The 55,624-nt window shown below is 69.4% G+C and carries 53 protein-coding genes and 1 riboswitch (2 of these 54 cut by a window edge); of the genes, 23 read left to right on the forward strand and 30 right to left on the reverse strand.

The annotated features are described in order from the left end of the window. Positions 1–47, forward strand: partial view of a nitrate reductase gene (locus AC07OZ_RS21090; protein ID WP_495469393.1) — the 3' end only. 2,830 nt of this gene lie to the left of the window's left edge; the window shows 47 of its 2,877 coding nt (coding positions 2,831–2,877); its start codon lies beyond the left edge, outside the window; it ends in the stop codon at positions 45–47. Further along, a complete protein-coding gene (gene cobA, locus AC07OZ_RS21095; protein WP_495469038.1) occupies positions 44–943 on the forward strand; it encodes a uroporphyrinogen-III C-methyltransferase in 900 nt (299 codons plus the stop codon). Before AC07OZ_RS21090 ends, cobA begins: the two co-directional genes overlap by 4 nt. Here cobA and AC07OZ_RS21100 read toward each other — a convergent pair. The 4 genes from AC07OZ_RS21100 to AC07OZ_RS21115 form a co-directional block, all read right to left on the reverse strand. Then, positions 911–2,083, reverse strand: coding sequence for a YbfB/YjiJ family MFS transporter (locus AC07OZ_RS21100; RefSeq protein ID WP_495469039.1), 1,173 nt, complete (start codon positions 2,081–2,083; stop codon positions 911–913). The genes cobA and AC07OZ_RS21100 overlap by 33 nt on opposite strands. After that, entirely contained in the window at positions 2,083–2,403 is a 321-nt protein-coding gene (locus tag AC07OZ_RS21105; protein WP_495469040.1) for a type II toxin-antitoxin system RelE/ParE family toxin, read from the reverse strand. Before AC07OZ_RS21105 ends, AC07OZ_RS21100 begins: the two co-directional genes overlap by 1 nt. Beyond that, a complete protein-coding gene (locus tag AC07OZ_RS21110) occupies positions 2,400–2,654 on the reverse strand; it encodes a hypothetical protein (RefSeq protein WP_495469041.1) in 255 nt (84 codons plus the stop codon). The genes AC07OZ_RS21105 and AC07OZ_RS21110 overlap by 4 nt, the downstream gene beginning before the upstream one ends. A gap of 169 nt (positions 2,655–2,823) precedes the next feature. Then, on the reverse strand, positions 2,824–4,695 hold the full coding sequence (locus AC07OZ_RS21115) for a methyl-accepting chemotaxis protein (protein WP_495469042.1): 1,872 nt from the start codon (positions 4,693–4,695) through the stop codon (positions 2,824–2,826). Positions 4,696–4,876: 181 nt separating this feature from the next. On the opposite strand from AC07OZ_RS21115, the gene AC07OZ_RS21120 reads away from it, so the two are divergent. Next, positions 4,877–5,659 (forward strand): type III pantothenate kinase, encoded by a 783-nt coding sequence (locus AC07OZ_RS21120; protein ID WP_495469043.1) that lies wholly within the window; start codon positions 4,877–4,879, stop codon positions 5,657–5,659. Between the two features lie 21 nt (positions 5,660–5,680). On the opposite strand, the gene AC07OZ_RS21125 is transcribed toward AC07OZ_RS21120, so the two are convergent. From AC07OZ_RS21125 to AC07OZ_RS21145, 5 genes are all read right to left on the reverse strand, one after another. Further along, entirely contained in the window at positions 5,681–6,160 is a 480-nt protein-coding gene (locus AC07OZ_RS21125; protein ID WP_495469044.1) for a tautomerase family protein, read from the reverse strand. Between the two features lie 125 nt (positions 6,161–6,285). Next, entirely contained in the window at positions 6,286–6,705 is a 420-nt protein-coding gene (locus AC07OZ_RS21130) for a YybH family protein (RefSeq protein ID WP_495469045.1), read from the reverse strand. A gap of 91 nt (positions 6,706–6,796) precedes the next feature. Further along, positions 6,797–7,045, reverse strand: coding sequence for a hypothetical protein (locus AC07OZ_RS21135; protein WP_495469046.1), 249 nt, complete (start codon positions 7,043–7,045; stop codon positions 6,797–6,799). Between the two features lie 128 nt (positions 7,046–7,173). Continuing rightward, positions 7,174–8,007: an oxidoreductase gene (locus tag AC07OZ_RS21140; protein WP_495469047.1), complete on the reverse strand. Its 834-nt coding sequence runs from the start codon at positions 8,005–8,007 to the stop codon at positions 7,174–7,176. A gap of 103 nt (positions 8,008–8,110) precedes the next feature. Next, positions 8,111–8,680 (reverse strand): nuclear transport factor 2 family protein, encoded by a 570-nt coding sequence (locus tag AC07OZ_RS21145; RefSeq protein ID WP_495469048.1) that lies wholly within the window; start codon positions 8,678–8,680, stop codon positions 8,111–8,113. Positions 8,681–8,812: 132 nt separating this feature from the next. Between AC07OZ_RS21145 and AC07OZ_RS21150 the strand changes: the two genes are divergently transcribed. After that, positions 8,813–9,814, forward strand: coding sequence for a LysR family transcriptional regulator (locus AC07OZ_RS21150; RefSeq protein WP_495469049.1), 1,002 nt, complete (start codon positions 8,813–8,815; stop codon positions 9,812–9,814). On the opposite strand, the gene AC07OZ_RS21155 is transcribed toward AC07OZ_RS21150, so the two are convergent. From AC07OZ_RS21155 to AC07OZ_RS21180, 6 genes are all read right to left on the reverse strand, one after another. After that, entirely contained in the window at positions 9,789–10,415 is a 627-nt protein-coding gene (locus tag AC07OZ_RS21155; RefSeq protein ID WP_495469050.1) for a LysE family translocator, read from the reverse strand. The genes AC07OZ_RS21150 and AC07OZ_RS21155 overlap by 26 nt on opposite strands. A 134-nt stretch (positions 10,416–10,549) precedes the next feature. Beyond that, positions 10,550–11,899: an ATP-dependent protease ATPase subunit HslU gene (gene hslU / locus AC07OZ_RS21160; RefSeq protein ID WP_495469051.1), complete on the reverse strand. Its 1,350-nt coding sequence runs from the start codon at positions 11,897–11,899 to the stop codon at positions 10,550–10,552. A 19-nt stretch (positions 11,900–11,918) separates the two neighbouring features. Then, complete coding sequence (gene hslV, locus AC07OZ_RS21165; protein WP_495469394.1) at positions 11,919–12,455, reverse strand: ATP-dependent protease subunit HslV; 537 nt, start codon at positions 12,453–12,455, stop codon at positions 11,919–11,921. A gap of 257 nt (positions 12,456–12,712) precedes the next feature. Further along, positions 12,713–14,467: a hypothetical protein gene (locus AC07OZ_RS21170; RefSeq protein WP_495469052.1), complete on the reverse strand. Its 1,755-nt coding sequence runs from the start codon at positions 14,465–14,467 to the stop codon at positions 12,713–12,715. Positions 14,468–14,534: 67 nt separating this feature from the next. Continuing rightward, the gene (dksA, locus tag AC07OZ_RS21175; RefSeq protein WP_495469053.1) at positions 14,535–15,170 is read right to left on the reverse strand and encodes an RNA polymerase-binding protein DksA; all 636 of its coding nucleotides are present in this window, start codon (positions 15,168–15,170) and stop codon (positions 14,535–14,537) included. 150 nt (positions 15,171–15,320) lie between these two features. Then, complete coding sequence (locus tag AC07OZ_RS21180; protein WP_495469054.1) at positions 15,321–16,412, reverse strand: CobW family GTP-binding protein; 1,092 nt, start codon at positions 16,410–16,412, stop codon at positions 15,321–15,323. A 122-nt stretch (positions 16,413–16,534) separates the two neighbouring features. Between AC07OZ_RS21180 and AC07OZ_RS21185 the strand changes: the two genes are divergently transcribed. The 7 genes from AC07OZ_RS21185 to AC07OZ_RS21215 all read left to right on the forward strand — a co-directional run bounded on the left by AC07OZ_RS21185 (position 16,535) and on the right by AC07OZ_RS21215 (position 24,634). Then, entirely contained in the window at positions 16,535–17,419 is an 885-nt protein-coding gene (locus AC07OZ_RS21185; RefSeq protein WP_495469055.1) for a CorC family transporter, read from the forward strand. Next, entirely contained in the window at positions 17,419–18,909 is a 1,491-nt protein-coding gene (gene lnt, locus AC07OZ_RS21190; RefSeq protein WP_495469056.1) for an apolipoprotein N-acyltransferase, read from the forward strand. The genes AC07OZ_RS21185 and lnt overlap by 1 nt, the downstream gene beginning before the upstream one ends. Before the next feature lie 100 nt (positions 18,910–19,009). Then, positions 19,010–19,996 (forward strand): glycine--tRNA ligase subunit alpha, encoded by a 987-nt coding sequence (gene glyQ, locus AC07OZ_RS21195; protein WP_495469057.1) that lies wholly within the window; start codon positions 19,010–19,012, stop codon positions 19,994–19,996. 19 nt (positions 19,997–20,015) lie between these two features. After that, positions 20,016–22,157 carry a glycine--tRNA ligase subunit beta gene (gene glyS / locus AC07OZ_RS21200; protein WP_495469058.1) on the forward strand — a complete coding sequence of 714 codons (2,142 nt, stop codon included), beginning with the start codon at positions 20,016–20,018 and terminating at the stop codon, positions 22,155–22,157. 69 nt (positions 22,158–22,226) lie between these two features. Further along, positions 22,227–22,877, forward strand: coding sequence for a D-glycero-beta-D-manno-heptose 1,7-bisphosphate 7-phosphatase (gene gmhB, locus AC07OZ_RS21205; RefSeq protein WP_495469059.1), 651 nt, complete (start codon positions 22,227–22,229; stop codon positions 22,875–22,877). Continuing rightward, on the forward strand, positions 22,877–23,695 hold the full coding sequence (locus tag AC07OZ_RS21210; RefSeq protein ID WP_495469060.1) for a lysophospholipid acyltransferase family protein: 819 nt from the start codon (positions 22,877–22,879) through the stop codon (positions 23,693–23,695). The genes gmhB and AC07OZ_RS21210 overlap by 1 nt, the downstream gene beginning before the upstream one ends. A gap of 15 nt (positions 23,696–23,710) precedes the next feature. Beyond that, complete coding sequence (locus tag AC07OZ_RS21215; RefSeq protein WP_495469061.1) at positions 23,711–24,634, forward strand: M48 family metallopeptidase; 924 nt, start codon at positions 23,711–23,713, stop codon at positions 24,632–24,634. Positions 24,635–25,053: 419 nt separating this feature from the next. Here the strand turns inward: AC07OZ_RS21215 and AC07OZ_RS21220 are convergent, their stop codons facing one another. Then, positions 25,054–26,109, reverse strand: coding sequence for an MBL fold metallo-hydrolase (locus AC07OZ_RS21220; protein ID WP_495469062.1), 1,056 nt, complete (start codon positions 26,107–26,109; stop codon positions 25,054–25,056). Positions 26,110–26,154: 45 nt separating this feature from the next. Here AC07OZ_RS21220 and AC07OZ_RS21225 point away from each other — a divergent pair, with 45 nt between their 5' ends. The 4 genes from AC07OZ_RS21225 to AC07OZ_RS21240 all read left to right on the forward strand — a co-directional run bounded on the left by AC07OZ_RS21225 (position 26,155) and on the right by AC07OZ_RS21240 (position 29,579). Next, on the forward strand, positions 26,155–26,625 hold the full coding sequence (locus AC07OZ_RS21225; protein ID WP_495469063.1) for a MerR family transcriptional regulator: 471 nt from the start codon (positions 26,155–26,157) through the stop codon (positions 26,623–26,625). A gap of 137 nt (positions 26,626–26,762) precedes the next feature. Continuing rightward, entirely contained in the window at positions 26,763–27,152 is a 390-nt protein-coding gene (gene speD, locus AC07OZ_RS21230) for an adenosylmethionine decarboxylase (RefSeq protein WP_495469064.1), read from the forward strand. A 41-nt stretch (positions 27,153–27,193) separates the two neighbouring features. Further along, positions 27,194–28,459, forward strand: coding sequence for a YjgN family protein (locus AC07OZ_RS21235; RefSeq protein ID WP_495469065.1), 1,266 nt, complete (start codon positions 27,194–27,196; stop codon positions 28,457–28,459). Positions 28,460–28,475: 16 nt separating this feature from the next. Further along, a complete protein-coding gene (locus AC07OZ_RS21240; RefSeq protein WP_495469066.1) occupies positions 28,476–29,579 on the forward strand; it encodes a M48 family metallopeptidase in 1,104 nt (367 codons plus the stop codon). 3 nt (positions 29,580–29,582) lie between these two features. Here AC07OZ_RS21240 and AC07OZ_RS21245 read toward each other — a convergent pair whose 3' ends face one another. Together AC07OZ_RS21245 and AC07OZ_RS21250 are read right to left on the reverse strand one after the other, a co-directional pair. After that, entirely contained in the window at positions 29,583–32,801 is a 3,219-nt protein-coding gene (locus tag AC07OZ_RS21245; protein ID WP_495469067.1) for a S9 family peptidase, read from the reverse strand. After that, complete coding sequence (locus AC07OZ_RS21250; protein WP_495469068.1) at positions 32,798–33,490, reverse strand: alpha/beta hydrolase; 693 nt, start codon at positions 33,488–33,490, stop codon at positions 32,798–32,800. The genes AC07OZ_RS21245 and AC07OZ_RS21250 overlap by 4 nt, the downstream gene beginning before the upstream one ends. A gap of 184 nt (positions 33,491–33,674) precedes the next feature. Between AC07OZ_RS21250 and AC07OZ_RS21255 the strand changes: the two genes are divergently transcribed. Further along, positions 33,675–34,040: a PspC domain-containing protein gene (locus AC07OZ_RS21255; RefSeq protein ID WP_495469069.1), complete on the forward strand. Its 366-nt coding sequence runs from the start codon at positions 33,675–33,677 to the stop codon at positions 34,038–34,040. 11 nt (positions 34,041–34,051) lie between these two features. Here the strand turns inward: AC07OZ_RS21255 and AC07OZ_RS21260 are convergent, their stop codons facing one another. Beyond that, positions 34,052–34,711 carry a class I SAM-dependent methyltransferase gene (locus tag AC07OZ_RS21260; RefSeq protein ID WP_495469070.1) on the reverse strand — a complete coding sequence of 220 codons (660 nt, stop codon included), beginning with the start codon at positions 34,709–34,711 and terminating at the stop codon, positions 34,052–34,054. Between the two features lie 110 nt (positions 34,712–34,821). Between AC07OZ_RS21260 and AC07OZ_RS21265 the strand changes: the two genes are divergently transcribed. Continuing rightward, complete coding sequence (locus AC07OZ_RS21265; RefSeq protein ID WP_495469071.1) at positions 34,822–35,397, forward strand: hypothetical protein; 576 nt, start codon at positions 34,822–34,824, stop codon at positions 35,395–35,397. An 87-nt stretch (positions 35,398–35,484) separates the two neighbouring features. Beyond that, complete coding sequence (locus AC07OZ_RS21270; protein WP_495469072.1) at positions 35,485–37,533, forward strand: alkaline phosphatase; 2,049 nt, start codon at positions 35,485–35,487, stop codon at positions 37,531–37,533. A 241-nt stretch (positions 37,534–37,774) separates the two neighbouring features. On the opposite strand, the gene AC07OZ_RS21275 is transcribed toward AC07OZ_RS21270, so the two are convergent. The 9 genes from AC07OZ_RS21275 to thiC all read right to left on the reverse strand — a co-directional run bounded on the left by AC07OZ_RS21275 (position 37,775) and on the right by thiC (position 49,528). Then, positions 37,775–39,214, reverse strand: coding sequence for an efflux transporter outer membrane subunit (locus tag AC07OZ_RS21275; protein WP_495469073.1), 1,440 nt, complete (start codon positions 39,212–39,214; stop codon positions 37,775–37,777). Next, on the reverse strand, positions 39,211–40,449 hold the full coding sequence (locus AC07OZ_RS21280) for an HlyD family secretion protein (RefSeq protein ID WP_495469395.1): 1,239 nt from the start codon (positions 40,447–40,449) through the stop codon (positions 39,211–39,213). The genes AC07OZ_RS21275 and AC07OZ_RS21280 overlap by 4 nt, the downstream gene beginning before the upstream one ends. A gap of 185 nt (positions 40,450–40,634) precedes the next feature. Further along, complete coding sequence (locus AC07OZ_RS21285; RefSeq protein WP_495469074.1) at positions 40,635–42,320, reverse strand: MFS transporter; 1,686 nt, start codon at positions 42,318–42,320, stop codon at positions 40,635–40,637. Positions 42,321–42,436: 116 nt separating this feature from the next. Then, positions 42,437–43,483 (reverse strand): acyltransferase family protein, encoded by a 1,047-nt coding sequence (locus AC07OZ_RS21290; protein WP_495469075.1) that lies wholly within the window; start codon positions 43,481–43,483, stop codon positions 42,437–42,439. Positions 43,484–43,749: 266 nt separating this feature from the next. Beyond that, a complete protein-coding gene (locus tag AC07OZ_RS21295) occupies positions 43,750–45,291 on the reverse strand; it encodes a bifunctional hydroxymethylpyrimidine kinase/phosphomethylpyrimidine kinase (RefSeq protein ID WP_495469076.1) in 1,542 nt (513 codons plus the stop codon). Between the two features lie 194 nt (positions 45,292–45,485). Beyond that, positions 45,486–46,307 carry a thiazole synthase gene (locus AC07OZ_RS21300; RefSeq protein ID WP_495469077.1) on the reverse strand — a complete coding sequence of 274 codons (822 nt, stop codon included), beginning with the start codon at positions 46,305–46,307 and terminating at the stop codon, positions 45,486–45,488. 1 nt (position 46,308) lies between these two features. Further along, a complete protein-coding gene (gene thiS / locus AC07OZ_RS21305; protein WP_495469078.1) occupies positions 46,309–46,527 on the reverse strand; it encodes a sulfur carrier protein ThiS in 219 nt (72 codons plus the stop codon). Next, a complete protein-coding gene (locus tag AC07OZ_RS21310) occupies positions 46,524–47,582 on the reverse strand; it encodes an FAD-dependent oxidoreductase (protein ID WP_495469079.1) in 1,059 nt (352 codons plus the stop codon). Before AC07OZ_RS21310 ends, thiS begins: the two co-directional genes overlap by 4 nt. Positions 47,583–47,587: 5 nt before the next feature. Continuing rightward, positions 47,588–49,528 (reverse strand): phosphomethylpyrimidine synthase ThiC, encoded by a 1,941-nt coding sequence (gene thiC / locus AC07OZ_RS21315; protein ID WP_495469080.1) that lies wholly within the window; start codon positions 49,526–49,528, stop codon positions 47,588–47,590. Positions 49,529–49,675: 147 nt separating this feature from the next. Then, positions 49,676–49,812: riboswitch (TPP riboswitch) on the reverse strand. 248 nt (positions 49,813–50,060) lie between these two features. On the opposite strand from thiC, the gene AC07OZ_RS21320 reads away from it, so the two are divergent. Then, positions 50,061–50,930 carry an energy transducer TonB gene (locus AC07OZ_RS21320; protein ID WP_495469081.1) on the forward strand — a complete coding sequence of 290 codons (870 nt, stop codon included), beginning with the start codon at positions 50,061–50,063 and terminating at the stop codon, positions 50,928–50,930. Between the two features lie 52 nt (positions 50,931–50,982). On the opposite strand, the gene AC07OZ_RS21325 is transcribed toward AC07OZ_RS21320, so the two are convergent. Then, on the reverse strand, positions 50,983–51,924 hold the full coding sequence (locus AC07OZ_RS21325; protein ID WP_495469082.1) for a LysR family transcriptional regulator: 942 nt from the start codon (positions 51,922–51,924) through the stop codon (positions 50,983–50,985). A gap of 153 nt (positions 51,925–52,077) precedes the next feature. On the opposite strand from AC07OZ_RS21325, the gene AC07OZ_RS21330 reads away from it, so the two are divergent. Together AC07OZ_RS21330 and AC07OZ_RS21335 are read left to right on the forward strand one after the other, a co-directional pair. Next, entirely contained in the window at positions 52,078–52,704 is a 627-nt protein-coding gene (locus tag AC07OZ_RS21330; protein ID WP_495469083.1) for an FMN-dependent NADH-azoreductase, read from the forward strand. Positions 52,705–52,854: 150 nt separating this feature from the next. After that, a complete protein-coding gene (locus AC07OZ_RS21335; RefSeq protein ID WP_495469084.1) occupies positions 52,855–53,727 on the forward strand; it encodes a pirin family protein in 873 nt (290 codons plus the stop codon). An 82-nt stretch (positions 53,728–53,809) separates the two neighbouring features. Here the strand turns inward: AC07OZ_RS21335 and AC07OZ_RS21340 are convergent, their stop codons facing one another. Further along, a complete protein-coding gene (locus AC07OZ_RS21340; RefSeq protein WP_495469085.1) occupies positions 53,810–53,971 on the reverse strand; it encodes a hypothetical protein in 162 nt (53 codons plus the stop codon). 442 nt (positions 53,972–54,413) lie between these two features. On the opposite strand from AC07OZ_RS21340, the gene AC07OZ_RS21345 reads away from it, so the two are divergent. Both AC07OZ_RS21345 and AC07OZ_RS21350 read left to right on the forward strand, forming a co-directional pair. Continuing rightward, on the forward strand, positions 54,414–55,415 hold the full coding sequence (locus tag AC07OZ_RS21345; protein WP_495469086.1) for a hypothetical protein: 1,002 nt from the start codon (positions 54,414–54,416) through the stop codon (positions 55,413–55,415). 73 nt (positions 55,416–55,488) lie between these two features. Beyond that, positions 55,489–55,624: the 5' end (the start) of a hypothetical protein gene (locus tag AC07OZ_RS21350; protein WP_495469087.1), read on the forward strand. Its footprint extends 3,089 nt past the window's final position; only the first 136 of its 3,225 coding nucleotides appear in the window; it begins with the start codon at positions 55,489–55,491; its stop codon lies beyond the right edge, outside the window.

Below are 55,624 nucleotides of genomic sequence, written 5' to 3' on the forward strand. Positions count from 1 at the left end.
CGATCCCGGCGATGCCCGTCTCGAATCAAGTGAAGGAACCGACATGAACCCGCTCGATGCCAGCCCGATCGCCAGCCAGACTGCCCGTTCCCTGAGCGTGTCCCTCGTCGGCGCGGGGCCGGGCGATCCGGAACTGCTCACGGTCAAGGCGTTGAAGCGCCTGCAGCAGGCGGAGGTCGTCTTGACCGACGACCTGGTCGACACGCGCGTGCTGGCCTGCCTGCCGGCCTCCGCACGTGTGCTGCGCGTGGGCAAGCGCGGCGGCTGCGTGTCGACGGAGCAGCGCTTCATCCACGAGCTGATGATTCGCGAGGCCCGGTCCGGCGCCCGCGTCGTTCGTTTGAAGGGCGGCGATCCGTTCGTGTTCGGACGCGGCGGCGAGGAGGTCGACGCATTGCGAGAGGCCGGCATCGAGGTCGAGGTGATCAACGGCCTGTCCGCGGGTCTGGTGGCGCCAGCGTCCGTCGGCGTGCCGGTCACGGACCGGCGCTGCACGCCGGGCGTGGCCTTCGTGACCGGGCACAACGGCGAGCATGGCATCGCGCCGGACTGGGAGGCGCTGGCGCGCAGCCGGCTCACGCTGGTCGTCTACATGGGGCTGACGCGGGCTGCGGTGATCGCGCAGGCGTTGCGCGATGGCGGACTGGCCGCGGAGACCCCGGCGGTCATCGTCAGCGCCGCCCACACGCCGCGCCAGCGCGAGTGCTTCACGACGCTCGCCGACCTGCCCGCCGCGATCGAGCGCGAGGGATTGCCGAGCCCGGCACTGCTGGTCATCGGCGAGGTGGTGGCGCTGTCGCCGCAATGGCGGGCAGACGTCGGCCTCGACGGATCGAGGGAACCGGGAGCCTTGAAGAACGAACGGTTGGAAGCGGCCGCGGCGGCCGGCGTGGCTGCGAACATCGAGGACTCACGCGTCGCCGCGCGCTTCCAGGCCGCGTAGCCTGAGCATGATCAGCATGCCGACGGTGAGCACGGCGGCGGTCAGCCAGAGCGACGCGCGATAGCTGCCGCTGGCTTGCGCCATCGCGCCGGCGAGCGCGGGCGCGGTGACCTGCGCGACGCCGTAGCTCAACGTGAGGCGCGCCATCGCCTTGCCCGGATTGCCCGGCGAGCGCCGGCCGACGAGCGCGAGGGTGAGGCTCACGAGGCCGATGAAGGTCGCGCCGTAGAGCAGGGCGCCGGTGAGCGCAGCGGCAAGACTGCCGGACAGCATCGGCAGCACGACGGAAACGATCTGCAGCGCGAAGGCGGCGAGCAGCGCGTTGAGGTCGCCGAATCGACGCGCGACGCGATCCCACAGGAACACGGCCGGCGTGGCGGAGAGCCCGACGAGCAGCCAAGCCCATGGCCCCTGACCGTGGAGCAGCGGCTGACGTTCGACGATGGTGACGATGAAGGTCGCGCTGATGACGAAGCCCCAGCCGGCGCAGAAGTAGCCGGCGATCATCCAGCGCATCCACCGGGTGCCGGGCGCGTCGGTGCCGAGCACAGCAGTGGCGGGCGGCGGCACAGGCGGACGCCACCACCAGGTGATCGCGAGCAGGGGCACGCCGATGACGACGAAGCCCCACCAGTGTCCGGCCCAGTCGAGAGCGAGTCGGTCCATCGCCATCGCGCCGATGGCGGAGACGACGATGCCCAGGCCGAGTCCCATGAAGTGGACGCCCAGCTCGGGACGTCTGCCCGCGCGCATCAGGAAGCCCAGCACGAGGCCCGAGCCGAGCAGCATGCCGGCGGCGCCGCTGAGTCCGCCGAGGTAGCGCGAGACGGCCCACAGCGCGAGGTTGGGCGCGAGCGGCATCATCGCGGTGGCGACGAGCCCGAGCAGCATGCCCCAGAAGTACAGCCGCGATCGCCAGCGCGGATCGTCGATGAGCGCGGCGAGGACGGCGCCGCTCATGTAGCCGGCGTAGTTGACGGCGGCGAGCGTGCCGCCCATCGCGTCGCCGAGCCCGGCTTGATGCTGCATCAACGGCAGCACCGGCGTGTAGGCGAAGCGCGCCAGGCCGATGCTCAGGATCAGGCCGGCGATGCCGCCGGCGGAGACTTGCCAGGGATGGAGCGAGTCGGCGCGGGTCATCAGTGTTCGCGGAAACGGCGAGGGATATCGCGTCGTTCGTGGATGACCCGTACGACTTGCACTGCGCTCTCGCGATCGAGATAGAAGACCAGATGGGGGAACTTCGTCAGTCGCCACGTACGCAGGTCAGTGACCTGAAGGAGAGGGCGATATCGCGGGGAACCCGTCCCCGATGCGCGCGAAATATGGCGGAGCGCGCGCGTCACCTCCGAGTGGAGCGCTTCGACGGGAAGCGCCCCTCCTTCCTGTTGGTAGTACTGGCTGATTTCATGAAGATCGCGAGCCGCTCGGGGGAGGAGAAACAGGTCCTTTCCGATCATTGTCCGGACTCCCACTTCTTGGCTTCCTCGTCGAGGATCTTGCCGAGATCGAGGTAGCCGGACATATCGAGTTCCACCGGCTTTCCGGAACGGATGCCTTCCAGAATCATGTCGCGCATGTACTTGCGATCGCGCTCCTTGTCGATGAGGTCGAGCAGGTAGTCCGTCGGAGACTCGAACCCTTCGCGTTGAGATTCCTCCTGAACGAACTGCTCCTGTTCAGCGGAGAGAGTCAGGGTGCGGGTGTTCATGAAAGGAATCGAGTTGATGGGAAGAGAGGAGAGCGTACGCGGGTGATATTGACCGTGAGGCATCGGGGGCTCTCGGAGTGAAGAAGGCGGTCAGCCTACGCTCGCTCAGGACGCCCAAAACCCATTCCCGAAGCAAAACGACCTCTATTCAAGAGGTCGTTGCGCTAGATCAAAAAGTTTCCCAATCGCCGTCGGGAGCAGCCGTTGCGCTAGGCCCCGACGGAATCGGCGCGGCCGGTTTTGGTGTAGGCGTCGCGTTGGGCGCTTTCGGTGCTGGCGCCTTGGTGACAGGTCTTGCCACCGGTTTCGGCGTGGCCGCCTTGGCCGTGGTCTTGGCGACTGACGGCTTGGTTGCGGTTGAAGGCTTCGGGGCAAGCGGCTTCTTCGCGACGGGTAACGCCGCCGGACGCGGAGCGGCTGCCGGTTTCGCGACCGGTGCGGCGACGCGAGTGATCGGCGCAGGCGCCGCGGCGACGCTCGTCGCATCACCCGGCTTCGGCTTGGGATCGCTGACCTTGAAGTGACCCACCAGGGCGGTGAGCTTGCGCGCCTGCTCGCTGAGCGATTCGGCGGCGGCCGCCGATTCCTCGACCAGCGCGGCGTTCTGCTGCGTCATCTGGTCCAGCTGCGCCACCGACCCGTTGACGCTGCCGATGCCCTGGCTCTGCTCCACCGTGCTCGCGCTGATCTCGCCGATGATGTCCGACACGCGCTGCACGCTGGCGACGATCTCGTTCATCGTCGCGCCGGCATCGCGCACCTGCTGCGAGCCGACCTCCACCTTGGTCACGCTGTCGCCGATCAGCGCCTTGATCTCGCGCGCCGCGCCGGCGCTGCGCTGCGCCAGTGCCCGCACCTCGGACGCCACCACCGCGAAGCCCTTGCCGTGCTCGCCCGCGCGGGCCGCCTCGACGGCCGCGTTCAGCGCCAGGATGTTGGTCTGGAACGCGATGCTGTCGATGACACCGATGATGTCGTTGATCTTCTTGGCCGACGCGTCGATCTGCGCCATCGTGCCCACCACGTCGCCCACCGCCGTGCCGCCGCGCTGGGCCACCTCGGCCGCGCTGCCCGCCAGCTGGTTGGCCGTGCGCGCGCTCTCGGCGCTCTGCTGCACGGTCCCGGTCAGCTGCGACAGCGACGAGGCCGCGTGCTGCAGGTTGGACGCGGTCTGCTCGGTGCGCAGGCTCAGGTCCTGGTTGCCGCTGGCGATCTCCTGGCTGGCGGTCTGCATGCCGTCGGCACTCGCGCGCACTTCGCGGATGACCTTGCGCAGCGAACTCTTCATCGCGGCCAGCGCGCGTTGCACGTCGCCGATCTCGTCCTCGCGGTACTCGCGTTCGACGTGGAACAGGTCGCCCTCGCCGATGCGCTCTGCCTCGGACATCAGCGACTTCAGCGGCGCCGAGATCGTGCGCACGAAGTAGGCCGTGGCCAGCGCCAGCAGGCCGACGATGACCGCCATCAGCGCCGCCACGCCCCACACGGTGCGCATGCGCTCGGCGCCCGCGGCCTCGCGCAGCGACGCGGAGCGCTTCTGCTGCAGCGCGACGAACTCCTGCTGCGCGGCCAGGTATTGCTCGATCGCGGGCACGACCTTCTGCTTCAGCGCCTGGTGCGAGCCGTCGTTGTCGCCGCCGGCCTTGAGCTTGTTGGCGTCGTTGCGCGCGGCGATGTAGGCCTTGCGCTGCTCGGCGATCCTGGCCATCGCGGCCTTGTCGTCGTCGCCTTCGGCCAGCGCCTCGAGCTGCTTCTGGACGTCGTTGATCGTCTCGGTGGTGCGGGCGATGTCGCCCTTCATCGAGTCGGCGACGGCGTTGTCGTTGGCCGCCAGCCCGGCCTGCACGCGGCTCGCGTTGGCCTCCGTGAGGCCGCGCCAGCGCAGCGCGAGTTCGAAGCGCTGTTGCTGCCGCTCCTGTGTCACCTGGGCGACTTCCAGCAGCGAGCGTGTCCGGGACGCCGCTCCCAGCGACATGACGACCGTCATGACGGACATGACGGCGACGGGGATCCACAGTCGCGTGGCGATGGAGAACTTCATCGGTCCGGAGCCTTGTTGTTGTGTCGACGGCGTCGCCCCGGGGTGGTGCGACGAGCCTCGATTCAATCCTAAATCGGCTGTCCGGTGCACCGGCTTGAGGACAAACACTGCTAACCTGCCGCCCTGTCCCTCACGGCACTGACATTTCCCAAGTTCTCCACACTTGCTGGCATCTCCTCCCATGAGCTTCCTGGCCATCGACATCGGCAACACCCGCCTCAAGTGGGCGCTTTATGCCGGCCCGCAGCCGGGCAGTCCGATGCTGGCGCACGGCGCGCAGTTCCTGGAGAACATCGAGAAGCTGGCCGAGGACGACTGGGCGAAGCTGCCCGCGGCGCCGGGCAGCATGCTCGGCAGCAACGTCGCCGGCGACGCGATGCGGCATCGCGTCGAGGAGCAGATGGAGGAGATCTGGGACATCGAGCCGCGCTGGGTCGCCTCGTCGGCGCAGGCGGGCGGCGTGACCAACGGGTACGACCATCCGGGGCGCCTGGGCGCGGACCGCTTCGTCGCGCTGATCGGCGCGCGGCACCACGTGGTGGCACGCGGACGCGGGCAGCCGCCCAAGCCGGCGCTGGTGGTGATGGTGGGCACCGCCGTGACCGTCGACGCGCTCGACGCGGACGGCCGCTTCCTCGGCGGGCTGATCCTGCCCGGCCACGGCATCATGCTGCGTTCGCTGGAAGGCGGCACGGCCGGCCTGCGCGTGCCGACCGGCGAGGTGCGAGAGTTCCCGACCAACACGTCGGATGCGCTCACCAGCGGCGGCAACTACGCGATCACCGGCGCGATCGAGCGCATGCATCGCCACATCCTCAAGCGTTGCGGCCAGGCGCCGGTCACGCTGATGACCGGCGGCGCGGGCTGGAAGGTCTCGCCGGCGCTGGACATCCCGCACGAGCTGATCGACTCGCTCATCTTCGACGGGCTGCTGGCGCTGCAGGCGCATCGGCTGGCGCTCTGAGCTGCCCAGCCGCCGCGAGGCTCACACGTCGACCTTGAACCCCAGGTCGATCTCCGATGCCGGCAAGCCGCCGCGCAGACCCCAGTTCTCGCGCTCGACTTCATTGAGCGAGATCGTGATGTGGTCGGCGGGGATGTCGAGCGCGACCAGGCGCTCGACGATGCTGCGATAGAGGCGACGCTTCGCCTCGATCGTCCGGCCGGCGAAAGCGGTGACCGTGACGAGGGTGTAGCACTCGGGGCGAGACAGACGCGGCGGATAGATGAACCGGTGCGGCTCGTACGCGACGAGGCGCACGCAGCGGTCCTCGGCCGGAATCTTGAAGCCCTCGACCAGCGCGTCCTGAACGGCTTCGATCAACTGGACTTCCTGTTCCTGCGAATAGGCGCGGCGGACTTCGATGAGGGTGCTCGGCATTGGCGTGGCTGTGGAGGGCGACGGGCCCTCCAGCTTATCGCGACCGTGGCGGCCGAGGCGGACGGAGACGTGGAAGTGCGGCATGGCGGGATCGATGTCCACTCGTTGAGGAGATGCCAGTCTCGCCACGTCCTTCGAGGGCAGCATGAGCCCGGGGTGAGGTCGATGTGAAGTCGGTGTCCCCGGTGTCTTCCCGCGTTCTCGATCCCTCAGCGGGTCACGACCTGCTTGCTCTCGAAGTCCACGGGCACGGACGTGTGCTGATGGACGACACGCCACGTGCCGCCGTCGTTGCGCAGGAGCACCGTGAGGCGGTTCTCGGTGGATCTCAATGGCTGGCCATCGGCGTCGAGCGCGGCGAACTCGAGCGTCGCCGAGCCGCCTGCCACCTGCGCATCGTGCCAGGACTTGACGTCCTTCGCCGTGACGCGCACGCGCACGTCGCGGATGCCTTCGAACCAGCCGGCGATCATGCCCGCCCAGTCCTCGCGGCCGGCGTACTCCCAGCGGTTCCAGCTGTCGAAGACCTGGACGTCGACCGCGTACAGATCGACGAAGCGCTGCAGATCGCGGTCGAGGACCGCGGCGGCGTAGTCACGCAGGAAGGTGTGAACGGGATCGACGGTCATCGCTGCTCCTGGAGTTCATCGAAAGTGGATCAAGGACGACGAACGAGGCCGGCGCATTTCGACATGACCCGCGTGGCGGGGGCCGGCGGGATCACCGGACGCGCTGCTGATGCTGTGCCCAGTCGCGCTTCCACGACGCGATGTTGTACAGCAGGACCGAGGCCGACGTCGCCCAGAACATGCCGAGCCAGATGCCGAAAACCTTCAGCGTGAAGGCCATGTCGCCGTCGCAGCGGCCAAGGGCGTTGCAGGGCGACGGGACGTAGACATCGATGAGCAGGGCGGTCGAGACGTTCCACACCAGCAGCCCGATGAGCACGGAAGCGAGAAAGCGGTTCATGGCGAGACAAGTCCTTTCCTGAGGTGAAGGACCCAGTCTCGCCATGCGCGTCGAGCTCAGCATGAGCCCTGTGTGAGCTCAGGGTGAAGTCGGCGGACGCCGCACGCCAGCCGTGCGGCCGGCCGCGATCACTTCGGGAAGTCCGTCGACACCGCCAGCTCGCGCCACTGGGCGAGCTCTCCGGCAACGAAGGCGTTCTTCTGCTCGATCGCCGCGACGGTGTCCGAGCCGAACGGCATGCGCAGCGGCGGCTGCTCCGCGTCGACGACCTGCAGCAGCGCCTTCGCCAGGCGCGCCGGGTCGCCGGGCTGCTGGTGGTTGAGTTCCGCAGCGACGCGGCGCACAGTGCCGACCGGCGTGTCGGCGTAGTCGGGGATCGTGGCCGGGGCCGTGGTCAGCGAGCCGCCGTCGAGGAAGTCGGTGCGGAAGTAGCCCGGCTCGACGATCGTCACGTGGATGCCCAAGGGCTTCACTTCATCGGCGAGCGCCTCGCTGATGCCTTCGACCGCGAACTTGGTCGAGGCATACACGCCGAAGCCTGCCGCGCTGCGATAACCGCCGATCGACGAGATGTTGATCACGTGACCCGCGCGCTGCTGGCGCAATTGGGGCAGCACGGCCCGCGTCACGGCCAGCAGGCCGAAGACGTTGGTGCGGTAGAGCGCCTCGACGTCCGCGGCGCTCGTCTCCTCGATCGCGCCGAGCACGCCGAAACCGGCGTTGTTGACGACCACGTCGACGCGTCCGAAACGCTGGACTGCCTGCTCGACGGCGGCGCGGGCCTGCGCCTCGTCGGTGACGTCGAGGTTGGCCGCGAGCAGGCGAGGGTGGTCGCCGAACTTGTCGACGATGGCGCGGGCGTTGCGCGCCGTGGCGACGACGTTGTCGCCGCGCTCGAGCGCTTCCTTGACGAACAGGGTGCCGAAGCCGCGCGATGCGCCGGTGATGAACCAGGTCTTCATGGGGAACTCCTTGTGGGGAATGAGGGGTGAGGGCGGGTGGAAATGGGGAGAGACCGAGGAAGGGAGAGAGCGAGGAAGGGGGAGAGCGAGAACGAGGGGGAACTCAGTTCGCCGCGATCGGGTTCTGCCGCCAGAACTCGTCGAAGGCGATGCTGTCGAAGAAGGCCGTGACGCGGACGGCCTTGCCGTCGCGCATCGTCAGCATCCAGACGTAGCGGTTCGTGTAAGGCTTGCCGGCGTTGGTCGTGCCGGCGGCCGAGAAGTGCGCGACCACGGTGTCGCCGTCGGCGTAGACCGCATGGATCGTGCGCGGCCGGAAGCGGTCCTGCGATTGCGCGAAGCGCGCGCCGAACGGGCCGAGCACGGTGCGGTTGAGTTCATCGCGGCTGCGCGTCGTGCCGGCCACCAGCGAGTGGCCGGTGATCGTCCATTCGATGTCGTCGGCGAGCATCGGCTGCAGCGCGCCGTAGTCGCCGCCCATCCAGCGGCGCAGCATCGTGTCGACGGCGGCCTTGTTGGCGGCGGTCTCGGCGTTCACGCCGCCCTTGGCGTCGGCGGCCTGCGCCTTCGCCTGGGCGGCGGCGGTCGCGGCGCGGGCCGCGGGAATCGCCATCGCGAGCGACGCGATCACGGCGCCCGTCATCACGGCGGAAACAAGTCGGGTGCTGGTCATGGTGCGGTTCCTTTGCTGGTCGTTCCGCGGCGTCGGACTGGATTGCGGCGCGGTGTGGAACGAACTCTAGGAACCGGCGATTGATGCGTCTATGCTCAGGAATTGAAACGAGTCAGTGGGGAATTTTCATGAATGAGCGCGCAGACGGGCAACATGGCTGAGCGTCCCAGCCTCGCGGAGCTGACCGCGTTCCTGGCGATCGTGCGGCACCAATCCTTCCGCGCGGCGGCGGATGAGCTGGGCATGTCGCCGTCCAGCCTGAGCCATCTGGTGCGGGGTTTGGAGGAGCGGCTGGGCGTGCGCCTCTTCAACCGCACGACCCGCAGCGTCGCGCCCACCGATGCCGGTCAGCAGCTCGCACGCGATGTCGGACCGATCCTGGCGGAGCTGGACAACGCGCTGGGCGACCTGGGCTCGTTGAGCGGGCGCACGTCGGGCCGGCTCCGGATCAACGTCTCGGAGATCGCCGCCGGCGAGCTGATGCGGGACATCGTGCCCGCGTTCGTCGAACGGCATCCGGACGTGCAACTGGACCTGGTCACCGAGGGCAAGCTGGTCGACATCGTCGCCGAGGGCTTCGATGCCGGCGTGCGGCTCGGCGAGGCGCTGCCGCAGGACATGGTCGCGGTGCCCTTCGGTGGCGACGTGCGCTTCATCGTGGTGGCCTCGCCGGACTACCTCGCGCAGCACGGCACGCCGCGCACGCCGGACGCGCTCGCCGAACACCGCTGCATCCGCTTCCGCCTGCCGAGCGGCAAGATGTACCGCTGGGAGTTCGAGCGCCAGCGGCAATCGCTGAAGGTCGACGTGCCGGGCTCGCTGACGCTCGATCACATCGGGCTGATGGTCGAGGCGGCAGCGAAGGGGATGGGGCTCGCCTACGTGTGGTCCACGAAGGCCGAAGCGGAGATCGCCGCGGGTCGACTGGCGACGGTGCTCGACGACTGGACGCCGCCGATTCCGGGCCATCACCTCTACTACCCGAGCAGCCGCCTCATGCCCGCGGCGCTGCGGGCGTTCATCGAGGTGATCCGGGAGGTGGAGGCGCAACGCGCGCCGGCGAAGGCGCGCGTCACCGCGACGTCGACGTTGGGGAAGGTGAAGCGCGTCAGCGCTGCTGCACCGCGACCTTGAGGCCCAGCGAGACGAAGATCGTCCCGATGATCTTGCCCTGCCAGCGGTTGAGCCAGGCCACCCGCTTGAGCACGCGTCCGAGCGGCTTGATCGACAGCGCAACGGCCGTCGTGTAGAGGCTGCTCATGACGACGAAGATCGCGCCCAGGACGGCGAACTGCACGAAGCTCGATCCCTTCTCCGGATGCACGAACTGCGGCATGAACGCCAGGAAGAACAGCGCCGTCTTGGGATTGAGGACCTCGGCCGGGATCGCTTCCAGATAGGCGCGCAGCGGGCTGATCGCCGCGAGGGTCGGCAGCGACGGATCGGACGGCTTGGCCAGGAAGGCCCGGATGCCGAGATAGACCAGATACGCGGCGCCGACGTACTTCACCACGTTGAACGCCAGCGCCGAAGTCATCAGCAGGGCCGAGAGTCCGACCGCGGCGAACAGCGTGTGGACGAAGTCGCCGGTGGCCACGCCGAGACCGGTCATCACGCCCACCTTCCGGCCGCCCTGCACGGTGCGGCTCAGGACCAGCAGCACCGCGGGTCCGGGGATCAGGAAGAGACCGAAGACGATGACGACGAAGGTCGCCAGGGTGGTGACGTCGAACATGGAACTCCTTGAGACCGCTGCACTGCGGATCGGCGGAGTCTACGGAAATCCCGCCGGTCCTGCAGCGCGCGGACGTTCACGTCCTCGCCCATCTCTTCGTCCGCACCCTCGTCGCACGACGAGGGGCGCGGCACTCAGAGAATGAACCGGCTCAGATCCTCATCCTGCGCCAGCGCGCCGAGCTTCTCGTCGACCTGCGCGCCGTTGATCGTCACCGTCTTGCCGGCGTGCTTGTGCGCGTCGAAGCTGATGTCGTCCAGCAGCCGCTCCAGCACCGTCGCGAGGCGGCGCGCGCCGATGTTCTCGGTGCGCTCGTTGACCTCGTAGGCGATCTGCGCCAGGCGGCGGATGCCGTCGGCGCTGAGCTCCAGCGTCAGGCCTTCCGTCGCCAGCAAGGCCTGGTACTGCTTCACCAGGCTCGCGTGCGTGCTCGACAGGATCGCCTCGAAGTCGCCCACCGACAGCGACTTCAGCTCCACCCGGATCGGGAAGCGGCCCTGCAGCTCGGGGATCAGGTCGCTGGGCTTGCTCAGGTGGAACGCGCCCGACGCGATGAACAGGATGTGGTCGGTCTTCACCATCCCGTACTTCGTGTTCACCGTCGTGCCTTCGACCAGCGGCAGCAGGTCGCGCTGCACGCCCTGGCGCGACACGTCCGCGCCGCCGCTGTGCTCGTTGCGCGTCGCGACCTTGTCGATCTCGTCGATGAAGACGATGCCGTTGTCCTGCGCCATCGCCAGCGCCGCGGTCTTGATCTCGTCCTCGTTGACGAGCTTGCCGGCCTCTTCCTCGATCAGCAGCTTGCGCGCCTCGGCGATCTTGAGCTTGCGCGTGGTCTTCTTCTCCTGGCCCATCTGCGAGAACAGGCCCTTGAGCTGCTCGGCCATCTCCTCCATGCCTTGCGGCCCGAGGATCTCCATCGAGGGCTTGGCCTCGGTCAACGCGATCTCGATCTCCTTGTCGTCCATCGAGCCCTCGCGCAGCCGCTTGCGCATGACCTGGCGCGCGGTGTTGTCCGCGTTGCCGGTCTCCGTGGCCGCCGGCGCGAAGCCCGTCGACGAGCGGGGCGGAGGCACCAGCACGTCCAGGATGCGCTCCTCGGCCGCGTCCTCGGCCCGGGCGCGCTGGAAGCGCATCTGGCGTTCGCGCTCCTGCTTGACCGCGATGTCGACCAGATCGCGCACGATGCTGTCGACGTCTTTGCCGACGTAACCGACCTCGGTGAACTTCGTCGCCTCGACCTTGATGAAGGGCGCATCCGCCAGCTTCGCCAGGCGACGCGCGATCTCGGTCTTGCCGACGCCGGTCGGGCCGATCATCAGGATGTTCTTCGGCGTGATCTCGCCACGCAGTTTCTCGTCCACCTGCTGGCGCCGCCAGCGGTTGCGCAAGGCGATCGCGACGGCGCGCTTCGCATCGGCCTGGCCGACGATGTGCCGGTCGAGTTCGGAGACGATTTCCTGCGGGGTCATGCTGCTGCTCATTCGTGTGCTCCGCGCTGGATCAGTCCAGCGTCTCGATCGTGTGGTTGCCGTTGGTGTAAATGCAGATCTCGCCAGCGATCACCAGCGACTGCTTGACGATGTCCACCGCGCTCAACTCGCTGTGGTTGAGCAGCGCCTTCGCCGCCGCCTGCGCATAGGCGCCGCCGCTGCCGATCGCGACGATGCCCTGCTCGGGCTCCAGCACGTCGCCGTTGCCGGTGATGATCAGCGAGGCCGTGCGATCGGCCACCGCCAGCATCGCCTCCAGCCGCCGCAGCACGCGGTCGGTGCGCCAGTCCCGCGTCAGCTCCACGGCCGCGCGCACGAGGTTGCCCTCGTACTTCTCGAGCTTCGCCTCGAAGCGCTCGAACAGCGTGAACGCATCCGCCGTCGCGCCGGCGAAGCCCGCCAGCACCTGGTTCTTGTGGAGCTTGCGCACCTTGCGCGCGGTCGACTTGACGACGATGGTGCCCAGCGTCACCTGGCCGTCGCCGCCGATCGCGACCTGGTTGCCGCGGCGCACGCTGACGATGGTGGTGCCGTGGTACGGCGGCAGCGGGGAGGAGTGGTCTTGAGACATGGTGGATCCGACCTCTGGAACTCGTTGGACGCCTTGAGGAGCGTCATGACACTCTCACGTGGGTTCCCTCGCGGAAATCACAAGGTGAGGGGAGGGTGAGGAAAAGCCTGCGGCGTCGCCTGTGCGAATGCCGGTTGCGAATGTCGATGTGGGTGTCGACCTGGGTGCCGATGATCGGACATCCGAAAGCACAACGGGGCCAGAGGCCCCGTTGCTGCGTCGGTTGAAGCGCCTCAGACGTGGCGCACCTTGACCCGCGCGTGTTCGTTGATGCCCATCGCGCCGAAGAACAGCGCCACCAGCCGGTGCGCATCGCTGAACTGCACCGCGCGGTTCTCGCTGCGCCGGGCCAGGACCCAGTTCAGCAGGTCGCCCGCGGCCATGAAGTCCAGGCGGATCAGCTTCGGGCAGGCGATCGTCACCAGGGACGCGCCGCCCAGCTGTTCGGTCATCAACGCCAGCGTCTCGCTGATGTCGCCGCTGAGCTGGCCCGACAGCTCCATCAACGCCGCCGTGTTGACCGCGTCGGTCATCGTCGACTCGAGGAAGGCGATGCCGGTGTCCATCGCCGCCGGCTGGATGGACGACGGCGAGCTCGTCGAGAGCGCGTTGCCACTGATGCGCACGTGGCACAAGGCCTTCTCCCAGCTCGGCGGTGAGACCTCGTAGGTCACGCAGTAGTCGATGGCGACCTCGTCGAACTGGTCCGGGCGGTTGGCCAGGCGCAGCGCTTCCAGGCGCAGCATCCACAGGATGGGATCCGCGTCGCGGCTGCCCACAGGCGCCTGGTCGCGCAGGACCTGGAAGAAGTGGTCGCCGGACAGCCAGCGCAGGTCCAGCGCCTGCTGCGCCCAGGCGCGGAACAGGTCGCGCAGCTTGGCGCAGGCCTCGATGTCGATCTGGCGCAGCGGCGCCCAGTCGATCACCCAGGGCATCGGCAGGTTCTCGCAGCGCGTGCGCATCTGCGTCACGGCCTCGGTGTCCAGGTATTCCGGAGTGGTCCACGACACGCTGCTCGCGCGGCCGCGCGGGGCGCGTTCCGCCTGCACCGCCTCGGCCACCAGCTTGGGCAGCGAGAACCATTGTGGCGACGACAGCCCGAACTGCTGCGCGTACTCGTTGGCCAGATGCTCGAACTTGCCCTGCTGGCCGGTCGCCCGGTACAGGTCGAACAGCACCAGCCAGGTCTCGGCGTGCTCGTGGCGCGCGCCGCCCTGGCGGGTCAGGTCGATCAGGCTGCGCTCGCAATGCTCGTAGTCGGCGTTGGCGAAGGCGATGACGGCCTCGTCCAGCTCGGCGTCGTGGACGACTTCGCTGACTTCGACCTGAGGATCCGCGACGTGGAAACTCAGCGTCGGGATCTCCTTCTTCAGCTCGGGGATCGGTGCCGGCGCACCGGCCGGCGCGGGCGGGGCGATGCCGCCGCCCATCGAGGCCGCGGCCGGCACGGGCGACAGGTCCAGGCGTTCGAGGTCGACCCGCGGCGCATGGTCGGAGACCCGCGCGACGATCTGGTCCGCCGGCTGCGTCGCCGCGAAGTTGACCGGGCGCGTGCTGGTCTCGAAGAAGCCGGGCGGATGCTGGCCCTGGATCTGTGTCGGGACGAAGCCTTCGCCGACCATCTGCTGCTCGATCTGGTCGATCTTGGCCTTCACCGTGCCGTCGTCGCGCCGCACGCCCTGGATCTCGCTGATGCGGCCCAGTTCGTCGATGCCCGAGGTCGCGTGGCCGCCCAGGGCGGCCAACTGCTCGGGGGTCAGGCCTTCACGGCGGATCTTGCGCAGCATGTCGAGCTCGCGCTTGCGCACGAAGTCGTTGCGCCGCTTGCGCTCCACCATCGCCCGCAGTTCAGCCTTCGCGGCATCGGCCTCGGGGTCGTCCTGGCGCGAGTTGATCTCCGCCCAGTCGGTCGTCGGATTGGCGACGAACCGCGCTACCTTGCGAAAGAAGCTCTCGCCTTCTTTGGTGCCGTCTTTGGGGTCGGACATGCTCTAGCGGACCTTGCTTTTCGCAGTAGTGGCGGTACTTCCTGATTCTCGAGGGACGCTGGGCGACTCAGTCGCCGAACATCTTCTGCTTCAGTTCGCGGCGCTGCTGCGCCTCGAGCGACAGCGTGGCGGTCGGGCGGGCGATCAGACGGCCCAGGCCGATCGGTTCGCCGGTCTCGTCGCAGTAGCCGTATTCGCCGCTGTCCAGGCGCGTCAGCGACTGCATGATCTTCTTCAGCAGCTTGCGCTCGCGGTCGCGGGTGCGCAGCTCCAGCGCGTGCTCTTCCTCGATCGTGGCGCGGTCGGCCGGATCGGGGACGATGGAGGTGTCCTCGCGCAGGTGCTCGGTCGTCTCGCCGGCGTTGGACAGGATGTCTTCCTTCAACTGCGTCAGCTTGGCGCGGAAGAAGTCGACCTGCTTGTCGTTCATGTATTCGGTGTCGGGCATCGCGAGCACTTCGGCATCGGACAGTTCGGCACCGGCCTTGGTTTTCCAGGCAGAGGAGAGTTTGGGGTCGGCTTTCACGGCAGGTCGGCTGTTCTGGTTCGTTGATGTCGGGGTCGAGGGCCGGACGGGGCTGTCCAGCAGTGAGACCGTGCTGTCGGATGCGTCCGCCTCGGCGGACTTGTCCTCCGCCGCGGCCTTGGATCCCTTCGCGGGAGTCTTGGTCGCAGCGGTCTTGGAGGCCGGGGTCTTGCTCACGTTCACTCTCCTAGCGGCTCTTTATACCTGCTCGACATGAGAAGCCGGGGCTTCCCGCCGTTGGCGCAGGGGCCTGGTTCGGGCGCGGCGGATTGTAGCCACCTCCGCCGCCGTCCCAGCGATGGCCTTGAACCATCGATCAGTGTGGCACTAAGCCAGACACCCTTCCAGCCCCTGCATGAGGATGTCCTTCGGCAGATCGATACCGATGAACACCATCTTGCTGACCTTCTTTTCATCCGGCATCCACTTCGGACCGAGATCCGAACCCATCAGCTGGTGGACACCCTGGAAGATGACCTTCTTGTCGGTGCCGTTCATGTTGAGGACACCCTTGTAACGCAGCATCTTCGGGCCATACACCTGCACGATCGCGCCAAGGAAATCCTCCAGCTTGGCCGGATTGAAGGGCCGCTCCGAACGGAAGACGAAGGACTTGACGTCGTCGTCGTGGTGATGGTGGTGCGGATGGTCGCAGGCTTCGCCCGGCGCGTGGTCGTGGCCTTCATGGCCATGGTCGTGCCCGTGATCGTCCACGGCCAGGAATTCCGGGTCGATCTCCAGCTTGGCGTTCAGGTTGAAGCCGCGCAGGTCGAAGACGTCCTTGATCGGCACCTCGCCGAAATGGACCTTGGACTGCGGCGCCCGCGGGTTCATGTGCTTGAGGCGGTGCGACAGCGCGTCCACCGCCGCGGCGTCGACCAGGTCGGTCTTGCTCAGGAAGATCTGGTCGGCGAAGCCCACCTGGCGGCGCGCTTCCTGGCGCGTGTCGAGCTGGTCGTTGGCGTGCTTGACGTCCACCAGCGTCAGGATCGAGTCGAGCAGGAAGGTCTCCGCGATCTCGTCGTCCATGAAGAAGGTCTGCGCCACCGGGCCGGGATCGGCCAGGCCGGTGGTCTCGATGACGACGCGCTCGAAGTCGAGCTCGCCCTTGCGGCGTTTCGCGGCCAGGTCTGCCAGCGTGGTGCGCAGATCCTCGCGGATGGTGCAGCAGACGCAGCCGTTGCTCAGCTGGATGATCTGCTCCTGGGTCTCGCTGACGAGGATGTCGTTGTCGATGTTCTCCTCGCCGAACTCGTTCTCGATGACGGCGATCTTCTGGCCGTGCGCCTCGGTCAGCACGCGCTTGAGCAGCGTGGTCTTGCCCGAGCCCAGGAAGCCCGTGAGGATCGTGGCGGGAATCAGACCCGTGGAAGGAGTCGTTGGGGACGCCTGCGCGGCGGTATCAGGAACGGACGACATGGTGAAGACCAATCTGTAAGGGAAGCCTGGGCCCGGCAACTGAGGGCGGATGACTGTGTTTCAAGCGAATGTCAATGTCAATCGGTTATTCTGGCGCCTCTTCAACGACGGCACACACCCCAGTGTCTGAACCTCAGCCTAGTCGGCCCGCCAAACATGGCGGGCGTGGCAATGAACAACGCGGCCTGCTCGAACGCGTCCTCGAATTCCTGCACCCCGGGCCCGACTCGACCAGCGAGCTGATCGAGAACTTCGCCGAAGCGGAGGAGCGCGACCTGATCGCGCCCGAATCGCGCCAAATGCTCGAGGGCGTCCTGCGGATGGCCGAACTCAGCGCCGGCGACGTGATGGTCGCCGCGCCCCGGATGGACCTGCTGGACATCCAGTGGACCCCCGACGATCTGCTGGCCAACGTCATCGACACCGGCCACTCGCGTTTCCCGGTGTACGACGGCCAGCGCGACAACATCATCGGCATCCTGCTGGCCAAGGACCTGCTCAAGCTCCAGCGCGCGCCGGAACTGAACCTGCGCGCCTTGCTGCGCCCGGCAGTTTTCGTGCCCGAGAGCAAGGGCCTGAACGAGCTGCTGCGCGATTTCCGCTCCAACCGCAATCACCTGGCCATCGTCATCGACGAATTCGGCAACACGGCGGGGCTGATCACCATCGAGGACGTGCTCGAGGAGATCGTGGGCGAGATCGAGGATGAATTCGACGTCGGCGACGGCGATGCCGGCATCTACACGCTGGCCGACGGCAGCTACCGCGTCGCCGGCGATGCCGACGTGGCGGCGGTGAACGACTCCTTCGGGCTGTCGCTGTCGGTGGCCGACTTCGACACCATCGGCGGCCTGGTCGCGCACGAGCACGGCCGCGTCCCGCGGCGCGGCGAGACCGTCGAGGTCGCCGGCCTGCGCTTCTCGGTGATGATCAACCGCGGCGGCGCGGTGCGCTGGTTCAAGGTGACCCGCGCGCCGGCCTCCGAGGCCGACGACCACAGCGGCTGATGCGCCGCGGGGTGTCCTGGCTGCGCCATCCCGCGCTGGCGCTCGTCGCCGGCGCGGTGCACACGGCTTCGTTCTCGCCCAGTCCCGCGTGGTGGCTGCAGCCGCTGGCGCTGGCCTGGCTCTTCTGGGCCTGCGACGGCCTGCGGCCGCGACGCGCCGCGCTGACCGGCGCGCTCTTCGGCGTCGGCTGGATGGCCTCGGGCCTCTGGTGGCTCTACATCAGCATGCACGACTTCGGGCACCTGCCCGCGGCCGTGTCCGCGCTGGCGGTGCTGGCGCTGGCGCTGTTCCTGTCGCTCTACTACGCCGCCGGCCTGGGGTTGGCGGCGCGCTGGTCGGCCGGCGCAGCGCCATGGCGTCGCGCAACCGCCTTCGCCGGGCTGTGGCTGGGGGCGGAACTCGTCCGCGCCACCTTCCTCACCGGCTTCCCGTGGATCGCCAGCGGCTATGCGCACACGCAGGGCCCGCTGGCCGCGTTCGCGCCCTACCTGGGCGTCTACGGCATCACGGCGCTCGCCGCGCTCACGGCGGCGGCGCTGGCGCTGCGGCGCTGGGCGCTGCTCGCCGCGCTCGTCGCCGGCATCGGGGCAGGGCAGTTCCTGCCGCAGGACTTCACGCGCTCGACGGGCACGCTCACCGTGTCGCTGGTGCAGCCCAACATCCCGCAGGATCAGAAGTTCGACCGCGCGCGTTTCGACCAGAACCTGGACCAGCTGATCGCGATGATCGAATCCGCGCGGGGTCAGGTCGTGATCACGCCGGAGTCGGTGCTGCCGGTGCCGCTGGCCTTCCTGGACGAGGACCACATTGAGCGCCTGCGCCGCGGCGCCGAGACGCGGCCGCTGCTGCTCGGCACCTTCCTGGGCAATTCGACCGACGGCTTCGTCAACTCGCTGGTGGGCGTGGGCTTCGCGCAACGCTACGACTACGGCAAGCGCCACCTGCTGCCCTTCGGCGAGTTCATCCCGCCGGGCTTCCACTGGTTCGTCAAGGCGATGAACATCCCCCTGGACGACCAGGCCAGCGGCACGCACGAGGGCGCGCTGCCCTTCGCGGGACAGCGGCTGCGGCCGCTGATCTGCTATGAGGATCTGTTCGGCGAGGACGTCGTCGCCAGCGCGCTCGACCGCGGCGGGCCGGCCTCGACCGTGTTCGTCAACGTCAGCAACCTGGCGTGGTTCGGGCCGCGCATGGTGCAGGATCAGCACCTGCAGTTCTCGCAGATGCGGGCGCTCGAGTTCCAGCGCCCCATCGTGCGCGCGACCAACACCGGTGCGACCGCGCATGTCGACCACCGCGGCCGCGTGCTCGCACGTCTGCCGGCGGAGCAGGCCGGTGTGCTGGAAGTGAGCGTCGATGGCCGCAGCGGCGTCACGCCATATGCGCGCTGGCTCGCGATGCTCGGCCTCTGGCCCTTGTGGGCGCTGGCCGCGCTCGGGGTGCTGCCGGTGCTGGGACGTCGCCGTCCCGCCTCGGCGCGCTTCGCCTGATCGGGGTCCGCGCCCTCGCGACGGGACACCGGTGCGCGGCACGAGGCGCACATAGAATCGACCGGTTTTCTCCAACGCCCGCCGACGGCCCGACGTCCCTATGCTGACTTTCCAGCAACTGATCCTCCGCCTGCAGGAATACTGGTCCCAGCAAGGCTGCGCCCTGCTGCAGCCCTACGACATGGAGGTCGGCGCCGGCACCAGCCACACCGCGACCTTCCTGCGCGCGCTCGGTCCCGAGCCCTGGAAGGCCGCCTACGTCCAGCCCAGCCGCCGTCCCAAGGACGGCCGCTACGGCGAGAACCCGAACCGCCTGCAGCACTATTACCAGTTCCAGGTCGTGCTCAAGCCCGCGCCGGCCAACATCCTGGAGCTGTACCTCGGCTCGCTGGAGGCGCTGGGCTTCGACCTGAAGAAGAACGACGTCCGCTTCGTCGAGGACGACTGGGAGAACCCGACCCTCGGCTGCTGGGGCCTGGGCTGGGAGGTCTGGCTCAACGGCATGGAGGTGACGCAGTTCACCTACTTCCAGCAGGTCGGCGGCATCGACTGCAAGCCGATCACCGGCGAGATCACCTACGGCCTCGAGCGGCTGGCGATGTACCTGCAGGGCAAGGAGTCCGTGTACGACCTGGTCTACACCGACGGACTGACCTACGGCGACGTGTTCCATCAGAACGAGGTCGAGCAGTCGACCTACAACTTCGAGCACAGCGACGTCGACTTCCTGCTGAACGCCTTCGGTGCCTACGAGCGCAAGTCCAAGGACCTGATGGACGTGCATCTGGCGCTGCCCGCCTACGAGCAACTGCTCAAGGCTGGCCACACCTTCAACCTGCTGGACGCGCGCGGCGCGATCAGCGTGACGGAGCGTGCCGCCTACATCGGCCGCATCCGCAACCTCGCCCGCGCCGTGGCGCAGAGCTATCTGGAGAGCCGCGCGCGGCTCGGCTTCCCGATGGCGCCCAAGGACTGGGCCGACGAGGTGATCGCGCAGATCGAGAAGAAGAGCGCCGAGGCGGCCGCCAAGGCTGACAAGGCCGCCGACAAGTCGGACAAGACGTCCGACAAGAAGACCGCCGCCTGACGACGAGGAACACCCCAGCATGACCACGAAGAATCTTCTCGTCGAACTGTTTGTCGAGGAACTGCCACCCAAGGCGCTGAAGAAGCTGGGCGAGGCGTTCTCGTCCGCGCTGGCCGACTCGCTGAAGGCGCAGGGCCTGGCCGAGGCTGGCGCCGCGGTGACCGCGTTCGCCACGCCGCGCCGGCTCGCCGTGCACGTGGCCGGTGTCGGCGCCAAGGCCGCCGACCGCGCTGTGCAGCAGAAGCTGATGCCGGTGGCGGTGGCGCTGGACGCGTCGGGCAACGCGACGCCCGCGCTGCTGAAGAAGCTGGCCTCGGTCGGCGCCGACGCGTCGGTCGTCACTAGCTTGAAGCGCGCGCCGGACGGCAAGGCCGAGGCGCTGTTCCTGGACACGGTCGTCGCCGGCGTCACGCTGAAGGACGGCCTGCAGAAGGCGCTGGACGAGGCGCTCGCCAAGCTGCCGATCCCCAAGGTCATGACCTATCAACTGGCCGACGGCTGGAGCGACGTCAAGTTCGTCCGTCCCGCCCACGGCCTGATCGCGCTGCATGGCGATGAGCTGGTCGAGATCGCCGCGCTGGGCCTGAACTCCGGCCGCACGACGCGCGGCCACCGCTTCGAAACCACCGTCGCCTCGATCGAGATCAAGAGCGCCGACACCTACGAGCAGCAGCTGCGCGAGGAAGGCCGCGTGATCGCGTCCTTCGAGCAGCGCCGCAATGACATCGTGCGCCAGCTGCAGGCGCAGGCCGAGCCGCTGGGCCTGACGCCCATCGACGCGCCCGAGTTGCTGGACGAAGTCACCGCGCTGGTCGAGCTGCCCAACGTGCTCTCGTGCCAGTTCGAGCCCGAGTTCCTGGCCGTGCCGCAGGAGTGCCTCATCCTGACGATGAAGGCCAACCAGAAATACTTCCCGCTGCTGGACAGCCACGGCAAGCTGACGCACCGTTTCCTGGTCGTCAGCAACGTGCATCCGGACGACGCCTCCAAGGTCGTCGAGGGCAACGAGCGCGTCGTGCGCCCGCGCCTGGCCGACGCGAAGTTCTTCTTCGACCAGGACCGCAAGAAGACGCTGGCCTCGCGCGTCGAAGGCCTGGGCAAGGTCGTGTACCACGGCAAGCTCGGCAGCCAGGGCGACCGCGCCGAACGCGTCCGCGCGATCGCGCACACGATCGTCAACCAGCTGCGCATGGCCCAGCACCCGTACACGGCGGAAGCCAAGGACGAGTTCGACATGCTCGACAGCAAGGTCAAGGAAGCCGCGCTGCTGGCCAAGACCGACCTGCTGACCGACATGGTCGGCGAGTTCCCCGAGCTGCAGGGCATCATGGGCGGCTACTACGCGCGCCATGAAGGCCTGCGCGACGGCGTCGCCAAGGCCATCGAGGACCACTACAAGCCGCGCTTCGCCGGCGACGCGCTGCCGCGCAACCACACCGGCACCGTCGTCGCGCTGGCGGACAAGCTGGAGACCCTGGTCGGCCTGTTCGGCATCGGCCAGCTGCCGACCGGCGACAAGGACCCGTTCGCGCTGCGCCGCCATGCGCTGGGCGTGATCCGCATCCTGGTCGAGAACCACATGCACCTGTCGCTGCCCGAGCTGATCGAGGGCGCGCTGCCCGCGTTCGGCGAGCTGATCCAGGACCCGAGCGAGCCGCTGCTGAGCTTCTTCGCCGACCGCCTGGCGGTCAGCCTGCGCGACCAGGGCTACAGCGCCCAGGAAGTCGATGCCGTGCTGGCGCTGAACCCGGCCCGCCTGGGCGACGTGCCCAAGCGCCTGGGTGCCGTGCGCGCCTTCGCGGCGCTGCCGGAGTCGGCCTCGCTGGCCGCGGCCAACAAGCGCGTGGGCAACATCCTCAAGAAGGTCGAAGGCGAACTGCCGACCGAAGTGACCCCCGCGCTGCTGACCGAGGCCGCCGAGAAGGCGCTCGCCGACGCGCTGGCCGGCGTGAAGCCGCAGGCCGACGCGCTGTTTGAGCAGCACGACTACGCCGGTTCGCTGAAGGCGCTGGCCGCGCTGAAGGCGCCGGTCGACGCGTTCTTCGACGACGTGATGGTCAACGCCGAGGACCCCGCGCTGCGCGCCAACCGCCAGGCGCTGCTCAAACAGCTGCACGAGGCGATGAACCGCGTGGCCGACCTCTCGCGCCTGGCCGTCTGAGCGTCGGCTGATCGACCCCCTCGGCCCCCTCGACGCCCTAGCCGTTCACGCGCAGTACTGGAGATCACGATGCCTACCCGGTCCGACCATCCGCACGGCATGAAACTGGTGATCCTGGGCCGCGACGGCACGATCAACCGCTACCGCGACGACCACGTGAAGTCGCCCGAGGAACTCGAGCCGTTGCCCGGCGCGCTCGAGGCCGTCGCGCGGCTGAACCACGCCGGCTGGCACACCGTCATGGCCACCAACCAGCCCGGCATCGGCCGCGGGCTGATCGACATGGCCTCGCTGAACGCCGTCCACCTGCGGCTCAACCAGCTGCTGGCGGAGAAGGGCGGCCGGCTCGACGCCGCGTTCTTCTGCCCGCACGCGCCGGAAGACAACTGCAACTGCCGCAAGCCGCTGCCGGGCCTGATCGAACAGATCGGCGAGCGCTTCGGTGTCGACCTCAAGCACGTCCACATGGTCGGCGCCAGCGTGCGTGACCTGCAGACCGCGCGCAACGCGGGCTGCGTGCCGCACCTGGTGCGCGGCGACCGGCTCGCCGGCGTCGACGAGGCGCAGCTGCAGGAGCAGATCGCGCTCGTGCCCGGCTCGCGCGTGCACCAGGACCTGGCGGCCTTCGCCGAAACCCTCATCCACGCGGAACGCCGCGCCCGCGCCGAGTCGCGGGGCGAATCCGCCGAACCCGATACCGCTCCTGGAGAACTGGGCTGATGCTCACTGCGCTGCGTTCCTTCCTTTTCGTCCTCTACCTGATCGTCACGGTCGTTCCCTGGGGCAGCGCGGTGGTGCTGTGCTCGCTGTTCCTGAACAGCACCCAGCTCTACTGGATGTGCGCCAACTGGCTGCGCGTCGCGATCTGGGGCGCCAAGCTCATCTGCGGCGTGCACTGGCGCGTGCGCGGCATGGAGCACCTGCCCACCGATCCGGCGCAGTCGGTCATCCTGCTGTCCAAGCACCAGTCGACCTGGGAGACCTTTGCCTACCCGATGCTGATGCCGCGGCCGCTGGCCTACGTGTTCAAGCGGGAACTGATCTACATCCCGTTCTTCGGCTGGTCCATGGCGCGTCTGGACATGATCCACATCGACCGCAGCAAGCGCAGCGAGGCCTGGAACAAGGTGGCCGCGCAGGGCAAGCGGATCGCGGCACTGGGCAACTGGATCATCATGTTCCCGGAAGGCACGCGCGTGGCGCGCGGCAAGGCCGGCGACTACAAGACCGGCGGCTCGCGCCTGGCGGTCGAGACCGGCGTGCCGGTGGTGCCCATCGCGATGAACTCCGCGACCTGCTGGCCGCGCAAGAGCTTCCTGTTGAGACCTGGCACGATCGATGTCTCCATCGGTCCGATGATCCCCAGCACCGGTCGCGCGCCGGCCGAGCTGATGAAGGAAGTGCAAGCCTGGATCGAGGCCGAGATGCGCGTGCTCGACCCCTCGGCCTATCCGGCCGCCGCGTCGGGCGAGGTCTCCCAGGCACCGCCCGCGCCGCCTGCCCCTCCCGCGCCGCCACCCGCGCCGGCCGCCGCCTGATTACACTCGCAGTCCATGCTGCCTTCCAAGCTGCGGGGACTGGGTGCGCTGCTGAACAGCTTCACGCAGCTGTCGCTGTTCGACACCGAGCCCCAGCCCCAGCCCGTTCCCTCGACGACCTCTCCGGTGCCCCCGCCGGAGCCGCTCGCGCCGACGCCGCGGTCGCGCGGCGATGCCGGCGCCTCCACGCGTCAGGTCTTGCTCCAGGGCCAGTCCATTCCCTATGAACTGAAACGCGCACGTCGCCGCAGCATCGGCTTCACCGTGAGCGAGGACGGCCTGCGCGTGTCCGCGCCGAAGTGGGTACCGCTGGGCGACATCGACAAGGCGTTGCAGCAGAAGGGCGAGTGGATCCTGCGCAAGCTCGTCGAGCAGCGCGAGCGCGCGCGGCGCACGCAGGCGGCGCGCGTCCACTGGGGGGATGGCTGCAGCCTGCCTTACCTCGGCGAACCGCTGATCGTGGTGCTCGACCCGTCGCTGACGGGGGCGCGGCTCGACGAGGGCCAGACCGATCCGCAGCCGACGCTGGCCACCGTGCCGCGGCGCATGCTCTACCTCGGCCTGCCGCAGGACGCGACCCCCGACCAGATCCGCGACACGGTGCAGGCCTGGCTGCAGCGCCAGGCGCGGCAGCGCTTCGAGCAGCGCTGCCGGCACTTCGCGGGGCCGCTGGGCGTCACGATGACGGGGCTGCGGCTCTCCTCCGCGCAGACGCGCTGGGGCAGCGCCAGCGCGGACGGGATGATCCGGCTCAACTGGCGGCTGATCCACTTCTCGCCGGCGCTGATCGACTACGTCGTCGCGCATGAACTCGCGCACCTCAAGGAGATGAACCACAGCCCGCGGTTCTGGGCGGTGGTGAGATCCGTGTTCCCGGAATACGAACTCGCGCGCGATCGCCTCAAACAGGCGGTGCTGCCGTTGATGGACGAGGCGTAAAAGGCTTCGGTACTGCCACCGCCGCTGGCCCTCACCCCAACCCTTTCCCGCAAGCGGGAGAGGGAGCAAGAAGGGGCAAGAAGGCTTGGTACCGCTACGTTTCAAAGGGTTCCCCCTTCAGGGGGGCTTGTAGCTGATTTGAGTGGCGGTACACACTGGGGATTGCTGTCATCACTCGCATCTGAGTCAGAACTTCCTCCCGCGTTCCGCTCCCGGCGGCGCCCAGGGTTCCCCAGCCGGCAGGCTGCGTCAGGACAACCCGCGCTCAGAGCCGACAAGCTGATGCATAAAAAGGCGCAGCGCCGCCGTCCCGTGATCGGGGCGGCGGCGACTGTCTTTCTGGGGGTCAGTTCTTGCGTCGATCAGCGCCGGGATGGCGCGGTGATCTCCAACCTTCAAGCTTTCACGCCGTCACGCCGTCACGCTGAGAAGCGATGGATGCCGTCCTCGTCCAGCGAACGGCGCAACTGCCCGCCCAGCCACAGCCGGTTCAGATGGGCCACCGCCTCGCCCATCGCGAAGGTCGTCTGGTGCAGGTCCAGCGGCCGGCGGAACATCATCGGCAGCAGCTCGGCCGCGTGACAGGGCTTCGCGGTGCAGGCTTCCAGCACTTCCGCCAGACGTTCCCGATGGTGTTCCTCGAGCTGGTCGATGCGCGCATGCAGACCGCGGAACGGCTTGCCATGCGCGGGCAGCACCAGCGTGTCGGCCGGCAGGGCGCTCAGCCGCGCGATCGAGTCCAGGTAGAGCTGCAGCGGATCGGCCTCCGGCTCCACGTCGAGGACGGAGATGTTGGTCGAGATCCTCGGCAGCATCATGTCGCCGGAGATCATCACGCCCAGCGATTCACTGAACAGGCTGATGTGCTCCGGCGCATGGCCGTAACCCACGAGGCAGCGCCAGTCGTGATCGCCGATGCGCACCGTCATGCCGTCCATGAGCCGGCGGAACGCCGCCGGGATCGCCGGCACCATGCTCGGGTAGTAGCTCGCGCGGCCGCGGATCTTCTCCAGCGCCGCCGGATCGCTCAGCCCATGGCTGCCGAAGAACGCCGCCGCCGCTTCGCCGCCCAGGCCGACCGTCGACGAGGAGGCGACGCGCGCCAGCTGGTAATCCGTGGCGCTGATCCAGAGCCTGCACTGCCACTTCTCGGTCAGCCAATGCCCCAGTCCCAGGTGGTCGGGATGGAAGTGCGTGACGATCACGCGCAGCACCGGCAGGCCGTCCAGGCGTTCGGCGAAAACGCGCTCCCAGTTCGCCTTCGTGGTGTCGTTGTGGATGCCGCAGTCGACGATGGTCCAGCCCTCGCGACTGTCCAGCACGTCGCGCAGCAGCCAGAGGTTGATGTGGTCCAGCGCGAAGGGCAGCCCCATCCGCACCCAGCGCACGCCGGGCAGCAGGTCCAGCGCTTCGCCGGGGCCTGGCAGCGTGTCGCCCAGGGGGTAGGAGAGTTCCGATTCGCGGGGGTTGGCCATGGCTTTAGACTTACGTTTACGTCAACGTCATTTGCCAGTGTAGCCATGAGCCCCTCTTCCCGCCCGACCCCGGCCGATGACCTGCCCGAGGACGCGCTGCCCGAGGCCGGCGATGACGCGGGGCCGCTGTTCACGATCACCGAACTGGCGGCCGAGTTCGACATCACCCCCCGCGCGATCCGTTTTTACGAGGACATGGGCCTGCTGACGCCGGCTCGCGCCGGCCGCAACCGTGTCTACACGCAGCGCGACCGCACCCGGCTGAAGCTGACGCTGCGCGGCAAGCGGCTGGGCCTGTCGCTGCAAGAGATCAAGCAGTTGGTCGACATGTACGACAGCCAGTCCGACACCGTGCCGCAGGCGCGCGCGTTCCTGGGTGTCCTGGAGCAGCACCGTCGCCAGTTGCAGCAGCAACTGAACGACATCGAGATCACGCTCGCAGAGATCGCCCAGCACGAAGAGCGCTGCCACGCGCTTCTCGCCGACGCCGAAGCCGAACAACAGCCGACCGCCTGACTCGGTCCCAATCCGTCGCAGGAAGACAGTGGTTGGGGACGGCTGTGCGTGGGGTTTCGGAGCTTGACTCCGGGGCCCCACGCACAGGCGGCCAACGCTCCGGCCTCCGAAGGACTGTGACCCTACACTCCTCGTCCATGAACGGCCTGCACCTCACAGCCGACCTGGCCGGTTGCGCCAACGACGCCCTGCTCACGGACGGGTCAGGTCTTGCGCGGGCAATCCGCGCGGCAGCGGAGGCCGCCGGCCTGTCCGTCGTCGGTGAACACTGGCACCGCTTCCCCGATGCCTTGGACGGTCAGCCCGGCGGCATCACCGGCATGCTGCTGCTCGCGGAGTCCCACGTGGCGCTCCACACCTGGCCGGAGATCGCCTCGGTCACGCTGGACGTCTACGTCTGCAACTACGAAGGCGACAACTCGGACAAGGCACGCGCGCTGATGGCGGCGCTGGTGGCGCTGTTCGAGCCGGCTGACGCCCGGCATCACGCGCTCGTCCGAGGGCAACTGGGCGCCGAGGCGCTTTAGTAGACTCTCGCCCGGCCCAGAAGGGCCCGGGAGTAGAGGGATTGATCGAGAGCAACACCGAGCTGACGCTGGTGCCGAAGGCACCGACGCCTGCGAAGCCTGTGCCTGCGCCTGCGCGCGGGGCGGCCTCGGCGCGTCCGGCGGGGGCCTCGATGCCTGCGGGATCAGCCACCGGAGCTCCCGCCGCCGCCCCGGCGCGAGACGCGCCTGTCGCCAAGCGGCATGCGCAGCGCCTGGAGTTCACCGGCACCGGCGGCGACTACTTCCGCGTCTGGATCGTCAACACGCTGCTGACCCTGGCGACGCTGGGCATCTACTCCGCCTGGGCGAAGCGCCGCAAGGCGAGCTGGTTTGCGCGACACACGCTGCTGGCCGGCGAACCCTTCGATTTCCACGGCGACCCGCGCCGCATCCTCGCCGGACGCGTGGTGGCGCTGATCCTGCTGGGCGCCTACGCCCATGCGTTCGAGTGGTCCGTGCTGGCGGGCTTCGCCATGCTGGCAGTGGTGTACGCGGTCGGGCCGATGCTGTTCGCGGGTGCGCAGCGCTTCAAACTGGGCAACACCAGCTGGCGTGGCCTGCGCTTCGGGTTCCAGGCGAACGCCGTCACCGTGTACGCCTCCTGCCTGCCGCTGCTGGTGGCATGGACGCTGGTCTCGGTCGTCGCGAGCTGGGGCCTGAATCCCCTCGTCGACGGCTTGTCGGGGCTGACGCTCGTCCTGCTGCTCCCGCTTGCGCACGGCCGGCTCAAGCGCTTCCAGCATCGCCATGCCCGCTACGGCACGCTCGCCTTCGACTTCCAGCTGTCCGTGGACGCGTTCTACGGCCTGTACGTGCGCCTGGGCCTGGCGCTGATCGTCGGCGGCGCGGTGGCCGCGCTGCTCGGCTTCGGCGTGTCCGCCGCGCTGACGCTGGTGCCGGGGACGGAAGACGGTCCGATCGGCATGGTGTTGCCGCTCTTGGCGTTCGCCGTGGTCTGGACCTTCGCCTGGCCGGTCTACGTCGCGCGGCTTCAGCAACTGACGTGGACCCGCACCCAGTTGTCGGGCGGCGTCGGATTCGCCTATGCGATCTCCGAGTTCACGCTCTTCAAGACGCTGCTGGCGCACGGCCTGCTGACGCTGCTGACGCTGGGCCTGTATTGGCCCTTCCTCGCCGTGCGCGTTGCCAAGCAACGCATCGAGGGTCTGGTCGTGCTGTCCGACACCCCGATCGGCGAGCTGGTCGTGACGGCCCCGCAGCGTCGCGGCCGCGGCGCGATCGGCGATGGCGCCGCCGAGGCCTTCGGCCTGGACATCGGCTGGTGAGCGCGCGGGACCTGACATGAAACCTCAGACCCACACCGCCACGGCCCGCTGGTTCGACGGCGTCGGGAACCGGCCCCGCGAGGTCCGCGTGCGCCTGAGCCGCAACCACTTCGAATTCATGCCGTGGCCGCCGCTCCCGCAATCGTCGTCCTCGATGCCGCCGTCGGAAGCCGAGCTGGCCGCGTCGCGGCCGTCGATGCCCGGACTGCGCCGCTACGCCCGCAAGGCGCTGCAGGTCGGCGAATGGTGGCGCGACCGTCCGACGCCGGTCGGCCTGCCGGACGGCGGCACGGTCTGGCTGCCCGCGGACAGCGCCATGGGGCGCGCGCTTGGCGGCCAATCGCTGACGTCGCTGATCATCAGCAGCTGGAGCCTGGCCGTGTGTGCGCTGGTGGCGCTGATCGCGCTGGTCGTGTGGTTCGACCGCCAGGGCGCGGGCCTGCTGGCGCGTGCCACGCTGCCGCTGATCCCGGCGCAGCTCGATGTCGCCGTCGGCCAGCGGATCGAGCAGCAGATCGAGGCCACGTGGCTGCGGCCGTCCCGCCTGCCGGTGCAGCGCCAGCAGGCGATCCGCGCGCGCTTCGCCGACATCGCCGGTCGCGTGTTCCCGGGCATGGCGCTGGACGTCCGTTTTGCGCGCCAGGGCGATCTCCCCGGCTTCAACGCAATGGCGTTGCCCAACGGCACGATCTTCGTCTTCGACGGGTTGGTCGAGGCGCTGAGCGATGACGAGCTGATCGCCGTGCTCGGCCACGAAGCCGGCCATGTGAAGCACCGGCACGCGATGCGCCACCTGATGCACGGCGCCAGTCTGCTGTCGGTGGCGGGTGTCGTGATGGGCGACTTCTCATCGGTCGCCGCGGGGACGCTGGCGAGTGCGCAGTCGCTGCGCTACTCGCGCGACGCGGAGCGCGAATCCGACGCCGAGGCGCAACGCCTGATCCTGCGTGAACACCTGCCCAACGAGACGCTGGTCGGCGCGTGGCTCAAGATCCTGGAGCAGATGCGGCGGGACGGCCGCGTCGACAGTGGCACCCCGTGGCTCTCGACGCACCCGCCGATCGGCGAGCGCATCGAGAGCGCGCGGTACGCGGCGCAGAACGCGGAACCGCCGCGCTGAGGCCTACTTGGCGCTCGTGGTGGCCGGCGATTCCTGCCCCTTGGCGACGGCGGTCTCCGCTGGCGGCGTCGCCGGCTTGAACTGACCCATCACGTCGCGCTTGCCGCGCTCGAGGTAGGGCACCGGCTGGTCCATCCACGTGGGGCGTGGGCTGCCGAGCAGGTAGTGGTCGAAGAACTCGGCCATGTGCACGGTGTAGTGCTTCATGTTGTCGCGGTCGCGCAGGCCGTGCTTCTCGCCGTTGTAGTTGAACCAGTACGCTTCCTTGCCCAGGCGGCGCAACGCGGTGAAGAACTCGATGCCCTGGTACCAGGGCACCGCGTCGTCCTCGTCGTTGTGGATGGTCAGGTAAGGCGTGGTGACCTTGTCGACGCGGAAGATCGGCGAGTTCTCCAGGTACAGGTCCGGACGCTCCCACGGCGTGGCGCCGATGCGGCTCTGGCCGTGCTCGTACTGGAACGCGCGGCTGATGCCCGCGCCCCAGCGGATGCCGCCGTAGCCGCTGATCATGTTGGCCATGGACGCGCCGGCCTCGGCCGCGCGGAACTGGTTGGTGTGCGTGATCAGGTAGTTGATCTGGTACGCCCCCCAGCTGTGGCCCTGGATGCCCACGCGCTTGGGATCGACGTAGCCCTTGGCGATCTGCTGGCGGATCGCCGGCAGCACCGTGTTCATCGCACTCTTGCCCGGTTGTCCCGTCGTGTAGACGATGTCCGGCCGCAGCACCAGGTAGCCGTTGCTGACGTAGCGCGTGACGTTGATGTTCTGCGCTGGCGCCGGCGGGATGTAGCGGTACCGGTTGTCGGTCATCTTCTCGTAGATGTAGACCATCATCGGATACTGCTTCTTCGGATCGAAGTCGGCCGGCTTGGCCAGCAGCGCGCGCAGCTTCTTGCCGTCGGCGGCGGTGTACTCGACCAGCTCCTGCGTGCCCCACGCATACCGCGACTGCTGCGGGTTGGCGTCGCTGATCTGCTGCGGCTGCTGGAACGCGAGCGTCGAGGTCCACAGGTCCGGGAACTGCGTGAAGCTCTGCTGCGTGAAGACGATGCGGTCCGCGTCCTTGGCCTTGATCAGGCCGCCGATCATGCGGTCGTCCTGGATCAGCGCCTTGGGCGCGCCGCCGGTCGCATCGACGCGGAAGTAGCCGCTGGCGCGGGTGATGTCGTGGGTGCCGGTCAGTGTCAGCGCGTCGGCGGGCAGCGGCTTCTTGTCGGCGTCCTCAGGGTCGAGCGGCACGACGCGCAGTTGCAGCTGCTGCTTGCGGCCCCAGCCCTGCGTGAGGTTGCGCGACTGGCCGGTGGCCGGCTGCACGGCCCAGAGGTCGAACTTGTCGTAGACGACGACGCTGTCGTCGTCCGCGGTCCAGCCCGCGCTGCCGTAGGGAGAGGGCAGGTCGGGCACGTCGCGGTCGTCGTTGTCGAAGCGCGACTTGATCTTGCCGGTCAGGTCGATGGCGGCGGCGGTGTCGGTGCGCCAGGCCATCCAGCGCGCGGCCGGCGCGTCGAAGCCCAGCACGTAGCGGCCGGCGGGCGACAGCGTCGGCGCGTGGCGGAGCTTGCGCGCCAGCGGCTTCGCCGCCCCGGTGTTCAGGTCGACGGCATAGGCGTCCATGTAGGCGCCTTCCCACGACATCAGCTGGCGATAAGGCAGCTCGCTCAGGCCGAGCGCGACGGTGGCGTTCTCGTTGACCTGGATCGTCGGAAGTTCCTTGGTCGCGAGCTGCACGAAGCGCGCCGCGTCGACGTCGCTGCCCAGGTGCACGACCGCGCGGTAGCTGCGGGCGCGTTCCCGCTCCGCCTTGGCCTTCTGCGCGGATTGCAGCTCCGGATCCTTCCAGTGCCAGAGGTCGACCTTCATCGGCTCGGGCGCATCCTTGGGTTCCGGCGCGGGGAGCTCGGCGGTGCCGAGGAACAGGCGCTGCCCGTCCTTGCTGAAGGCGAGCGCGGCGTGCTCGCTCGGCGTCCAGCCGGCGGGCATGCCGGCGGTCCCGGCGCTGACCAGCACCGCCGCGCGCTCCTGGCCGGCCTTCCACAGGAAGAGCTTGAACGGCGTCGGATCGGGCTTGTCGACCTTCTCGTCCTTCTTCTCTTCCTTCTTGTCGTCGGCCTTCTTGGCCTTCTCTGCCTTCTCGGCGGCCTTGGTGTCGGCGACGTGGTCGCGGTTGCTGACGAAGGCCAGTCGGCGGCCGGCCTCATCGAAGCGCAGCTGCTTGTAGCTGCCGGCGCCGGACATCACTGCGCGCGCCTGCGTCGGCGCGGCGGGGTCGATGAGGTAGACGCCTTCGCGAGCGGTCTCGTCGGGGGCAGGTCTTGCCTCGGCGACGACGGCCGCGGCGTCCGACGCGCCGGAAGCATTCGGAGCCGTCGACGCCGGCACGACCGGCGCGGATGGTGCTGCCGGCGCTGGCCCCGCGGCCGGCTTGGCCGCCTCCTTCTTCGCCGGCTCCTTGACGGAGACCACGTAGGCCAGCAGCGTGCCGCCGTTGTTCCAGGCGAAGTCCGACGCGTCCTTGAAGGTGTTGCGCTGCTTGGTCTCCGCGTCGATCAGCAGCAGGTCGTTGCCGGGCGCCTTCTTCGCGGACGGACCGCCGCCTTCGGCCGGGGCTTCCTGATCGAACAGGTCATCCGCTTCGTCGGTTTTCGCCGCCGGAGCCTTCGCCTCCTTCTTCGCCGGTGCCTCCAGCAGCAGCGCCAGATGCTGCCCGCCGTCCTTGCCCCAGGCGAGGCGCTTCACACGCTCGACGGTCTCGACCTTGCCGGTGGCGAGATCCATCCAGGCCGCGCCGGCCTTGGGCGCGTCGTCGCCCTTCTTCTTGTCCTTCTTCGCCTTGTCGAGCTCGACGCGCGTCGGTTGTACCGCGAAGGCGACGAAGCGCCCGTCGGCGCTGAACTGCGGCGAGGTGCCCCGCGGCGCGCGGTACTCGCGGCCGTCGGCCACGTGGCGCACGACGAGTTCGCCATCGGCCTCCTGCGCGACCAGCGCGTAGGCGATCCATTGCCCATCGCGGCTCAGCTGCGTGTGCTGGATGCTGCGCCAGGTGGCGTAGACGTCGTGCGTGATCGGCAGCTTGGCGGCGACGGGCTGCGCCACGGAGGCGGCCGCGGCGGCGACCGGCGTGACGGACTGCGGCGGCGTGACCGCCGACAACGGCGACAGCGGCACAAACGGCAGCAGGGCGAGCGACAGCGCGGGGAGCGAGGACTGGAAGCGCCGGGTCATTGGGCACCTCCCGCGGCGGTGAGCGTCTTCACGAGCCAGGCCTGCAGGTCCTGGATCTCTTCCTGGCTGACCTCGTGGGCCATCGGGTACTCATGCCACTCGACGTTGTGGCCGAGCCGCTGCAGTTCGGCGAGCGAGGCGTGCGCTCTTGCGGGCACGACGACGCCGTCATTGCTGCCGTGGGCCAGGAAGATCGGCGTGTCCGCATTGGCGGTGTTCCGTTCAGCCTCGGTCGTGCCCAGCACGGGCAGATAGCCGGACAAGCCGACGAGTCCCGCCAGCCGCTTCGGATACCTCAGCCCGGTCATCAGCGTCATCGCGCAACCCTGCGAGAAGCCCATCAGCACGACGCGTTCCGGCGGGATGCCGAACTCGCTTTCCTCGCGGGCGATCAGGTCCTCGATCAGGCGCTGCGACACGCGCAGACCGTCGGCGTCTTCGCGCTGGCTGAGGTCGCCGTGGCGGATGTCGTACCAGGCGCGCATGCGCATGCCGCCGTTGATGGTGACGGGGATCTCGGGGGCGCTCGGCAGCACGACGCGCAAGCCGCCCAGCGCCAGCACCGGCGACAGGTCCAGGGCCTGGACCACGGGGACGAAGTCGTTGCCGTCGGCGCCCAGGCCGTGCAGCACCAGCAGGCTGAAACGGGGCGCCTCGCGGGTCTGCAGTTCGATGGTTTCGAGGTTCATGGACGGGAATGCTAGTCCGCCGCGCGACGCCGGTCCTGGGTGGAAACGCCCTGTCGCGCCTCATCCGCTCCGCATCGCGCCCAGATGCAGCCGGTCGCACGCGCCTCGCGGCGGGCGGGACGGATGCGTAGTCTTCAACCCATCGCATCTTCCGATGCACGACCCTCCGGGAAAGGAGCCCACCATGTCCGACAGCGAAGAACTCAGCCGACTGGCCGATCTGCATCAACGCGGCATCCTCAGCGACGAGGAGTTCGCCAAGGCCAAGGAGCGGGTGCTGAACGCCAGCAGCCGGTCGTCGTCTTCGACCTCCTATGCGTACGCCACGCCGCACGGCGGCGCCAGCGGGGCACCGGTGGTGAACGCGATCAATACCTTCCGCCGCAGCCGCGACGACCGCTGGATCGGCGGCGTGTGCGGCGGGCTCGCCCGGCTGAGCGGTCTGGCGGCTTGGTTCTGGCGGATCGTGTTCGTGGCGCTCACGACGTGCGCTGGGGGTGGGGTGCTGCTGTATTTGCTGCTGTGGATCTTTGTGCCGTTGGAGGACTGATCGAAAAACTCTCAACGATGTTGAGAGAAACCGGTCAACACATACGCGGAGGCGAGCCAGCGGCGCTCGACCTCCGCGTTTTTCATCCGGGACTCGAGCAAGCGCCACGGGCACTCGAGACCATCCATGCGCACGATCGAATGCATCGCCGCGCCGAGCACGAACAGGTTGCTCATCGGCATCCACGGCGGCGCCCAAGCGAGTCCCGCGGCCACGATGCGTGCGCCGGGCTTGAGGGCCGCGAAGGCGCGTGCCAGACCTTCCTCGCTCTGCAGCACGTCGTGCGTGAAGAAGAAGATCGCCGCATCCGCGCGGCGTGTGCCGAGGACGGACGCGTAGTCCGCGTCTTCCGCCGTGGCGCCCAGGAAGGCTATCGGTGCCGGGAGGTGGTCCACCCTCGCGCGCTGCTTGGCTTGGCGCATCATCGTCTCGCAGGGCTCGACGGCGACGATCCGGCCGGTACGCCCCACCGCCGCGCTCAGCCCGGGCAGGCTCAACCCGGTGCCCGCGCCGACGTCGAGCACCGTCTGCCCCGGCTGCAGGTCGAGCAACGCGATCGCCTCGCGCCGCAGCGGCGCCACCGGCATCAGCTCGTAGTCGTACACCGGCGCACGGCGCGTATAGAGCGCGTTCAGGGCTTGCCGGCCAGGACCAGGGTCTTGCGTTTTCATGGACTCCCTTGTGCTGCCGGGCCAGCTTCGGGGTGCGCGACCTGCGGTGTCAAGCAAGAAAAACGGAGCGTCACGGAACCGTCATGCGGGGCCGAAAGAATCGCGTCCCTATGTGCGTCCAACTCACCACAGGTACGCGGCTTGCCCGCCGTGCCGCCCGCTCGATCGCCGCGCTGTGCGCCGCGGTCGTCCTTCCCCTGAGCGCATCCGTCGCGCATGCCGAATCCGCGCCACTTGATGCGGCGTCCAATGCGGCCGCCGATCTGAAGTTCTCGCAGTTCTTCAAGTCGCCGATTGGTCCGGCCGGCCTGGAACTGTCCGACAGCCTGCGCGCCGCCGATGGCCGCCCGGTGCGCCTGGTCGGCTACATGGTCGCCCAGGAGCAGGCCAAGCCCGGCCGCTTCTGGCTCACGCCGCGCCCGGTGCGCATGAGCGAACACGCCGACGGCGAGGCCGATGACCTGCCCGCCGCCGCCGTGACCGTGCTGCTCGATCCGTCTCAACGCGAGCGCCTGATCGCGCACCGCGACGGGCTGGTGGTGCTCACCGGCACGCTGTCCATCGGCCGCGTCGAGGACGAGACCGGCCGCGTCTCCTGGATCCGACTGCAGTTGCCGCCCGGCGCGCTCGAGGCCCAGTCGGCGGCCGCGACCGCCCAGCCCGACGCCCACGGTCATCGTCATTGACCCCCCCCGATCGCGCTTGATCGCCTTCTGATTGCCCTTGACCGCCGCCCGCGCGGTTCCCGACTTCCCCGACTCGAGTCCACCACGATGAAACACCTGCCTTCCCTGCTCGCCGGCGCCTGCGCGCTGCTGGCGCTGAGTGCTGCCCAGGCGGCGCCCACCGTCACCCGCCTGACGCCGCCGAGCGAGCGTTTCTCCACCGGCCAGCCGGAGCCGGTCATCGCGCGCTTCCTGCCCGGCCAGCGTTTCGACCTGCAGGCGACGATCAAGCCGGACGCGGGCCAGCGCATCACCGCCGCGCGTTTCGTGATCGACGGCAAGCCGGTCGACGCGACGGTCGCGCTGCGCGACTGCGCCACCGGTTGCGTGAAGGGCGTGAGCGCGGAGACCGCGATCGCCACGATCCGCGCGGTGAGCCTGGAGAAGGCCGGCCGGCACGAGTTCAGCGTCGAGGCCACGCAGTCCGACGGCCAGAAGGTCGCCGCCACCGGCAACTTCGACGTGGTGCCGTTCACCGCGGCGATGGGCCCGAAGGTGAAGAACATCATCATCCTGCTGGGCGACGGCATGGGCGCCGCGCAACGCACCGCGGCCCGCATCGTCAAGGGCGGCTACGCGCAGGGCAAGGTCATCAACCCGCTGGCGATGGACACCTTCCCAGCGACGGGCATGGTGAAGACGGCGTCGTTGAACTCGGTGGTGACGGATTCGTCGCCGGGCATGACGTCCTACGTCTCGGGCAACAAGAACAACAACAATGAAGAAGGCGTGTTCCCCGACGACACGGTCGAACCTTTCGACAACCCGCGCATCGAGTACCTGTCCGAGTACCTGCATCGCACGCAGGGCAAGGCGCTGGGCATCGTGACGACGGCGGACGTGTTCGACGCGACGCCGGCCGGCAACGCGGTGCACACGAGCAACCGCGGCGCGGGCACCGGCATCGTCGACCAGTTCTTCGACGACCGCTCGCGCACCGGCCTGACGGTGCTGCTGGGCGGCGGCCGCAAGTGGTTCCTGCCCGCGGGCACGGCGGGCTCGGAGCGCGCCGACGGCAACGACTACGCGTTCTCGGCGACCGATCCGCACACGTCGGAGATCGTCAAGCGCTGGGGCGCCGCCCCGGGCGCGAAGGACAAGGGCCGCGACCTGATCCAGGAGTTCCAGGGCGCCGGCTACCGCTACGCGCCGACGAAGACGGAACTCGAGGCGGCCACGGCCGGCGCGGGCGCCGACAAGCTGCTGGGCCTGTTCGCGTTCTCCAACATGAACGTGGCGCTGGACAAGATCGACGGCCGCCGCGGTGCGAAGAAGGGCCTGGCGGGCGGCAGCGTCGTCGACGACTACGGTTTCCCCGACCAGCCGATGCTGGATGAGATGGCCAAGGCCGCGATCGCGACGCTGAAGAAGCAATCCAAGGGCTTCGTGCTGATGATCGAGGGCGCCTCGATCGACAAGCAGGCGCACAACATGGACAGCGAGCGCTGGATGCTGGACACGATCGAGTTCGACCGTGCCGTGCAGGTCGCGCAGGACTTCGCCCGCGAGAACGGCGACACGCTGGTCATCGTGACGGCGGACCACGAGTGCTCGGGCGCGGCGCTGATCGGCGGCTCGATGCTCACCGACCAGGCGCTGCTGGACGCGGCGACGAAGAAGGGCGCGGCCAACCTGCGCGACAAGGTCGTCGGCGTGTACGAGAAGGCGGGCTTCCCGCGTTATCGCATCGCGGCCGATGGCTACCCGGAAGCGACCGACATCGACTACCGCCTGCTGGTGGGATACGGCGCGAACGCCGACCGCTACGAAGACTGGCGCACCAACGCGACGCCGCTGCGTGATTCGCAGCAGCCGCTGGCCAAGTCCGAGCCGCTGAAGTGGTACCCGGCCAATGCCGCCGAGCGCGACGACGCGACGGGCGAATTCCTGGTCACGGGCCAGGTGCCTGGTGAGCAGGCCGTGCACACCGCGACGGACATCCCGCTGTCGGCCTTCGGCCCGGGCGCGCTGGCGTTCACGGGCGTCATCGACAACACGGACGTGTTCTTCAAGCTCGCGCAAGCGGCGGTGAAGGGCGCGACCGCGCCGGCGGATGCGACCGGCGCGAAGCGGCCGGCGAAGGTGGCGAAGAAGTAAAAGTCACTGCTTCGCAATGACTTCGATGGAGGGGCCTTCGGGCCCCTCGTCGTTTCCGCAACACCCGCCATTCTTTGGAGAGACTGTCGGGCCGCTCCTGCAAAATGCGTCTTGCCCTCGTGGCCTTTTCCATCTTCCAGCCCTACCGGGATCCATCTGGAAAACTGCCCTTTGTGGCCTTCGGAAGCCCAGTCGTACGGACTGGGCTTCTATCGTTTGGGGCGCGCAGATCGAGCGGCGATCAAGGTGATCGTTGCCAACCCCCACCCAACGCCCGCACCAGCGCCAGCCGGTTCTCCAACTCGCTCTGCCGGATGCGGATCAGGTCGTTGTCCTGCGCGAAGAGGTTGCGCTGGGCATCGAGTTCCTCGAGGTAGCCCGCGTAGCCCGCTTCGTAGCGGTCGTGCGCGTACCGCAACGAGCGTGCCAGCACCTCGCGGCGCTCCTGCGAGAAACGGCGCTGACGGTCCAGGCGCTCGATGCCGGCCAGGGCGTTCTCGACCTCGGTGAGCGCGGTCAGCACACGGCCGCGGTAGGCGTATGCGGCCTGGTCGCGCTGCGCGGTCGCAGTGTCGAACTGGGCCTGCAGGCGACCGGCGTCGAACAACGGCGCGAGCACGCTGCCGCCGATGCTCCAGACCCGGATCGGGTCGTAGTCGAGCGCCGACACGTAGAGCCGCCCCGCCGACGCGCTGAACTGGATCTGCGGCATGAAGGCCGCCCGGCGCGAGGCCAGCGTCGCATCGCTGGCGGCGAGCGTCAGCGCGGCCTGCGCGAGGTCGGGACGCCGCTCCAGCAGCGCCGACGGCAGCACCACGGGCGGCAGCGGCAGGTCGAGCTCTTCGAAGCGCCGGCCGCGTGGCATGTCCCCGGGTGGCTGGCCGGTGAGCTGCGCAAGCGCGTTCTCCTGGCGCCGGATCGCGAGCTCCAGTTGCGGCACCTGCTGCGCGACGGACGCGTACTCGGCCTGGGCCTGCGTGAGCTGCAACTGCGAGATGTAGCCGATGCGCGCCTGGTCCTGCGCGAGCCGCAAGGCTTCGGCGCGCGAGTCGAGCGTGCGCTTGGACAGCGCCAGCTGCGACTCCAGCGCGAGCAGCCCGATGTAGGACTGCGTGGTCGTCGCGGCCACGCTGAGCGCGGCGCCATCGCGATCGGCCTCGCTCGCCGCGACGCGCAGGCGCGCCGCCCGCGTCAGCGCGCCGAGGCGGTCCCACAGGTCGAACTCCCACGACGCCGCCAGCCCGGGCTGGACGACGTGCGACTCCGAGATGCCCGTCACCTGCAGCGTTCGCGAGCCTTGGACGGCGAGCGTCGCATTGAGCTGCGGACCTTCGGCGGCGCGGCTCGCGGAGAGCGCCGCACGCGCCTCGTCGAGACGGGCGCCGGCCAGCAGCAGGTCGTTGTTGTGCGCCAGCGCGCGGTCGACCAGCTCATCGAGCGCCGTATCGCCGAAGTCGCGCCACCACTGTGCACGGAGCTCGGCAACCGGCGCCGATGCGGCAGACGAGGGCGATGGCGCCGACGCCGGGGATCCGCTCGACACGGGCTGCTCGCGCCACGCCATCGGGGGCTCGATGCGCGAGGATTCCGGCGGCGCGCGCAGCGCTGGGGCGCAACCGGCGAGGAAGGTCGCCGCCAACGCAGCCAGCGACATGGTCCACGACGTCGCAGGGCTTCTCATCGCGCAGCCCCGGAAGCGGCGACCTCCGCGCCCCCAGCGCTCGATGTCGATGTCGATGTCGGTGCCGAGGCAGGTGCAGGTGCAGGTGCAGGTGCAGGCGCGGCCGCAGGCGCCGACGTCGAGGTCTCCACCGTCACGACGACCGACATCCCCGGCCGCAGCCGATCCGCGCCGGGCTGGTTCGGATCCAGCGCGATGCGCACCGGCAGCCGCTGCACGACCTTCGTGAAATTGCCGGTGGCGTTGTCGGCCTTGAGCACGGCGAACTCCGAGCCCGTCGCTGGCGCGATCTGCTGCACGCGGCCGCTGAAGCGCACGCCCTTGAGCGCGTCGGCCCGGAAGCTCGCCGGCTGGCCGACCTGCATGCGGCCCGTCTGTGTCTCCTTGAAGTTCGCGACGAGCCACAGCTGCTGCGGCACGAGGAACAGCAGCTGCGAGCCCGCGCTGACGTACTGCCCCAGCCGCACCGAGACCTCGCTGACCTGCCCGTCGGCCGGCGCGCGGATCACCGTGTTGGAGAGGTTGATGCGCGCCGTCGCGAGCTGGGCTTCCGCCGCCTGGACCTGCGCGTTCAAGCCGCCGCGGCTGACGGTGGTCGCCTTGATGCGTTCCTCGCCGATGCGGATGTCGGCGCGTGCCTTGTCGACGTTGGCGGTCGCGAGGCGATTGCTCGCGCGGACGCGGTCGCGCTCGTTCAACGAGACCGAGCCCCGGCCCGCGAGGTCCTCGACCCGCGCCAGTTCCGCCGTCGATCGCGCCAGCTCGCCCTCCGCCGACGCGAGCGTCGCGCGCGAGGCCGCCAGCGTCGCCTGGTTCTGCGCCTGCGTCTGGTCGAAGTTGTCGAACTGCGAGCCCGCGCTCGCGCGCTGCGCCTCGGCCTGCGCGACGGCCGCGGCATACAGGCGGTCGTCGATGCGCACCAGCGGCTGGCCGGCCTTCACCTGCTCGAAGTCCTTGACCAGCACCTCCACGACGTAGCCGTTGACCTGCGGCGACAGCACCGTGACCGCGCCGCGCAGGTAGGCGTTGTCGGTGGTCTCGTTGCTGGAATCGAAGGGGCCCAGCTCCCACGCGCGCATCACCAGCGTCACGCCGACCACCGCCACCACAGCCATCGCGACGATCGCCGTCGTCGAGGCCTTCAGGTACTTCGGCGCTGGCGCTGGCGCTGGCGCAGGAGGTGGTGGCGTGGGCGTCGGTGGCGCGGCAGGCGGCGACGGTGGAGACGCTTGCATCGGCGCGGTGCCGGACGCGGAGGTCGCCGCCGCCGGTGCCGGTGCCGAAGTTGATGTCGGTGTCGACGGCGGTGACGGTGGCACGCGGCCGGAGCCTTCACCGTCGGCCGGCAGCGGTAGATCGGCGCCTGCCGTGCTCGCGGAGGACGGGGCCAGTGCGGGAGGTGTCGGCGCGTTGCTCATGGTCATGCGGGCGGTGACTGGGCCGGAGAAGGAAGGGCGTGCGCGGCGCGGCGTTCGGCGAGCCGCTTCGTCAGCGCGGTGCGACCGAGCAGCGCGAGCAGCCACAGCAGGAAGGCGACCGCGGTGACCGCGCTGAACATGAAGACGTCGTTGTACGCGCGGACGTTGGACTCGCGCCGCGCGACGGCCGCGAGTTGCGCCGCGCCCTGCGCGGAGCGCAGCACCGGATCGCCGACGACGGCGCCCAGCGCCGCCGATTGCTGCGCCAGGCGCGTCGCGACCATGGGATCGGTGCGGTCCATCGTCGCGACCAGCGAGGCGGAGAACTCGTGCTCGCGCACCAGCTGGTAGGTGTTCAGCACGGCCGATCCGACGAGGCCGCCCATCGTCTGCGTGATCGAGAACATCACCGAGAACGTGACCATGTACGCCGGTCCGTTCTTCAGCGCCTGGCCGATGCCGATCAGCATCAGCGGCCCCATGAACATCCCCGCGCCGATCGACAGCAGGAACTGGCTCGCATAGAAATCCTGCGGCCGGTCGAGGCTGGTGCGGTGATGGTCCATCAGCCCGGCGATCGCGAACAGCACGATGGACAGGAGGATCTGCGGCACCAGCGTCTTCGGCGTGAAGCTGATCGAGCAGGCGAGGATGCCGATGATCATCCCGGCCAGGATGACGGCGAACAGCGGCTGGAGCTGGTCCGGCCCCATGCCCTGCGCGCGCAGGAAACCGACGGCGCCGACGGACTGCTCGGCGGTCAGGAAACGCAGGATGACGCCGCCGATGACGAAGCGCAGCGTGGCGCCGTTGGCGAACCAGCGCGTCTGGATCAGCGGGTTGGCGCGGTGGTGCTCGACGGACACGGCCGCGACGATGAGCAGCAGCGCGGCGATCAGCAGCCAGCCGAGCCAGCGCGCGTCGAACCACCAGTGCAGGTAGCCCTGGACCAGCACGGCGCAGATCATCGCGACGGCAGGCGCCATCAGCGCGAAGGTCAGGAAGTCCAGCGGCTCGAAGACCTTGATCTGCACGCCGGGCGGCAGCTTGAGCACGACGACGGCGGCGAAGCTGCACAGCGCGAGGCCGGCTTCGAACAGGTAGAGGTTGTGCCAGGTGCCGCCGCCCTGGTCGAGCAGCGACGGCGAGACGACCCACGCGAGCGGCGCGGCGAGCTGGCCGATGCCCACGCCGATGACCATCATCTTGCCGGTGTGCGTGCGGGGCATGCTCTGCAGCATGTAGAGCAGGCAGAGCGTGGAGCAGGCCGCGCCGGCCAGGCCGCTGGCCGCGCGCACGATCAGCGTGGTGGCGAAGCTGCCGACGAACAGGTGCAGCAGCGTGAGCACGGCGTAGACGCCGAGGCCGATCTCCGCGAACCAGCGCATGCCGAACTGCTGCCGGCACTTGAAGACGAGCAGGTTGGCCGTGACGTTGACCATCACGTAGGCGGCGGAGATCCACGCGCCTTCGGACGGCGTCAGGCCGAGCTGGCCCTGCAGGACGGGCAGGTTGGCGGAGACCAGGCCGTTGCCCAGCGCGCCGGTGATGCCCACCAGGATGGCCACCAGCGCATAGGCCGCGCGCCGCCACGGCGGATGCCACGGCATGGACGGCGAGCCCGGCATGCTGGGCTTCTCGTGTTCCTGCCAGTCGGGGACGGGCGCGAGGTACTGGGGCGTGGCCACGGCGGAACGCTGCTCCTGTTCCACGCAGGATGAGCCCGCGCGGGCACGGCTGGGGTCAGGAGTTGCACCGATGGCCGCCGGAACGGCGGGCGGTCAGCGGGTGCGGGACCGGCCCATTATTCAGCAGCGGCAGGGGGCGGGGACTCCCGGATGGGGGAGGGCGCCGGCGCCGCGCGTTGCGGCCGCTCGCCGATCATCCATCGGCCCCAGGGCCAGCGGCCGAGCGCGGCGGTCAGCGCGATCGAGCCGATCAGTCCCGCGACCAGTCCGGCCGTGAAGAGCACCGGCAACTCGTCGACGCCGACCCTCTGCAGCGCGATCCGCGACGCCGCGGTGAAGACGGGATGGAACAGGTAGATGCCGAAGGACCAGGCGCCGATGAAGGCCAGCCAGCGCACCGCGGGGCCCAGGCGCAGCAGCAGCAGGCACGCGCACAGGCTGACGGTCAGGCGCTCGATGCCGGGCGCGTCCGGATTGGGCGCGCGCGTCGCGGCCCAGCCCAGCATCAGGACGGCGGGCACGATCACGATCGCGACGGCCAGCCGGGGATTCGTCGTCATCGCCGGGAAGCGACGCGCCGCCACGCCCAGCAGGAAGAACGGCAGCAGGAAGGTGGCGCCGTTCAGGCCGAAGTGGACGGGCAGCGGCGCCCACACGTGCAGCATCATGGCCGCGAGGAGGACGGCGAGGAAGCCCTCGGCGCTGTCCAGGACCCGGCTCCGTTCCAGCACGGCGGTCAGCATGAAGATGAGGAAGAGCGATTCCAGGAACCAGTAGTGCGCCACCGGGATGATGTGCAGCAGGTGCCACGCCGTCACGCTGCCGTTGGTGCCGCCGCTGGTGCCGCCGTTGGTGCCCGACATCGCGGCTTGCAACAGCGCGAAACCGGTGCCGACCACCAGCATCGGCACCAGCAGCCGCCGCACCTTGCCCGAGGCGAACGGGCCGATCTCGCCGCGCAGCGGCCGCAAGGCGTAGACCATGCCGGACAGGAACGAGAACAGCGGCATGCGGACCAACGCGAGGAAGTCGTTGATCCGGGCGGCGATGTGGTCGTCGGCCAGGCGCAATCCGGTGTCGCGGTCACCGCCGATGACGTGATAACTGACCAGCAGCAGGCACGCCAGTCCGCGCAAGGTGTCGAGTCTTTGCCGACTGTGCAACGGCTTCTCCCTGAATCGTGAAGACGTCGTTTTCGTGAGGAGAAGACGGCGTCAAAAAACGATCGTAGGAGCGTGAAGGCTTCGCGGTGGAACTCTGGAGAGGAGAAGCGCTGCGCGTCGCGCACAGTGGCGACACGGGACGTGCGCCAACGAGCCCTCACTGTGCGGTGGCGAACATCATTCGTCCGCGATCCGGACGGCGGGCCGACGGATTCCGGAGGTCGAGCTCATCGCGGCAGCGCGGAGCAAGCGGGCGGCGATGCGCTTCACCTCAACCGCCCGTTCGCCACCATCTCCTCCGCCGCCCGCACGAGGCACATGGCGGCCGCGCCGGTGGCCAGGCCGGCGCGCCACTGGCGCTCCTCCAGCACCCCGCCGATGCCGACCACCGGCACGCCCGCCATGCGTGTCCACCACCGCAATTGCGCCAGCCCCTGCGGCAGCCACGGCATGGCCTTGGTCGTCGTCGGCCACAGCGGGCCGCAGGCGATGTAGTCCGGCGCCACGCCGCGCGCGCGGGCGAGTTCCCACAGGTTGTGGCTCGACAGCCCCAGGCGCACGCCGTGCCGCGTGCGGCGCTGCTGCAGATCGTCGCGATCCTCGCCGCCCATCCCGGCCCAGTCCTCCTGGCCGAGGTGGATGGCTCGCGCGCCCTCTTCGAGCGCCAGCCGCCAGTGATCGTTGATCCACAGCGTCGCGGAGCGGCCGGCCATGTCGCGGACCGCCTCGCGGATCGCCGCGCGCAGCGTGTCGTCATCGGCCGACGGGCTCCGCTTGATGCGCAGCTGCAGGTGTTCGAACTGGCCGCTGAGCGCCAGCGCCGCCACACGCTCCGGACGTTCCGTGATCGCATACAGGCCGGTGGCGAAGGGCGCCGGACGGCGCGCCGCCGGCCACAGCACCTCGCGCCAGCGCGTCAGCGTCGCGCGGTCGGGCGCGGTGTCGTCGTCGAAGCCCATCACCGGCATCGCGCGCGGGTCGTCGACGAAGCGCCGGTCCGGCCGGAGCGGTCCGGCGCCGGCGCCCGCCGCGTGGCCGTCGCGCAGCGCGCTCCAGGTGAGCATCTTGGCGAGGATCACCGCGTCCGGCACCGCGAAGCCGCGCGCCAGCGCCGCGGCCGCCGCGGTCGCGAAGGTGCAGCCGCTGCCGTGGTGATGCGGCGGTCCGCCGTTGCGCCCGGACAGGCGAGGCAAGGCGATCCATCCCGTTGCCAGCGCGCTGTCTAGCCAGTCCATCGCGAGTCCGTCGACCTGTGCCGCATCGTCGCCGCCGGTGATGCAGACGGCCTGTGCGCCCATGCCGCGCAGCATCGCGGCCAGTTCCGGCACCGGCAACTGGCCTGCCGCCACGCCGAGCAGCCGCTCCGCTTCCCGCCGGTTCGGCGTGATCAGTGCCGCGCGCGGGACCAGTTGGTAGCGGTAGGCGCCGAGCAGATCGTCGTCGCAGAACGCCGCGCCGCCCGCGCTCGCGCCGAGCACGGGGTCGACGACCAGCGGGGCCTCGCCGATCTGCGCCAGCAGGGCGTCGACGGCCGCGGCGCTCGCGAGCAGACCGGTCTTGACGACGCGCGGTGCCAGGTCTTGCCGCAGCGCGCTCAACTGCGCGCGCACCTGGCTCGCGGGAAGCGGGAACACCGCATTCACCCCTTGCGAGTGCTGCGCCGTGACCGCCGCGACGACGGGACACAGATGGACGCCCATTGCCGCCGCCGCGCGCGTGTCCGCGCTCAGGCCCGCGCCGCCGCCGCTGTCGGTGCCGGCGACGCTCCAGATCACGGGCGGCGCCGGATCGTCTGTCCATGGCGTCAATGTGAGCAGGTCTGGATCGAGGGTCGCCGCCCAAGGTCCCGGCAGGCTCGGATGAGGCACCAGCGGCGACGGCCACCTCGCGGCGGAGGGCTCGCGCCGGTCATTGCCGTCGTTCCGCGGCCCCCGATCCGATCGAGGGTCTCGTTCGAGCGGATCGCCGCGTTCGATGTGTTCGCTGAGCCCGTTGAATTCGTTCATGCGTCCCCCAGCAGGAAGGCGTGGCCGCTGACCGGCGTGCTCGCGACCGCGAAGGCCTGCGGCGCCATCAGGCCCGCGTGGAAGGCTTGCCGCCCGGCGCGCACGGCGTCGCCGAATGCACCGGCCATCGCCACCGGATCGCCGGCCTGCGCCACCGCGCTGTTCAGCAGCACGGCGTCGAAACCCAACTCCATGGCCCGCGCGGCCTGCGACGGTGCGCCGAGGCCAGCGTCGATCACCAGCACCGTGTCGGGCAGGCGCTCGCGCAGGGTGCGCAGCCCGTGCAGGTTCAGCAGGCCCTGGCCCGAGCCGATCGGCGCGCCCCACGGCATCAGCAGCGGACAGCCGGCATCCAGCAGCCGCCGGCCGAGGATCAGGTCCTCGGTGCAGTAGGGGAAGACGATGAAGCCTTCGCGCACCAGCTCCGTCGCCGCTGCCACGAGTTCGAAGGGATCTGGTTGCAGCGTGTGGTCGTCGCCGATGACCTCGAGCTTGATCCACGCGGTGCCGTAGAGCTCGCGCGCCATGTGGGCGAGCTGCACCGCCTCGCGCGCGCCGCGGCAGCCGGCGGTGTTGGGCAGCAGGCGTGCGCCCTGTTCGCGGCCCACGGCGAGGGCCTGGGCCAGCGCGCCGTTGTCGCCCGCCTGCAGCGTGCGCTTGAGGCCGACCGTCAACAGCTGCGAGCCCGACGCGCGGATCGCGTCGCACAGCGTCGCCGGACTGGGATACCCGGCCGTGCCGAGGAAGAAGCGGCTGTCGAGCGCGACACCGTCGATCCGCAGCGGATCGGAAGGGAACTGAGGGATGGGGAGCGGCACGTCAGCCTCCGACGATCGGTTGGAAGAAGAGGACGACGTCACCGTCGTTGAGCGCCGTGTCGGCGCGCGCGTCGCGCGGCACGAAGCGGCCGTTCAACGCGGTGGCCACGGCGGCGGCCTCGCGCCGTTCGAGTTCGAGCAACTGCGCCAGCGTCGCGCCGGCGGGCATCGCCACGGCGCGGTCGTCGAGCCGCACGGTGATCGGGGGGAGGGCGGTCATGGGGAGGTCTCCAGGAGAGGGACGGCCAGTCCGGCCGCATCGAGTAGCCGCTCGACCAGCGCCGGCGCCAGCAGCCAACCGTGGCGGTACAGGCCGTTGAGCCGCAGCAGGCCGGGCTCGTGATGCGTGAAGGGCAGGTTGTCCGGCAGCGCCGGCCGGAGATGCCGATCGAGCCGCACGATGCGTGCCTCCGACAGCGCCGGCAGCACGCTCTGCGCCGCAGCCATCAGCTCGACGGCGGAGCGCAGCGAGACCGGACTGCGGTCCTCGCTCTCGATCTCGCTGGCGCCGACCACGATCTCTTCGTCGGAACGTGGCACGAGATAGACGCGATGCCGCGGATGCAGAAGCCGGACCGGTCGACGCAGGCCGTGTCCGGGCAGCGACAGCGTGACGATCTCGCCGCGCACGCCGCGCAGCGCGAGCGGCGGCCGCGCACCGAGCCCACGCGCATCGATCGCCCAATCGCCGCGCCAGTGCCCGCCGTCGGCGAGGTGCAGCTCGCCAGGCAACACCTGGTCCACCGCCCGCGACCAGTGCCATCGCGCGTCCTCCGCGCCGGCGTGCAGCGCGGCCATCGCCGGTACCGGCGCGATGAGACCTTCGCGCGGAAGCAGCCAGCCGCGCAGCCCCGGTGCGAGCATCGGCTCATGCGCGCGCAGCGCGCCGGCATCGAGCGGCTCCGCGCCCGGCATGCGCAGCAGCGCGCGCTGGGCCGCGCCGAGATCTGCGCGATGCGACAGCAGCAGGCTGCCGTCGATGCGCAGGGGCACGGGCGTCGAGACGGGCTCCGGCCGCGACAGTGCGGCGACGATGCCTGGCCACAAGGCGAGCGAACGCCAGCCCAGCGCGGCGATCTCCGCGCCGCCCTGCTCCTGCTCGGCAAGCGGACTCAGCATGCCGGCCGCGCTGAACGCGGCCGCGCCCTGCGCGTCGAACGCGGGCTCGGGACCGAGCGACGCGTCGAAGACCTCGACACGATGCCCGGCCCGCGCGAGCGTCCACGCGAGCAGCCGTCCGGCGAGCCCCGCCCCGGCGATGGCGATCGCGGCCATCGCGCTCAGGCCTGGCGGATCGGGATGTAGAGCTCGCCGCCGCCGGCCAGGAACTCGGCGCTCTTCTCCCGCATGCCCGCCAGTGCTTCGACGTCGGCCTCGGCGTGCGCGCCATGACCGTCGGCGCCGCCGTTCGCGGCCAGCTGCGCGCTGTACTCCCGCACGTCCTGCGTGATCTTCATCGAGCAGAACTTCGGCCCGCACATCGAGCAGAAGTGCGCCACCTTCGCGCTGTCCTTGGGCAGCGTCTCGTCGTGGAACTCGCGCGCGGTCTCGGGGTCGAGGCCGAGGTTGAACTGGTCCTCCCAGCGGAACTCGAAACGCGCCTTCGACAACGCGTCGTCGCGCGCCCGCGCCGCCGGATGGCCCTTGGCGATGTCGGCCGCGTGCGCCGCGATCTTGTAGGCCATCAGCCCCTGCTTGACGTCGTCGCGATCCGGCAGCCCCAGATGTTCCTTGGGCGTCACGTAGCAGAGCATCGCGCAGCCGAACCAGCCGATCATCGCGGCGCCGATGCCGCTGGTGATGTGGTCGTAGCCCGGCGCGATGTCCGTGGTCAACGGGCCCAGCGTGTAGAACGGCGCCTCGTCGCAGTGCTTGAGCTGCTCGGTCATGTTGGCCTGGATCATGTGCATCGGCACGTGCCCCGGGCCTTCGATCATGGTCTGCACGTCGTGCTTCCACGCGATCTTGGTCAGCTCGCCCAGCGTGCGCAGCTCGGCGAACTGGGCCTCGTCGTTGGCGTCCGCCAGCGAGCCCGGCCGCAGTCCGTCGCCCAGCGAGAAGCTGACGTCGTACGCCTTCATGATCTCGCAGATCTCCTCGAAGTGCGTGTACAGGAAGTTCTCGCGGTGGTGCGCGATGCACCACTTCGCCAGGATCGAGCCGCCGCGCGACACGATGCCGGTGCGGCGCTTGACCGTCATCGGCACGAAGGGCAGCCGCACGCCGGCGTGGATGGTGAAGTAGTCGACGCCCTGTTCGGCCTGCTCCACCAGCGTGTCGCGGAACAGCGCCCAGGTCAGGTCCTCGGCCACGCCGCCGACCTTCTCCAGCGCCTGGTAGATCGGCACGGTGCCGATGGGCACGGGGCTGTTGCGCAGGATCCAGTCGCGCGTCGTGTGGATGTTGCGGCCGGTGGAGAGGTCCATCACCGTGTCCGCGCCCCAGCGCGTCGCCCACACGAGCTTTTCGACCTCTTCTTCGATGCCCGAGCTCACGGCGGAGTTGCCGATGTTGGCGTTGACCTTGACCAGGAAGTTGCGGCCGATGGCCATCGGCTCGACTTCCGGATGGTTGATGTTGGCCGGGATGATGGCGCGGCCGCGGGCGATCTCGTCGCGGACGAACTCGGGCGTGATGATCCCCGGGATCTGCGCGCCCAGGCCCTGGCCGCGCAGACGCTGTTCGCGCTCGGCATCGGCGAGGTACTCGTGCATCCAGGCACGGCGGCCGTTCTCGCGGATGGCGACGTACTCCATCTCCGCGGTGACGATGCCGCGGCGGGCGTAGTGCATCTGCGTGACGTTGGCGCCGGATTTGGCGCGACGGGGCGGGCGCGTCAGCGCGGCGCTCTGCGCGCGCAGGGCGTCCTGCTGTGCCGCTTCGCGCAGGCCGTCGTCGAAGAGCTGGATCGGGCGACCGGAGTAAAGCTCGGTTTCGCCGCGCGATTCGACCCAGGCGGCGCGCGTGGCCGGCAGGCCGCGGCGCACGTCGGTCGCGACGGCGGGGTCGGTGTACGGGCCGGAGGTGTCGTAGACCGCGAGGCGTTCGCCGTTGGTCAGCGCAATCTCTCGCAGCGGCACCCGCAGCTGCGGATGCAGCACACCGTGCTCGTGCGTCTTGGTCGACGCGGGCAGCGGGGCGCGGCTGGCGGCGAGGCGGTCGTGAAAGGTCGCGCTGTCGTTGCCGTGGTGGTGGCCGGCGCTGGGGGTCAGGTCGTTCATCGGGTTCTCCGGTTGGGCGCCGGAGGCTGGACCGATGGGGACGCGGGGCGTTCGGAACAGACCCCTTCCTGGGCAGGGCGCACGGGGGCGGTGCGGGACCGCGTGGCATCGGTGCGGGCCGGGAGGCTCGCGATTCGCCAAGGTGCGCCTGGAAGGGCGGGCTCTTCTTACGCCGGTACGAACCGGATCAAGTTCAGCGGGTCCACGGCTTCATCGCCATGTCTCAGCCCGTGTCGTCGATGCGCGGAACGCGTCGCCGACCCAGGGCTCCCCGGAGCAGGCCCGCAGTATAGGTCCGGTCCCGCGACGGGCCGGCGCAGACGTGAAGTCTTCGACGGAAGGCCGATGTCAAGGGCCTTCCGAGGTGCTGTTACATCCTGATTCCGGGGAAACACCGAGGCAGGGTCACCCGGGTGACTTCTTACACTGCGGCGCTCATGCCGGGGCGCGAAAGAACCACAGCAACAGCAGTAGACAAGACCGGCGTTGTCTCCAAAAGAGAGCAACCAAGCGCAATCGAGAGGGTGGAGTGATGAGCAGCCGTAGTCTCCCGAGCGTCCGACGCCACGGCCTGGCCAGGTGCCAGGTCTTGATCCAGGCGTCGATCCAGGTCTTGAGCCTGAGCCTGGTCGCGATGGGCGCGCAAGCGCAGACCGCGCCACCCGCGCAGGGCACGCCCGCGACGGCCGCCACGGCCGCCGCGCCGGTCGATCCGAAGGCCGCGATGAGCGACGTCGATCGCGCCAAGCGCGACGCCGACAAGGTGTTCCAGTGGATCAAGTTCCACGCGGAGAAGGGCGAGAAGAAGCCCGCGCACGAAGCCAAGGCCGAAGCGCCCAAGCCGGTCGCCCGACCCGTGGCCACGGCCGCGCCGGCCCCCGCGCCGGTGGCGCGCCGCCAGGAACTCGATCCCGCCGCCGAGCGCGCGCTCGCGGCCCGCAACGCGCAGGACGCCGCGCCGGTGCCAGTCGTTGCGTCGGCCTCGCCCGCGCCCGTGGCGATCGGCCAATCCACCGCGCAGACGATCGCGCCGCCGTCGTCCGTGCCGCAGCCGATGTCGGAGGCACCGGCGCCGCAGGTCGTGTCGATGGCCGCGCCGTCGACCGCCGCGCCCGCCGGCAGGGCGCCCGAACCGGAGCCCGACGACGAACCCGTGCCGCTGAAGCTGCTGCGCAAGGTCGACCCCGAATACCCGCGCAGCTTGCTGGCGCAACAGCGTGCCGGCTCGGTGCTGGTGCAGTTCACCGTCCGTCCGGACGGTTCGGTCGACGGGGCGCAGGCCTTGCGCTCGCCGGATCGCAAGCTGAGCACCGCCGCGATCAACGCGGTCAAGCAATGGCGCTTCGGGCCGATCCCGGCGCCGCGCCAGGTCAGCGTGGAGATCGGCTTCCAGGTCGAGTGACGAGGGGCGGCGGGCGACCTGCCCGCGCCGCTCGACAGACGCCGCGCGGCGTCTACATCCCGTACATCGCTGCCTGATCGAACGGCGTCAGCGCCGCCGCCATCGCGTCCAGGAACAGGCGCGTGCGCAGCGGCATCAAGCGGCGCTGCGGGAACACGGCCCAGCAGGTGGACGGTTCCGCGCACCAGTTCGGCAGCACGCGCAGCAGCTCGCCGCGGTCGACGAAGGACTGCGCATACTGGTTGCCGACCCAGGTGATGCCCAAGCCCGCGCGGGCCATCTGCAGCAGCATGTCCGGCGCGTTGACCAGCGTGCGGCTGTCGGGCACGCCGACCCATTCGATGCGCTGGTCCGCCTGCCCGTCGACGATGCCGAACAGACGCCACGGCAGGGGCTCGCCGGCGCGGCTCAGGATCATCAGGCCGTGCATGCTCAGCAGCCCTTCGGGCAACTGCGGCTCGCCGTGCCGCTGCAGGTAGGCCGGCGACGCATACAGGCCGCTGCTGAACATCGCCATGCGCCGCGCCGCGAGCTGGCTGTCCGGCGGCAGCTGGCCCATGCGCACCGCGATGTCGAAACCCTCGGCGATCAGGTCCACGCGCCGCGGCGACAGATCCAGCTCCAGCTGTACTTCCGGGTAGTCGCCGACGAAGCGGCTCAGCATCGGCGTCAGCATCTGGTGGGCGAAGTCCGCCGGCATCGACACCCGCAGCCGCCCCGTCGGTCGCTGCTGCCGATGCAGCGCCAGCGCGAGCGCGCCGTCCACCTCGCCCGCCAGCACCCGCGCGTGCTCCAGCACGCCCTGGCCGAACTCGGTCAGCGTCAGGCGCCGCGTGCTGCGCTGGAGCAGCTTCTCGCCGAGCCGCTCCTCCAGCGCCGCGATCCGCCGCGACACCGTCGACTTGGGCAACTGGAGCCGCTCCGCCGCGCGGCTGAAGCTGCCGCTTTCGATCACACGGGCAAAGACCAGCAGGTCATCGGCATCGAGGCTCATGGGGTGGGGCGCTTCCGGGGCAATTGAATTGTTCGTCGAATGGAACAATCTTATCCAGTACGACGTCTTCCGGTGCTGCCTGGGGATCAATAGAGTTCACTCCATCCCATCACACCCCGGCTGATCCAGCCGAAACGCCCGGAGAAACGCACCATGAACATCCTTCAGATCAATTCCAGCGCCCGCCGTCTGCATGAAGGCCAGGGCTCGGTCTCGACCCTGCTGGCCAATGAGGTCGTCGCCGAACTGGTGGCCCGCAACGCCGGCGCCACGACGGTCGTCCACGATCTGGCGGCGCGTCCGCTGCCGGCGATGGACGAGGCCACCCTCGGCGCGCTGTTCACCCCGGCCGACAGCCGTACCCAGGCGCAAGCCGACCGCGTGGCCTTCAACGACCAGTTGATCGCCGAACTGAAGGCGGCCGACGTCATCGTGCTGACCGCGCCCATGATCAACTTCGGCGTGACCTCGCAGCTGAAGAACTGGATCGACTCGGTCGCCCGCGCCGGCGCCACCTTCAAGTACGGCGCCAACGGCCCCGAAGGCCTGGTGACCGGCAAGAAGGTCATCGTCGTCAGCACGCGCGGCGGTGTCTACCGCGGCCAGCCGGCCGACAACATCGTGCCGTACCTGCAGCTGACGCTGGGCTTCCTCGGCATGACCGACGTGAAGTTCGTGCTGGCCGAAGGCCTGAACATGGGCGAGGAAGCCGCGGCCAAGGGCCTGGCCACCGCCCGTGAAGAGATCGCCGCGCTGTTCGGCGAAACCCAGCCGGCCTGAACGCCGACTGCGGCGCAACCGGCCTGATAGACCGCGCGCGCCCTCCACGGGGCATGGGGGATCCCTCCTGGACCCCCAAGCCCCATGCCGGGCCGGCAGCACTCGCTGCCGGCCGGCAAACCAACCGATGACACAAGGAAGGAATCCATCATGACCGCCGCCACCCCTGTCACCACTCTTCGGACGCCCCGCCAGGTCGAGCGCCTGGTGCAGGGCAGGGCCACCAGCGACGGCGCGGGCGTCAAGCTGACGCGCGTGCTGACGCAGGACCTGCAGCGGCGGCTGGATCCTTTCCTGATGCTGGATGCCTTCGGCACGGACAACGCCGACGACTACATCGCCGGCTTCCCCGACCATCCGCATCGCGGCTTCGAGACCGTGACCTACATGCTCGAGGGCCAGATGCGCCATCGCGACTCGGCGGGCAATGAAGGCCTGCTCGGTCCCGGCGGCGTGCAGTGGATGACCGCCGGCCGCGGCGTCGTCCACGCGGAACTGCCCGAGCAGCAGGAAGGCCGCATGGAAGGCTTCCAGCTGTGGCTGAACCTGCCCGGCCGCGACAAGATGCGCGACCCCTGGTACCGCGACATCGCCAGCACGGAGATCCCCGAACTGACGCTGCCGGGCGCCACGGTGCGCGTGATCGCGGGCGAGAGCCACGGCGTGGCCGGCGCGATGCAGCGCGAGGTGACGCAGCCGATCTACCTCGACGTGCATCTGGCGCCCGGCGCGACCTTCGAGCAGGCGATCCCGTCCACGCACAACGCCTTCCTGTACGTGTATCGCGGCGCGTTGCGCTTCGACACCGGTTGCCTGGTGCCGAGCGGCCGGATGGCGATCCTCGCCAACACGGCGGGTGCGGACGGTGCCCGGTTGACGGCGTCGGACGACGGTGCCCGCGCGATCCTGATCGCCGGTCAGCCGATCGGCGAGCCGATCGCCCAGTACGGCCCCTTCGTGATGAACACCGAAGGCGAACTGCTGCAGGCCGTGCGCGATTTCCAGGCGGGCAAGTTCGCCTGAGGAGGGGGCTCGGTGCCGCGGGTTCGGCACCGGCCCGCTTTTCGCCGGAACCAGAACGGCGCTGCATGAACTGAGGCGACTCCTACTTTTCTGGAGCCGCCATGTATCGCCAGTCCATTGCTTCCAGCGACGCCGCGGCGTCGTCGACGACGTCGATCACCGAGACCGACGGCCTCGACGAGGCATCGAAGTCGCGCCTGATCCAGCTCGCCAGGCAGCCGCAGCAATACTTCGCGACGGACATGACGCTTGACGCGTTCAGGCATTGGCCGGACTTTCAGAAGGCACGGGAAGAACTGTTCCGCGGCCTCCTGTGGCTGAAGACCTTGCTGACCGGGGACGGCGAGGTGCGCACCGTGAGGGACGCGATCGCCAGCGCCACGCCGGGCCTGAGCCGCCCCGATCCCCCGATCACGTGGGATCAGGTCGATCTGTACGGGCGGGGCAAGGGCGCATTGAGATTCCTGTGCGAGTTGCTGGAGAAGGACCAGCGACCCAGCACGGTGGCGGCGGCCTGCCGCAAGTTGCGCCCGGCATTTGACGCCAGGGGCGGATCGGATGTGTCGGAGGCGTTCGCGGAAGCGGTCCTCGCAGTGACGGAGCAGCCTTCCCGAGCCCCGCGCCGTGGCGACGCGGCACTGCCGACATCGAGGCCCGCGGCACCGCGGTCTGCCTCATCTGCAGGCATGGCGAAGCCGATGGTCCAGGCACCGCCCGCCAGCGCCGCAGAGGCGCCGCCGACGTCAGGCGATGTGGGGCTGGCCGCGGCTCTGGGGCGCCTCGGCATCGACGGTGTCCGACAGCGCTGCGCGCAATTGAGCGACAACCTCGATCGCCTGGTCGACTTCGTGCCGCCGGAGACGCACCCCTCGCTGCGGGACCGTCTGAACGCCCTGCGCGACGCCCATGCAACACCGCCGGATCGCTTTCTCGACCTTCATGCCGAGATGCTCGAAGGGGGGAACCTGGTGCTGACCTTGCTCTGCGACAAGCTGGAAGAACTCAGCTTCACCAAGCGCCAGGCGGTGTTCGATCGTCTGACGACGGAGGTGTCTGGAGAACGCCCGTACTTCGACCAGGTCTCCAGGTTCGTCAACGTTCTGATCGCAGCGGAAAGCATCGACGCGGCCGTGGAGAACCCGAATCTGGACGAACGCCGCGGCCGCTTCAAGGCATGGGCCGCGCCTCTGCTGCAGGCGTCGAGGTTGACGCGCGATGAAGTCAGCGATGGCATGGAGCTCCTGGGTCTGTACGAGGTCGACACCGTCCCCGATGGCCCGCGTCCGTGTATGCATCCCGTCTACAACAACGCGGCGTGGCAGGCTTGCCTGGGACGCCCGCTCAGGCCGGCCGAAGTTCCGGCGCTGGCGGACCCCGGTGTCGTGGATCTGGCTCTGGCCCTGAAGGGGCTGAAGAAGCGTTGTGATGACCTGATCGCGGACCCGGCCAAGCTCGAGGAGTTCTCCGCCGCCTGGCTGGCGAAGAAGCCTTCCGGCGCCCAGGATGACCAGGTCGTCGCCCTGCAGCGGGAAGGCGTGGACGCATTGCGGCGCATCGAAAAGCATCTGGCCAGCCCGGGCGACCGCAAGGAGAAGCAGGAGATGCTGTTGGCGCTGATGAACGAGATGGCAGCGTCCGCCGAACCGGCCGCCGTGCTGATCCGCCATGCCCATCGAACGGCTGCCTGAACCGATGTCGACGGTGTAGGCAGAACCCGAGCGGGGCACGACAAAGCGGGGCTCGTTCCTCCGGTCGTGCCGCATGACGTCGTTCCTCGCCACCCCTTCGCTCCCGCCCGACGGCGCTTTCGATCCGCACTTCGGGTTTTCGCCCGGCATCGAGCCGGACCTGCCGCGCGTTGCGCAGGACGAGGGCGTCGGTGTCGGCGGCCCGGCGC

The sequence above is a fragment of the Roseateles sp. GW821-FHT09G03 genome, from assembly GCF_059416045.1.

What these genes read in the sequence shown, in the direction of transcription:
- thiC (WP_495469080.1), bottom strand. Translation starts at nt 49,528, where the DNA reads ATGAACGACCTGACCCCCAGCGCCGGCCACCACCACGGCAACGACAGC.
- speD (WP_495469064.1), top strand. Translation starts at nt 26,763, where the DNA reads ATGAACGGCCTGCACCTCACAGCCGACCTGGCCGGTTGCGCCAACGAC.
- glyQ (WP_495469057.1), top strand. Translation starts at nt 19,010, where the DNA reads ATGCTGACTTTCCAGCAACTGATCCTCCGCCTGCAGGAATACTGGTCC.
- AC07OZ_RS21170 (WP_495469052.1), bottom strand. Translation starts at nt 14,467, where the DNA reads ATGTCCGACCCCAAAGACGGCACCAAAGAAGGCGAGAGCTTCTTTCGC.
- lnt (WP_495469056.1), top strand. Translation starts at nt 17,419, where the DNA reads ATGCGCCGCGGGGTGTCCTGGCTGCGCCATCCCGCGCTGGCGCTCGTC.
- AC07OZ_RS21210 (WP_495469060.1), top strand. Translation starts at nt 22,877, where the DNA reads ATGCTCACTGCGCTGCGTTCCTTCCTTTTCGTCCTCTACCTGATCGTC.
- AC07OZ_RS21120 (WP_495469043.1), top strand. Translation starts at nt 4,877, where the DNA reads ATGAGCTTCCTGGCCATCGACATCGGCAACACCCGCCTCAAGTGGGCG.
- AC07OZ_RS21310 (WP_495469079.1), bottom strand. Translation starts at nt 47,582, where the DNA reads ATGGCCGCGATCGCCATCGCCGGGGCGGGGCTCGCCGGACGGCTGCTC.
- AC07OZ_RS21100 (WP_495469039.1), bottom strand. Translation starts at nt 2,083, where the DNA reads ATGACCCGCGCCGACTCGCTCCATCCCTGGCAAGTCTCCGCCGGCGGC.
- AC07OZ_RS21250 (WP_495469068.1), bottom strand. Translation starts at nt 33,490, where the DNA reads ATGAACCTCGAAACCATCGAACTGCAGACCCGCGAGGCGCCCCGTTTC.
- AC07OZ_RS21125 (WP_495469044.1), bottom strand. Translation starts at nt 6,160, where the DNA reads ATGCCGCACTTCCACGTCTCCGTCCGCCTCGGCCGCCACGGTCGCGAT.
- AC07OZ_RS21110 (WP_495469041.1), bottom strand. Translation starts at nt 2,654, where the DNA reads ATGAACACCCGCACCCTGACTCTCTCCGCTGAACAGGAGCAGTTCGTT.
- AC07OZ_RS21330 (WP_495469083.1), top strand. Translation starts at nt 52,078, where the DNA reads ATGAACATCCTTCAGATCAATTCCAGCGCCCGCCGTCTGCATGAAGGC.
- AC07OZ_RS21335 (WP_495469084.1), top strand. Translation starts at nt 52,855, where the DNA reads ATGACCGCCGCCACCCCTGTCACCACTCTTCGGACGCCCCGCCAGGTC.
- AC07OZ_RS21240 (WP_495469066.1), top strand. Translation starts at nt 28,476, where the DNA reads ATGAAACCTCAGACCCACACCGCCACGGCCCGCTGGTTCGACGGCGTC.
- AC07OZ_RS21255 (WP_495469069.1), top strand. Translation starts at nt 33,675, where the DNA reads ATGTCCGACAGCGAAGAACTCAGCCGACTGGCCGATCTGCATCAACGC.
- AC07OZ_RS21225 (WP_495469063.1), top strand. Translation starts at nt 26,155, where the DNA reads ATGAGCCCCTCTTCCCGCCCGACCCCGGCCGATGACCTGCCCGAGGAC.
- cobA (WP_495469038.1), top strand. Translation starts at nt 44, where the DNA reads ATGAACCCGCTCGATGCCAGCCCGATCGCCAGCCAGACTGCCCGTTCC.
- AC07OZ_RS21140 (WP_495469047.1), bottom strand. Translation starts at nt 8,007, where the DNA reads ATGAAGACCTGGTTCATCACCGGCGCATCGCGCGGCTTCGGCACCCTG.
- AC07OZ_RS21145 (WP_495469048.1), bottom strand. Translation starts at nt 8,680, where the DNA reads ATGACCAGCACCCGACTTGTTTCCGCCGTGATGACGGGCGCCGTGATC.
- AC07OZ_RS21320 (WP_495469081.1), top strand. Translation starts at nt 50,061, where the DNA reads ATGAGCAGCCGTAGTCTCCCGAGCGTCCGACGCCACGGCCTGGCCAGG.
- AC07OZ_RS21130 (WP_495469045.1), bottom strand. Translation starts at nt 6,705, where the DNA reads ATGACCGTCGATCCCGTTCACACCTTCCTGCGTGACTACGCCGCCGCG.
- AC07OZ_RS21325 (WP_495469082.1), bottom strand. Translation starts at nt 51,924, where the DNA reads ATGAGCCTCGATGCCGATGACCTGCTGGTCTTTGCCCGTGTGATCGAA.
- AC07OZ_RS21220 (WP_495469062.1), bottom strand. Translation starts at nt 26,109, where the DNA reads ATGGCCAACCCCCGCGAATCGGAACTCTCCTACCCCCTGGGCGACACG.
- AC07OZ_RS21135 (WP_495469046.1), bottom strand. Translation starts at nt 7,045, where the DNA reads ATGAACCGCTTTCTCGCTTCCGTGCTCATCGGGCTGCTGGTGTGGAAC.
- AC07OZ_RS21340 (WP_495469085.1), bottom strand. Translation starts at nt 53,971, where the DNA reads ATGTCCGTCGCGAAGTATTGCTGCGGCTGCCTGGCGAGCTGGATCAGG.
- AC07OZ_RS21280 (WP_495469395.1), bottom strand. Translation starts at nt 40,449, where the DNA reads ATGCAAGCGTCTCCACCGTCGCCGCCTGCCGCGCCACCGACGCCCACG.
- AC07OZ_RS21180 (WP_495469054.1), bottom strand. Translation starts at nt 16,412, where the DNA reads ATGTCGTCCGTTCCTGATACCGCCGCGCAGGCGTCCCCAACGACTCCT.
- AC07OZ_RS21270 (WP_495469072.1), top strand. Translation starts at nt 35,485, where the DNA reads ATGAAACACCTGCCTTCCCTGCTCGCCGGCGCCTGCGCGCTGCTGGCG.
- AC07OZ_RS21215 (WP_495469061.1), top strand. Translation starts at nt 23,711, where the DNA reads ATGCTGCCTTCCAAGCTGCGGGGACTGGGTGCGCTGCTGAACAGCTTC.
- AC07OZ_RS21245 (WP_495469067.1), bottom strand. Translation starts at nt 32,801, where the DNA reads ATGACCCGGCGCTTCCAGTCCTCGCTCCCCGCGCTGTCGCTCGCCCTG.
- gmhB (WP_495469059.1), top strand. Translation starts at nt 22,227, where the DNA reads ATGCCTACCCGGTCCGACCATCCGCACGGCATGAAACTGGTGATCCTG.
- thiS (WP_495469078.1), bottom strand. Translation starts at nt 46,527, where the DNA reads ATGACCGCCCTCCCCCCGATCACCGTGCGGCTCGACGACCGCGCCGTG.
- AC07OZ_RS21265 (WP_495469071.1), top strand. Translation starts at nt 34,822, where the DNA reads ATGTGCGTCCAACTCACCACAGGTACGCGGCTTGCCCGCCGTGCCGCC.
- AC07OZ_RS21275 (WP_495469073.1), bottom strand. Translation starts at nt 39,214, where the DNA reads ATGAGAAGCCCTGCGACGTCGTGGACCATGTCGCTGGCTGCGTTGGCG.
- AC07OZ_RS21115 (WP_495469042.1), bottom strand. Translation starts at nt 4,695, where the DNA reads ATGAAGTTCTCCATCGCCACGCGACTGTGGATCCCCGTCGCCGTCATG.
- AC07OZ_RS21155 (WP_495469050.1), bottom strand. Translation starts at nt 10,415, where the DNA reads ATGTTCGACGTCACCACCCTGGCGACCTTCGTCGTCATCGTCTTCGGT.
- AC07OZ_RS21260 (WP_495469070.1), bottom strand. Translation starts at nt 34,711, where the DNA reads ATGAAAACGCAAGACCCTGGTCCTGGCCGGCAAGCCCTGAACGCGCTC.
- AC07OZ_RS21105 (WP_495469040.1), bottom strand. Translation starts at nt 2,403, where the DNA reads ATGATCGGAAAGGACCTGTTTCTCCTCCCCCGAGCGGCTCGCGATCTT.
- AC07OZ_RS21345 (WP_495469086.1), top strand. Translation starts at nt 54,414, where the DNA reads ATGGCGAAGCCGATGGTCCAGGCACCGCCCGCCAGCGCCGCAGAGGCG.
- hslU (WP_495469051.1), bottom strand. Translation starts at nt 11,899, where the DNA reads ATGAGCAGCAGCATGACCCCGCAGGAAATCGTCTCCGAACTCGACCGG.
- glyS (WP_495469058.1), top strand. Translation starts at nt 20,016, where the DNA reads ATGACCACGAAGAATCTTCTCGTCGAACTGTTTGTCGAGGAACTGCCA.
- AC07OZ_RS21150 (WP_495469049.1), top strand. Translation starts at nt 8,813, where the DNA reads ATGAGCGCGCAGACGGGCAACATGGCTGAGCGTCCCAGCCTCGCGGAG.